Below are 57,671 nucleotides of genomic sequence, written 5' to 3' on the forward strand. Positions count from 1 at the left end.
TCCCGCCACGCCCGGCCAGCGACCGCGCGATCACCTGACTGCGCACCGCCACCACCCGCGCCGCGTCCTCCAGACTCAGCGCACCCGCCACACACGCCGCCGCGATCTCCCCCTGCGAATGGCCGACAACCGCCGAGGGCACCACCCCGAACGAGCGCCACACCTCCGCCAGCGACACCATCACCGCCCACAACGCGGGCTGCACCACATCCACCCGCTCCAACGCCGCCGCATCCCCCAAAACCCGCGGCAACGACCAGTCCACAAAGCGATCCAGCGCCCGCCCGCACTCCGCCAACCGCCCGGCGAACACCGGCGACCACTCCGCCAGCTCCACCGCCATCCCCGCCCACTGCGACCCCTGACCGGGGAAGACGAACACCACACCCGGACGGCCGCCCGCGGCCCGCACCACCCCGCTCACCACGTCGGCGGCCGCGCCGCCGTCGCCGATCGCGGCCAGGCCCGCGAGCAGACCGGCCCGATCGCTCGCGACCACCGCCGCGCGGTGCGACAGCGCGGACCGGGAGGCCAGCGCCGCGGCGACGCCGGACGCGGGCAGCCCCTCGTGCTCGTCCAGGAACGACCTGAGGCGCCGCGCCTGGGCGCGCAGGCCCTCCTCACCCGCGCCCGACAGGACGAACGGGAACGGCCCCCCGGAGTGAGCGGCAGGGTGGGCGGCAGGGTGGGCGGCGGGAGCGGGGCCGGCCGGTTCGTCCGGCGCCTCCTCGATCACCACGTGGGCGTTCGTGCCGCTGAGCCCGAAGGAGGACACGCCCGCGCGCCGCACCCGCTCTCCGGCGGGCCACCCGCGCTCCTCGGCCAGCAGGCGCACCGCGCCGGCGTCCCAGTCGATGTGCGGGGAGGGCTCGTCCGCCCACAGCGTCCGGGGCAGCGTCTCGTGCCGCATCGCCAGCACCATCTTGATCACGCCGGCCACGCCGGCCGCCGCCTGGGTGTGGCCGATGTTCGACTTCACCGACCCCAGCCACACCGGCCGGTCGTCGGGGCGGCCGGCGCCGTACGTCGCCAGCAGGGCCTGGGCCTCGATCGGGTCGCCCAGCCGGGTGCCGGTGCCGTGCGCCTCCACCGCGTCGACGTCGGCGGGCGACAGGCCCGCGTTGTCGAGGGCGTCCCGGATCACCCGCTGCTGCGAGGGGCCGTTCGGCGCGGTCAGCCCGCTGCTCGCGCCGTCCTGGTTCACCGCCGAGCCGCGCACGACCGCGAGCACCCGGTGCCCGTTGCGCCGGGCGTCGGACAACCGCTCCAGCACCAGCACGCCCGCGCCCTCCGCGGGCCCGAAACCGTCCGCCGCCCCACCGAACGCCTTGCACCGCCCGTCGGCGGAGAACGCCCGCTGACGCGAGAAGGTGACGATGGTCGCCGGGCTCGACATGACCGTGCACCCGCCTGCCAGCGCGAGGGCGCAGTCTCCCTGCCGCAGTCCCTGTACGGCGAGGTGCAGCGCCACCAGCGACGACGAGCACGCCGTGTCCACCGTGACGGCGGGCCCCTCCAGCCCGAGCACGTAGGCGAGGCGGCCCGAGGCGATGCTCGTCGAGTTGCCGGTGGCCGCGAAGTCCTGCACGTCCTGCGGCGCCCGCATGGGGTCGGTGAGGTACTCCGAGGGCAGCACCCCGAAGTACACGCCGGTCCGGCTGCCCCGGAGGGAGGCCACGTCCAGGCCCGCCCACTCCAGCGCCTCCCACGACGACTCCAGCAGCAGCCGCTGCTGCGGGTCCATGGCGAGGGCCTCACGCGGGGAGATCCCGAAGAACCCGGCGTCGAAGTGCGCGGCCTGCGGGAGGAACCCGCCCGCCCGTACGTAGGTCTTCCCTGGCGCGTCCGGGTCGGGGTCGTAGAGCCGCTCGACGTCCCAGCCGCGGTCGCCGGGGAATCCGCGGACGGCGTCGCGGCCCTCCGACAGGATCGTCCACAGCGCCTCCGGGGAGTCCGCCCCGCCGGGGAGGCGGCAGGCCATCCCGACGATCGCGATGGGCTCCCGGCTCCGTGCGGCGAGCTGCCGGTTCTCCTCCCGCAGCCGTTCGGCCTCCTTCAGCGAGGAGCGCAGGGCCCGCACTACCTCTTCGAGGGATGCGTTCATCGTCCGTCCCACCCTTCCGACCTGTTCACGCGCTCATCCCGGGGGCCAGCTTGAGCAGTTCGTCCACACTCATCTCGTCGATCGCGCTCTCGTCCGCCCGCGGCACCGTCTCCGGCGCCTCCTCCGTACGGCCGGCCAGCTCGCGCAGGACGTCCACCAGCCGGGCCTGCCGGAGCCGCTCCAGCGGGATGGACGCCAGCAGGCGGCGCAGCTCGGCCTCCTCGCCGTCGCCGCCGGGCGCCGCCGGCCGGTCCCCCGGCTGATCCGCCGGCGCCAGCTCGGTGACGAGGTATCCGGCCAGGACCTCCGGGTTCGGGTGATCGAAGATGAGGGTGGACGGCAGCCGCAGGCCGGTGGCCGCGCTGAGCCGGTTGCGGAACTCCACCGCGCTGAGCGAGTCGAAGCCGAGGTCGAGGAACCCGCGGCCGGGGTCGATCGTCGCGCCGGACGCACGCCCCAGCACGGTGGCGGCGTGGGCGCGCACGAGGGTGAGGAGCGTCCGGCGGCGCTCGCCGTCCGGGAGCCCGGCCAGCCGGTGGGTGAGCGAGGCGCCGCCCAGACCGTCTCCCGTGCCGCCTGCCGTGCCCGCCTCCGGCCGGGCCGCCGTACGCACCAGGCCCCGCCAGAGCGGTGAGAGCGTGCCGCTCGCCGCCTGCCCGCGCAGGCCGGCCGTCGACACCCTCGCGGCGAGTGCCAGGGCGTGGTCCAGGCCGGTGGCGACGTCGAACAGCCCCGCCGCCTGCTCTCCGGTCATGGGCAGCAGGCCGAGACGGGCGAGCCGGCCGTGGTCGGCCCGGGCCGTCATCTCACTCTGCTCGGCCCACAGGCCCCACGCGATCGAGGTGGCCGGCAGCCCCCGGGAGCGCCGGTGCTGCGCCAGCGCGTCCAGGAAGGTGTTCGCCGCGGCGTAGTGGGCCTGCCCGGCGCTTCCGGTCAGGCCGGCGGCCGAGGAGAACAGCACGAACTCCGCCAGGTCCAGGCCCGCGGTGAGCTCGTGCAGGACCAGCGCGCCGTCCGCCTTCGGCCGCAGGACCGCGTCGATCTGCGCGGGGGTCAGCGTGTCCAGCACCGCGTCGTCGAGCACACCGGCCGCGTGCACCACGGCGGTGAGGGGGTGCTCCGCCGGGATCCTCGCCAGCACCGCGGCGACGGCCTCCCTGTCGGCGGCGTCGCACGCCTCGACGGCGACCACCGCGCCGAGCCCGGCGAGTTCGGCGGCCAGCTCCGCCGCGCCCGGGGCAGACGTCCCGCGCCTGCTCACCAGCACGAGGCGGCGGACGCCGCCGGCGGTCACGAGGTGCCGGGCGATCACCCGGCCGGCCATCCCGGTGGCGCCGGTCATCAGCACGGTGCCGCGCGGGTCCCGGCGGCGCGGCATGCGCAGCACGATCTTCCCGACGTGCCGTGCCTGGCTCATGAACCGGAACGCCTCGGGCGCGCGCCGCACGTCCAGCGTCCGGACGGGCGGCGGCGTCAGCGTCCCCTTCTCGAACAGGTCCACCAGCTCGGTCAGCAGGCGCCGGACCAGGCCGGGATCGGCCCGGCTCAGGTCGATCGCCTGGTACCGCACGCCCGGGTGGGCGGCTTCGACCTCGGCGGCATCCCGGATGTCGGTCTTGCCCAGTTCGACGAACCGGCCGCCGGAGCCCAGCAGCCGGAGCGAGGCGTCCACGAGCTCACCGGTCAGGGAGTTCAGTACGACGTCGACCCCTGCGCCGCCGGTGGCGGCCCGGAACCGCTCCTCGAACTCCGGCGAGCGGGACGAGGCGATCCACTCGTCGGCAATGCCCACGGCGTTCAGGGCGGGCCACTTGTCCGGATGGGCCGTGGCGAGGACGCGCGCGCCCAGCGCGGCGGCCACCTGCACCGCCGCCGTCCCCACGCCGCCCGCGGCGGCGTGCACCAGCACCGTCTCCCCCGCCGACAGCCCCGCCACGTCGCGCAGGCCGTGCAGGGCGGTCAGGAAGGCCGCCGGCACCGAGGCTCCGCGCTCGAACGTCCAGCCGGCCGGCATCCGTACGACCTGACGGTGGTCGACGACGACGGAGGAGCCGAAGGCGTCGGGGAAGATCCCCATCACCCGGTCTCCCGGCGCCAGCCCGGTCACCGCCGGGCCGGTCTCGACGACGACGCCGGCCCCTTCGGTGCCGATGCCCTCCTGGCCCGGCACCATCCGCAGGGAGACGACCACGTCGCGGAAGTTGAGCCCGGCCGCGCGCACCTCGATCCGCACCTCGCCGGGTGCCAGGTCCCGCGCCGCATCCGGGGACGGCACGAGCGCCAGGTCGTCGAACGTGCCGCGCTCCCCCGCCACCGACAGGCGCCACGGCGCGCCGTCGCCGGGAGGCGTCAGCGTCTCGTCCGCGCCCGCCCGGGCCAGCCTGGGGACCAGGACCGTGTCCCCGCGTACGGCGAACTCCGGCTCGCCGGACGCCACCGCGGCGCGCAGCGCCCGGCCGGTCGCGCCGGCGACGTCGCCGAGCAGGAAGCGCCCGGGGTGCTCCTCCCGCGCGCCGCGGACGAACCCCCAGACGGCGGCCGCCGCGGGCGTGGGACCGGCGTCGCCGATCTCCACCGCGTTCTCGGTGAGCGCCGCATTCTCAATAAGCACCGCGTTCTCAGTAAGCACGAGGAGCGCGCACCCGCCGAGGCGCGGCTCGCCGAGCCACGACCGCAGGGTGGAGAGCAGGTCCCGGAGCGATTCCCCGACGCCGGCGGCGTCACCCGGGACCGCCGGCGTGACGGGCAGCAGCACCACGTCCGGGACCGGCGCGCCGGAGCCGAGCGTGTCGATGAGCTCCCGGAGACCGGCGTGGCGGGCGACGCCGAGATCCTCGGCCGGTCCGGGCCCGCCCGGGCCGAGAACGGCCCAGCCGGACGTGCCGGGCCGATCCTGAGCATGGTCCGGAGCAGGGCCGGCGGCGGAGTCGAGGGGCGTCCAGCCAAGGGTGTAGAGCGAGTCGGCCAGGCCGGAGGCGAGCAGCCGCGACTTCGGCACCGGCCGCAGGACCATGGACTCGGCCGACAGGACCGGGCTCCCCGCGCCGTCGGCGACCACGACCCGGACGGCGTCGCGCCCCGCGGGCGACAGCCGGGCCCGCACGTCCGTCGCGCCGGACGCCGCGAGCGAGACGCCCCGCCACGAGAACGGCAACCAGGTGTCGTCCCCGGGGAGGAATTCGCCGAGGAACAGCCCGTGCATCGCCGTGTCGAGCAGCGCGGGGTGCAGCCCGAAGCCGTCCGCGCCACGGGCGGCGTCCTCCGGCAGGGCCGCCTCGACGAAGACCTCGTCCCCCCGCCGCCACGCCGCGCGCAGCCCGCGGAACGCCGGGCCGTACCCGTAGCCCCGCTCGGCCAGCAGGTCGTACAACCCGTCGACGGCCACCGGCGCCGCGTCGCGCGGCGGCCAGGTCCGCAGTTCCTCGTACGCCGCCGCCACCGGGCCGAGCACCCCGGTGGCGTGCCGGGTCCACCCGCCGTCCTCGCCCGCGGAGTGCACCGACACGCCGCGGCGTCCCGAGTCGGCCGGGCCGACGCGGACCTGCAGGCGCACGTCTCCGTCGGCCGGCAGGACCAGCGGGGCCTCCAGCGTCAGTTCCTCCACCTGCCCGCAGCCGACCTCGTCGCCCGCGCGCACCGCGAGCTCCACGAATCCGGTGCCCGGGAACAGCACCGAGCCGGACACCACGTGGTCGGCCAGCCACGGCTGCGACCGGGCCGACAGGCGGCCCGACAACAGCACCCCGCCGTCGTCGGCGATCTCGGTCGCCGCGCCGATCAGCGGGTGTTCCGTGGGGGTCAGGCCGAGGGCGCCGGCTCCGGCGGACCGCGCCCCGCCCGTCTCGGCCCAGTAGCGCTCCCGCTGGAACGCGTACGTGGGGAGCCCGAGCCGCCGCGCCGGGCGCGGCAGGCGATCCTCGTCCCAGGTGACGGGCGCGCCGTTCACCCAGGCCCGCGCCAGCGCGGTCCGCAGGGCGGCGGGCCCGTCCTCGTCGCGGCGCAGCGTCGGAATCGCGACGGGCCGCGCCCCCGCGCCCTCCACCGCCTCCGCGCACTCCTCGATCGCCATGGTCAGCACGGGATGCGGGCCGCACTCGACGAAGAAGTCCCGGCCCCCGCTCATCAGCCGCGCGCAGACGTCGGCGAACCGCACCCGCCCGCGCAGGTTCTCGTACCAGTAGGCGGCGTCGAGCCCGGAGGTGTCGTGCAGGTCTCCGGTCACCGTCGAGTAGAAGCTCACGGCGGACGCGCGGGGCTCGACGTCGGCGAGCTCGGCCAGCAGCGTCTCCCGCACCTGTTCCATCTGCGGGGAGTGGGAGGCGTAGTCCACCTGGATCCGGCGGACGCGGACCCCGTCGGCCGCGCACCGCTCCACGAACTCCCCCAGCGCCCCGGCCTCACCGGCCACCACGGTCGACAGCGGGCTGTTCACCGTGGCCACCGACAGGGCCTCGCCCCAGGGGGACAGCAGCCGCTCCACGACGTCCACCGGCGCCGCGACCGAGGCCATCGCCCCCGATCCGGACAGGTCCCGCAGCGCGCGGCTGCGCAGCGCGACCACCTTCGCCGCGTCCCGGAGCGACAGCGCTCCGGCCACGCACGCCGCGGCGATCTCGCCCTGCGAGTGGCCCACGACCGCGGCGGGCACCACGCCGTGGGCGCGCCACACCTCGGCGAGCGACACCATCACCGCCCACAGGACGGGCTGGACGACGTCGACCCGGTCCAGGCCCGGCGCGTCCGGCGAGCCCGACAGGACGTCCAGGACCGAGTAACCGGTCCACGGGGCCAGCGCCTCGTCGCACGCCCGTACGGCGGCGGCGAACTCCGGGGACGAGCGCAGCAGGCCGGCCCCCATCCCCGGCCACTGGCCGCCCTGGCCGGGGAACACGAACACCGCACCGGACCGCCGTGCGACGCCGGACACGACGCCGAAGTCGGGGGCGTCTTCGGCGAGCGCGGACAGTGCGCGCGTCAGTTCGCCGTGGTCGGCGGCCACCACGGCGGCCCGGTGGTCCATTGGGGAACGCGCCGCCCGCAGCTCCAGGGCGACGTCCGCGAGCGGCACGTCCGGCCGGGACTCCAGCCACGACCGCAGCCGCGCGGCCTGCCCGCGCAGGGCGGCCGGGCCGCGGGCCGAGAGGGTCACCGTGACCGGCCCGGGCGGCGGGCCGGCCGGGTCCGCGACGGCGGCGGGCCCGGACCCGGGATCGAGGTTCTGATCGAGATCGGGCGCCTGCTCCAGCACCACGTGCGCGTTGGTCCCGCTGACGCCGAAGGACGACACGCCGGCCCGGCGCGGCCGTCCGGTCTCCGGCCAGGGGACCCGCTCGGTCAGCAGCGACACCCCGCCCTCCGACCAGTCCACGTGCGAGTTGGGCGCGGACACGTGCAGGGTCCGGGGAGCCACCCCGTGCCGCATGGCCTCGACCATCTTGATGACCGCGCCGACGCCGGCGGCGGCCTGGGTGTGGCCGAGGTTCGACTTCAGCGAGCCCAGCAGCAGCGGCCGGTCGCGGTCCCGCCCGTACGTCGCCATCAGTGCCTGGGCCTCGATCGGATCGCCCAGCCGGGTGCCGGTGCCGTGCGCGTCGACCACGTCCACCTCGGACGGGTGGAGCCCGGCGTCGGCGAGCGCGCCGCGGATCACCCGCTGCTGGGAGGGGCCGTTCGGCGCCGCGAGCCCGTTGGACGCGCCGTCCTGGTTGACCGCGGACCCCCTGATCACGGCGAGCACCTCGTGGCCGTTCCGCCGGGCGTCCGAGAGCCGCTCCAGCAGGAGCACGCCGACGCCCTCGGAGATGCCGAACCCGTCGGCGTCGTCGGAGAACGGCTTGCACCGGCCGTCCGGCGCGAGCGTGTTCAGCCGCGCGAACTCCTTGAAGATGTTGAGGCTCGCGTTGACGGCCACCCCGGCGGCCAGCGCCAGGCCGCACTCCCCGCGCCGCACCGCCTGTACGGCGAGGTGCAGCGCGACCAGGGACGACGAGCACGCCGTGTCCACGGTGACCGACGGCCCCTCGAAACCGTAGAGGTAGGAGACCCGGCCGGACAGGACGCTGGCGGTGTTCCCGGTGAGGACGTATCCCTCCAGGTCGGGGTGCCGCTCCAGACGCGCGCTGTAGTCGACGGTCATCGCGCCGACGAACACGCCGGTCGCGCTGCCGCGCAGGGAGGCCGGCACGATGCCGGCCCGCTCGAACGCCTCCCAGGAGGTCTCCAGCAGCAGCCGCTGCTGCGGGTCCATCGCGAGTGCCTCACGCGGGCTGATCCCGAAGAAGTCGGCGTCGAACAGGTCGGCGTCGTGCAGGAAGCCGGCCTCGCGCTGGTAGTGCGTCCCGGCCCGGCGCGTCTGGTCGTCGTAGGAGCCGTCGAGGTCCCATCCCCGGTTGTCCGGGAACCGCCCCATGGCGTCGGCTCCGTCGCTGACGAGGGACCAGAGGTCCTCGGGCCCGCGGATCCCGCCGGGGTAACGGCACCCGGCTCCGACGACAACGACGGGGTCGTCGTCCGCGGCGGCCACGGGCGCCACGGCGCCGGAGGGCTCCGCGCCCGCCAGCGTGACGCGCAGGAACTCGGCGAGCTCGCCGGGCGTCGGGTAGTCGAACACCATGGTCGCGGGCAGCCGTGTGCCCGTCGCCTCCATGAGCCGGCCGCGGATCTCCAGGGCGGTCACCGAGTCGAACCCGAGGTCCCGGAACTGGCGGTCGGGCGGGATCGGACCGGGCGTGCCGAGCAGCGCCGCGAGCTCCCGGCCCACCAGGTCGAGCAGCAGCGCACGCTGTCCGCTCTCGGTCAGCTCCGCCAGGCGCGTGCCCAGGGACGGCCGGCCGTCCTCCTCCTCCGTGGCGGCCGCGGTCTCCGGCAGGGCGACCTCACGAGGCTCGTGCCCGGCGTACACGGCGTCCCACTCCAGCGGCACTCCGTCGACGTGCAGCTCGCTCAGCGCGCGCATGACCCTGCCGAGGTCGGCCTGGTCGCGGCGGAGCGACGCGCGGACCGGCACGGCGGCGCCGGTGGCCTCGACGGTCTGGCGCACCGCCCCGGTCAGCACCGGGTGCACGCTGACCTCCAGCAGCACGCCGTACCCGTCGTCCAGCGCCGCCCGCGTGGCCTCCTCGAACCGGACGGGCTCGCGGATGTTCCGGCACCAGTAGCCCGCGTCCAGTGGCACGTCGTCGGGCAGCACGCCGCCCAGCAGCGACGAGTAGAAGCGGATGCGGGCGCGCCGCGGCCGGATCGGGAGCAGCCTGCCGTGGAGGTCCGGGGTGATCGCGTCGATGTGCGGCGAGTGCACCGCGAGGTTCGTGCCGGTGGCCCTGACGCGGAAGCCGTCCGCGGTGAGCTCCTCGACCAACTGCCGCGCCGCGTCCAGGTCACCGGAGACCAGCACCGACTGCGGGCCGTTCAGGACGCCGATCTCCAGCCGTCCGCCGTACGCGCCGACGCGGGCGGAGATGTCGTCCGCCGACGCCAGCACCGAGACCATCTCCCCGTGACCGGTCATGGGGAGCATCGCCTGGCTCCAGAGGGCGACCACCCGCGCCCCGTCCTCCAGGGTCAGCGCCCCGGCGACCACCGCGGCGGCGATCTCGCCCAGGCTGTGGCCGAGCACGGCCGACGGCTCGACGCCGTACGACCGCCACAGGTCGGCGAGCGAGACCATCGTCGCGAACAACGCGGGCTGGATCACGTCCGTGCGGTCCAGCCGGGGCGCGCCGGGCGCGCCGCGCAGCACGTCGAGAAGCGCCCAGTCGACGTACGGCTCCAGCGCGCGGGCGCACTCCTCCATGCGGGCCAGGAAGACCGGCGAGGACGCGAGCAGGTCGACCGCCATGCCCTGCCACTGCGAGCCGTTGCCGGGGAACACGAACACGACCCCGCCGGGGTGGGCGCGCCCTTCGGCCAGCCCCGGGGCGCCGTCTCCCTCGGCGAGCGCCCGCAGCGCCTCCAGGAAGGCCGCGGGGTCGTCGCCGGCGATCGCCGCCCGGTGGGCGCCTCCGGCGCCGGCGCGGGCCAGTGACCACCCGACGTCGGCCGGGCGCCATTCCTGGTCACCGGGTCGGTCACCGTGTTGGTGGCCGTGTTGGTGGCCGCCGCCAAGGTGTCCGAGGAGGAGCCGGGCCTGGGCGCGCAGAGCGCCCGCGTAGGGGGCCGACAGCCCCCACAGCGTCGGGTGCCCATTCGGGGACGGGTGAGAGTCGGACGGCATGGTGTCTCATCGCTCCTTCGGGCACTGCTGGGGTACGGCAAGGGGCACGGCGCGGGCACCGCTTGGGGCACGGCGTGGGCACGGCGGCGGGACGTCAACGGCCGGGAGGAGTGCGGGGTCTACGAGCCGGCTCGTTCGTAGGCGCGGGCCACCAGGTCGGCCACGGCCATCTCCTTGATGGCGAGTTCGCCGTCGTCCTGCGGCGGGTCCTGCCCGAGCGGGTCGTCGGCCAGCCCCATCAGCGCGTCCAGCAGGCCGGACGCCCGCAGCCGGGCCACCGGAAGGGTCGCGAGGACCTTCCTGATCGCGTCGTCCTCGGCGGTCCGCCCGGTGTCCGGCGCGGCCTCGGGCAGCAGCGCCGCCACCAGGTAGCCCGCCACCGCCTGGACGCTCGGGTAGTCGAAGACCAGCGTGGAGGGCAGTCGCAGGCCCGTCACCGCGCCCAGGCGGTTGCGGAGCTCCACCGCCATCAGCGAGTCCATGCCCATGTCGAGGAACCCCCGGTCGGTCTCGACGGAGGCCGCCGCGGCGTGTCCGAGCACGGCGGCGACGTGCTCGCGCACGAGACCGAGCACCTCGCGCAGCCGGTCCTGTTCCGGCAGTTCCGCCAGCCGGGCGCGCAGCGCCTCGGCCTGGGCGCCCGGCGTCCCCGCCCGCGTCTTCGGCCGCCGGATCAGGCCGCGCAGCAGTGGCGGCACCTGGTCGAAGCGGACCGCCTCCTTCCGCAGCCTCCCGAGGTCGAGCCGGGCCGCGACGACCGCGGCGGCGCCGGCCGCGTTCGCGCGGTCGAACAGCGCGAGCCCGTCGTCCGCCGACAGGGGTTCGACCCCGGCACGGGCCATCCGGGTGCGGTCGGCCTCGGCGATCCGGCCGGCCATGCCGCCGTTCTCCCAGGCGCCCCAGACGATCGAGAGGCCCGCGAGGCCGTCCGCCCGCCGGCGTTCCGCGAGTGCGTCCAGGAACCCGTTGGCCGCCGCGTAGTTGGCCTGCCCGGGCGTGCCGAACGTCCCGGCCAGCGAGGAGAACAGCACGAACGATCGCAGGTCCGCGTCCCGGGTCAGCTCGTGCAGGTGCCACGCCGCGTCGGCCTTGGCCCGCAGCACGCCCTCCAGCCGCGCGCGGGTCAGCGTCTCGACGGTCCCGTCGTCGAGGACGCCGGCGGCGTGGACGACGGCCGTCAGCGGGCGCTCCCGGGGGATCTCCCGGAGCAGCCGGGCCACACTGTCGCGGTCGGCGACGTCGCAGGCGACGACGTGCACGTCCGCGCCCAGTTCCGTGAGCTCCGCCTCGACGGCCGGCTCCAGCCGGCCGCGGCGCCCGGCCAGCAGCAGGTGCCGGACGCCGTGCGCGGTCACCAGGTGCCGGGCCACGGCCGTGCCCAGCGCGCCGGTGCCGCCGGTGATCAGGACGGTCCCGTCCGGGTCGGCCAGGGCGGGCGGCGGCTCCGGCGTCCCGGCGCGGGTCAGCCGCGGCACCAGCGGCTCGCCGTCGCGTATCGCGACCTGCGGCTCGTCCAGGACGGCGACGGCGGGCAGCGACCGGACCGACGCCTCCTCGTCGTCGAGGTCCACGAGCAGGAACCGGTTCGGATGCTCGGTCTGCGCCGACCTCAGCATGCTCCAGACCGCCGCGCCGGCCAGGTCCGGGACCCGTCCCCCGGCCGCCGTCGCGCCCCGGGTGACGACCACCAGCCGCGACGACGCGAGCCGATCGTCGGCCAGCCACGACTGCACGAGCGCCAGCGTTCCGGCGGCGGTGCCGAGCACGCCGGCCGGGACGTCCCCGGCGGCCCGTGCTTCCTCGGTGACCTGTGCTTCCTCGGTGACCTGTGCTTCCTCCGTGACCTGTGCCTCCCCGGTGAGCGGCTCGCACAGGACGACGGCCAGCGCGGGAGCCGGTTCCCCGGCGGCGACGGCCTCCCGCAGGGCGGCGATGTCGGGATGCCAGCGGCTGTCGCCCCACGACGACCGCAGGGCGTCCGTCACGCGTACGTCGTCGGCTCCGACGGACGCCCAGCCGCCGCGCGGCGCGCCGGACGGATCCTGCGGCGCCGGCCCGGCCGGCGTCCAGTCCACGGTGAACAGCGAGTCGTCACGGGGCAGGCCCGCGCTCATCTGCTCGGCCGACGCCGGCCGCAGCACCAGCGTGCCGACCGTGACCACGGGACGGCCCAAGGGGTCGTACGCCGCGAGCGTGAGCGCGTCCGGGCCGGCCGGGGTGAGCCGGACCCGCAGCGCCACCGCCCCGGCGGCGTGCAGGGTCACGTCGTGCCAGGAGAACGGCAGCCGGGCCGGCGACTCCTCGTCGGCGGCGCCCAGGCCGTCCACGACCGCCGCCTGCAGGGCGGCGTCGAGCAGCGCCGGATGCACGGCGAACCTCCCGGCCCGCGCCTGCTGGTCCTCGGGGAGCGCGACCTCGGCGAAGACCTCCTCGCCACGCCGCCACACCGCCCGGAGCCCGCGGAAGGCGGGCCCGTAGGTGTATCCGCTCGACGCCAGGCGGTCGTAGGCGTCGTCCAGCGCCACCGCGACCGCGCCGGCCGGAGGCCATTCGCGCTCCGCCCCGGCCTCCGAAGGTTCGGGGGCCTCAGCGATCTCGGGGGCGAGGACACCGGAGGCGTGGCAGACCCAGGTCGCGTCCGCGTCGTCCTCCGGCCGGGAGTACAGGCCGATCGCGCGCTCCCCCTGGTCGTCCGGCGGCCCCACGACCAGCCGCAACAGCACCGCCGTACGCTCCGGCAGCGCCAGCGGCGCCCGCAGGACCAGTTCCCGGACCCGCCCGCAGCCCGCCGGCTCACCTGCCTGGGCGGCCAGTTCGACGAGGGCCGCGCCGGGCACCAGCGCGACGTCCCATATCGCGTGGTCGCCGATCCACGGGTGGGTGTCCAGGGAGATCCGCCCGGTGAGGACCAGGTCGCCGGTGCCGGGGACGTCCGCCGCCGCGCTCAGCAGCGGGTGGTCGACGGCACCGAGCCCGAACCCGCTCGGGTCCCTCGGCGCCGCCGTGTCGTCCTGCCAGTAGCGCCGCCGCTGGAAGGCGTACGTCGGCAGGTCGAGCCGGCGCGTTTCCCCGGGGACCACCGGCGACCAGTCCACGGTGACACCGTGGGTGTGCGCCACGGCCAGGGCGTTCAGGAACGACTCGGTCTCCGGCCGCCCCCGCCGCAGCGCCGCCTGGAACATCGGCGTCACGTCCGAGCCGGAGTCCGGGTCCGGGTGGGCGTCGGCCACGTCCCGCGCGGCGGTCGTCAGCCCGCCGTCCGGCCCGATCTCCAAGAAGCGGTTCACGCCCTGGGCGCGCAGCCACCGGACGCCGTCGCCGAACCTGACCGTACGCCGCACCTGCGACAGCCAGTAGCCGGTCGAGGTCGCCTCGTCGTCGCCGAGCGGCGTCCCGGTCACGGTCGACACCACCGGCACCTTGGGCGGAGCGAACGCGACCGACGCCAGCACGTCGGCGAACCCGGCGAGCATCGGCTCCATCAGCGCCGAGTGGAAGGCGTGGGACACGCGGAGCGGCCGGGCGCGGACGCCCTGGGCGCGGCAGTCGGCGGCGACCTTCGCGACCGCCGCCTCCTCGCCGGAGACCACGACCGCGGCGGGTCCGTTCACCGCCGCCAGGCTCACGTCGGCGCCGAGGAACGCGAGCCGCTCCAGGACCCACGCCTCGGGGGCCGCGACGGCGAGCATCGCCCCGCCGCCGGGCAGTTCCCGCATCAGCCTGCCGCGGTACGCGACGACGCGGGCGGCGTCGGCCGCCGAGAGCACGCCCGCGACATGGGCGGCGGCCAGTTCGCCGACCGAGTGCCCGATCAGGAAGCCGGGCCGGACGCCGAAGCTCTCCAGCAGCCGGTACAGCGCGATCTCCAGGGCGAACGTCGCGGCCTGGGTGTAGTCGGTCCGGTCGAGCAGCCGCGCCTCCGCGGTGTCCGGGCGGGCGAAGACCACGGACCTCACCGGGCGGTCGAGGTGCTCGTCCAGCTCGGCGCAGACCGCGTCGAAGACGTCGGCGAAGACGGGGAAGGCGGCGTGCAGCTCCCGGCCCATGCGCGCCCGCTGGAAGCCCTGTCCGGAGAACATCACGGCGAGCCGGCCCGGCGACGCCTGGGCGTGGACCACGCCGGCCGCCTGCTCGCCCCTGGCCAGCGCCGTCAGTCCGCCTACGAGACTCTCGCGGTCCGCGGCCAGGACGGCGGCTCTGTGCGCCATCAGGGGACGCCGCGTCAGGGCGGCGGCGATGCCGGCCGGCTCCACCCCGGGATGGGCGACCGCGTACGCGCGCAACTTGTCGGCGTAGCCCCGCAGCGCCTCCTCGGTCCGCGCGGACAGCATCCACGGCAACGCCGGCGTGCCTGTAATGGGCGGCTCGTCGTCGCCGGCCGGCGGCTGTTCGAGGATGACGTGCCCGTTGGTGCCGCTGAGCCCGAACGAGGACACGGCGGCCCGGCGCGGCCTGCCCGTCTCCGGCCACGGGGTCGGCTCCAGCACCAGCGTCGCCGCTCCTCCGGACCAGTCCGCCTGCCGGGACGGCTCGTCCACGTGCAGCGTGGGCGGCACCACGCCGGCGCGCATCGCCAGCACCATCTTGATCACTCCCGCCACGCCGGCGGCGGCCTGGGTGTGGCCGATGTTCGACTTGATCGAACCCAGCAGCAGCGGCCGGTCCGCGGGCCGGTTCCGGCCGTAGGTCGCCAGGATCGCCTGCACCTCGATCGGGTCGCCCAGCCGCGTGCCCGTCCCGTGCCCCTCGACGACGTCCACGTCCGCAGCCGACAGCCCGGCGGCGTTCATCGCCTGGCGGATGACCCTCTGCTGGGCGGGCCCGTTGGGCGCCGTGAGGCCGTTCGACCGGCCGTCCTGGTTGACGGCGGACCCGCGGACGAGGGCCAGCACCGGGTGGCCGTGCTTCCTGGCGTCCGACAGCCGCTCCAGCAGCAGGACACCGGCGCCCTCGGCCAGCCCGGTGCCGTCCGCCGAGTCGGCGAACGACTTGCACCGCCCGTCCGGGGAGAGGCCCCGCTGCCTGCTGAACTCCAGGAACGTGTCCGGCGCCACGATCACCGTCGCGCCGCCCGCCAGGGCGAGCGAGCACTCGCCGTTCCGCAGCGCCTGGCAGGCGAGGTGCAGCGCCACCAGTGACGACGAGCACGCGGTGTCCACGGTGACCGCCGGTCCTTCGAGGCCGAAGGCGTACGCGACGCGTCCGGAGGCGAGACTGCCCATCTGACCGGACCACTCGTTCGGCATGACCCCGTTGAAGACGCCGGTCCTGCTGCCGCGGAGCGAGCCGGGGTCCAGGCCGGCCCGTTCGAAGGCCTCGGCGGAGCATTCGAGGAGCAGCCGATGCTGCGGATCGATCGAGGGCGCCTCGCGCGGGCTGATGCCGAAGTGACCGGCGTCGAACATCGCGACGTCGTGCAGGAAACCGCCGTGGCGCGAGTAGGTCCTGCCCGGGCTGCCGGGCTCCGGGTCGTACAGTCCCGCGACGTCCCAGCCACGGTCGCGCGGGAACTCCGACACCACGTCGCGTCCGCCGGACACCACGTCCCACAGGTCCTGCGGCGAGCCAACCCCGCCCGGGTAGCGGCAGCCCATGCCCACGATGGCGATCGGCTCGTGCTCGCGTTCCTCCGCCGCGCGCAGCCGCTCCCGTAGATCCTGCATCTCGGCCGTGGCGCGCCGGAGATAGTCCAGGTATTTCTGTTCGTCGGTCATCGCGTCGCCCCCACACCCTCGTGCTCCACGGCCGGCCGCCCGACAACCGCCCCGTTTCGAAACCGAATGATTCGCAGTCCGGCCCCGCCCTAACAATGCGGTTCAGGCGGCAGAATCGCGAAACCTGGACGACACACTTTTTCCGGCGGCCCCGACCTTCGGGCGCACGCCTGGAAAAGGCGAGATCCGCCAAGCGTCTGACCAGTAAGTTCAGCGGAACCGCCGCCGATCCGGCCCCCCGCTCTGCCGGTCGGCACCACGCTTGGAAAAGCGGCCGCCGACCATGCTCATCGGCCGGGCCGGGGCGGACCACGCGGTTTCGACGGCAGAAAAAAACTGCCGGTCATGCCGGAAAAACGCGGCACAAAAGTGCGTGGTTCACCCGACAATTCGGTGCTAGCTTTCCCAGCAGCACGCGAACCATGGGCGCGGGGAAACAGGCGTCGAGTCCGAACCGACGCCCGCCCACGCGGGCGGAGACGGCCGGACGCCCACTCCCGCCTCAGGGCCGGAACCGGGGCGACGGGGGCTCGTCATGCCGAGCGCGATACGGGGCTGACGGTGTCGCCCCCTCGGTGCGCCGGGATGACAGATCGGAGACAACACGTGCAGAGAACGTTCCGTCTGGATGAGGCGCCGGCGATCGCCGGCGCCGCGACACCGCTCACCCGCCCTGTCGGCATCGGCGCGACCGGGCTCTACGTGCCCGAGCAGGTCGTGACCAACGACGACCTGGCCGAGACACTGGACACCTCCGACGAGTGGATCACCTCCCGGATCGGGATCAGGCAGCGGCGCTTCCTCACCGAGGGCATGGCCACGTCCGACATGGGCATCGCCGCGGCACGGCAGGCGCTCGACCGGTCCGGGGTGGACGCCGGCGACCTCGACGTCGTCATCGTCGCCACGTTCACCCCCGACCAGCCGCTCCCCTCCACCGCGCTGATCGTCGCCGAGGCGCTCGGCGCGCGGCGCGCGCTTCCGCTCGACCTCTCGCAGTCGGCCTGCGCGGGCGGCATCCACGCGATCCTCCTGGCCGCGCACCTGCTGCAGAACGACGCCTTCCGCAACATCCTGGTCATCGGAGCCGACGCCGGGTCCCGGCTGACCGACCCGCTGGACCGCGGGACCCGGGTCTTCTTCGGCGACGCCGCCGGAGCCGCGCTGCTGCGGCCGACGGCGAGCGGCTTCGGGCTGCTGTCCTGGCACACCGGCTCCGCGCTCTCCTACGAGGTGCAGATCCCCGCGGGCGGTTCCCGCCGGCCGACCAGCCCCGAGACGGTGGACGAACGCGGCCAGTTCCTGAAGATGAACGGCAGGGCCGTCTGGGACATGGCCACCGGTCAGCTGCCGGGCAGCATCAGGCAGGCCGCCCTGCGCGCCGGAGTCGGCCTGGAGGACGTACGGCACTTCCTCCTGCACCAGGCCAACCAGAACATCATCAACGAGACGGTGTCGAGCCTCGGCATATCCGCGGACCGCGTCCCCACGACGGTGGGGCGGCTCGGCAACACCGGAGCGGCCAGCATGTTCACGGTGCTGCACGAGGCGATGGAGAACACCGTCCGCCACGGAGACCTCATGATCATGGCCGGGATCGGGGCCGGCTTCCTCTGGGGATCGGTCTGTCTCCGCCACTTCGGGCCGGACCCGTCCGGCGACGCCTGGGGCTGACGCCATGCTGCGTACCGAGATCGCCGGCCGCGTCGCCGTCGTGACCCTGGACCGCCCCGAGCGGCTCAACGCCCTGAGCTGGGAGCTGATGAACCGGCTCAGGAAGGAGTTCGAGTCGCTCGGCGCCCGCGCCGACGTGGGCGCGATCGTCCTCACCGGCGCGGGCCGCGCGTTCTCCGCCGGGGCGGACCTGCGTGACTTCGCGGCGAGCGAGGACCTGCCCGCCGAGGTCGCGCACCACCTGGCCGCGACGATGGCGCCGCTGGCCGAGGTGGTGCAGGCCCTGCCGCTGCCGTTGGTCGCCGCGGTCAACGGTCCGTGCGCCGGCGGCGCCGTGGGCCTGGCGCTGCTCGCCGACGTGGTCATCGCCGCCAGGTCCGCGTACTTCCTCCTGCCACAGGTGGTGCCTCTCGGCGGCGTGCCCGACCTCGGCGCCACCTGGGTCCTCGGCCGGGTCGTGGGACGGGCCCGGGCCATGGGCATGTCCCTGACGGGCGAACGCGTCCCGGCCGAGCGGGCCGAGCGGTGGGGCATGATCTGGCGCTGCGTCGACGACGCCGAGTTGCGGGACCAGGCGCTCGCGACGGCCCGGGGGCTGGCCGCCGCGCCCGCCGCCGTCGTCGCGACCCGCGCGCTTCTCGACGCGGGTTTCGCGGCGACACTGCGCCACCAGCTCGACTTCGAGGCCCGGCACCAGTCGGCGCGGTTCGCCGACCCCGCCGTGGCGGCGGTGGTCGAGCGCTTCGCCGCCGCGGGAGACAGGCCGGGGACGCGCCGATGAAGGCGATCGTGCTGGCCGGCGGCTCCGGGACGCGACTGCGTCCCATCACGCACACCCACGCCAAGCAACTGGTGCCCGTGGCCAACCGGCCGGTGCTCTTCTACGGCCTGGAGGCGATCGCGGAGGCGGGCATCCGCGACGTCGGCGTCGTGGTGGGCGACACCCACGCGGAGATCGAGGCGGCCGTCGGGGACGGCTCCGCGTTCGGGATCGAGGTGACCTACCTGCGGCAGGAGGCGCCGCTCGGGCTCGCGCACGCGGTGCTGATCGCCCGGGACTTCCTCGGCGACGACCCGTTCGTCATGTACCTGGGCGACAACTTCGTGCTCGGCGGCATCACCGGCATCGTTCGGGGCTTCGCCGAGCGGCGGCCGGACGCGCAGATCATGCTCACCCGGGTGCCCGATCCCCGGCAGTTCGGCGTGGCCGAACTGGACGCCGGAGGCCGGGTCGTCGGCCTGGAGGAGAAACCGGCCCGCCCCAAGAGCGACCTGGCGCTCGTCGGGGTCTATCTGTTCACTCCGATGGTGCACGAGGTGATCGCGGAGCTGAAGCCCTCCGCGCGCGGCGAGCTGGAGATCACCGAGACCCTCCAGCTGCTGCTGGACTCCGGCCGGCGCGTGGACTCCACGGTGATCTCCGGCTACTGGAAGGACACCGGCAACGTCGCCGACATGCTGGAGGTCAACCGGCTGGTGCTGGAGTCCCTGGAGCCGCGGCAGGACGGCGTCGTCACGGACAGCGAGATCATCGGGCGCGTGGTGATCGAGGCGGGCGCCGACGTCAGCCGCTCGCGGATCGTCGGCCCGGCCGTCATCGGCGCCGGTTCGGTGATCCGGGACTCCTACGTGGGGCCCTTCACGTCGATCGGCGACCGGTGCCGGATCGACGCCAGCGAGATCGAGTACTCGATCGTGCTGCGGGACGCCGCCATCTCGGGGGTCGGGCGGATCGAGGCCTCGCTCATCGGCCGGGACGTGGAGGTCACCCCGGCCGCGCAGACGCCCCGGGCCCACCGCCTGGTCCTGGGAGACCACAGCCGGGTGCAGATCAGTTCGTGAGGGCCGCCGGCCCGGAGGAAGCCGTCTTCGGAGACGCCGGCCGTGGGTAGGGACTCCTGGACATCGAGGGAGACCGGCTATGGACACGGTACGGAACGTCATCGCCGGGGAGAGCCGCGAGCCGGCGTCCGGCGACTGGATGGACCTGGTCGACCCGTCCACCGAGAAGGTGTACGCCCGGGCGGCCCGCTCGGGCGGCGAGGACGTGGACCAGGCGGTCGCGGCCGCCACCGAGGCCGCCCGCGCCTGGCGGCGCACCACCCCGGCCGAGCGGCAGCGGCTGCTCCTGGAGCTGGCCGATCTGATGGCGGAGGACAGGGAGGCGCTGGCCGAGGCCGAGGTGCGGGCGACCGGCAAGCCGCGCGGCACCGCGCTGAGCGTCGACGTGGACGGGGCCGTCGACGCCGTCCGCTACTTCGCCGGAGCGGCGCGGCTGCTGGAGGGCCTCGGCGCCGCCGAGTACGCCGAGGGGCACACCTCGTTCGTGCGCCGCGAGCCGATCGGCGTGGTCGCGCAGGTGACGCCGTGGAACTACCCGCTGATGATGGCCGCCTGGAAGATCGGCCCGGCGCTGGCGGCGGGCGACACGGTGGTGCTCAAGCCGTCGGACACGACGCCCGGCTCGACCGTGCTGCTGGGTGAGATGTGCGCGCGGGTGTTCCCGCCCGGCGTGGTCAACGTCCTGTGCGGCGACCGGGACACCGGCCGCGCGCTGGTCGCCCATCCCGGGGTGGAGATGGTGGCGATCACCGGGTCGACGCGGGCCGGAGCCGAGGTGATGGCGGCCGCGGCGGGCGACCTCAAGGACGTCCACCTGGAGCTGGGCGGCAAGGCCCCCGCGCTGGTCTTCGCCGACGCCGACCCCGTCGCGACGGCCGCAGGCATCGCCTCGGCGGCGTTCTTCAACACCGGGCAGGACTGCACCGCCGTCACCCGCGTGCTCGTGGAGCGGCGCGCGTACGACGGGTTCGTCGAGGCGCTCGCCGAGGCGGCGCGGGCGCTCCTCGTCGGGCATCCCGACGAGGAGGACGTGTTCCTCGGCCCGGCCAACAACGCGAACCAGGCCGAGCGGGTCGCGGGCTTCCTCGACCGGCTGCCCGCGCACGCCCGCGTGGTCGCCGGCGGCGGCAGGCTCGGCCGTCCCGGTTTCTTCTTCCCGCCGACCGTCGTCGCCGGGGTGCGCCAGGACGACGAGATCGTGCAGCAGGAGGTCTTCGGCCCGGTGGTGACCGTGCAGCCGTTCGCGGACGAGGACGAGGCGGTCGCCCTGGCCAACGGCGTCGACTACGGGCTCGCCTCCAGCGTGTGGACCAGGGACACCGGGCGCGCCATGCGGCTGTCCGCCGCGCTGGACTTCGGCGCGGTCTGGGTCAACTGCCACCAGGTGTTCGTCCCGGAGATGCCGCACGGCGGCTTCAAGCACTCGGGCACCGGCAAGGACCTGTCCCGGTACGGCCTCGACGCCTACACCCGCGTCAAGCACGTGATGATCAGCCACACCTGAGCCGCCGCCGGAGTTATTCCTTGACACGAATATTCGCGATGGGGAATAGTTCTCGTCGTGGACGAACTCCTCACCGCACTGGCCGACCCGGCCCGGTGGCGGCTCGTGAGCCTGCTGGCCGAGCGGCCCCGGCCGGTCGGCGTCCTGGCCGAGCTGGCCGGGGCACGCCAGCCGCAGACCACCAAGCACCTGCAGGCCCTGGAGCGCGCCGGGCTCGTCGTGTCCCAGCGCAGCGGCCAGCGCCGGATCTACGCGCTCCGGTCTGAGCCCCTGCGGGAACTGGCGGCCGCGCTCGGCCGCCTGGCCGACACCGCGGACCGGGCCGGCGGCCCGCGCGAGACCTACGACCGGTACGGGCTCAGCCTCCGCACGGAGCGGCTCGCCGCCGACGAGCCGGGGTGGGCCGACGGCCGCTCGTTCGGGTTCCACCGGTCGCTGGCCGGCAGCCCCGAACTGGTCTGGCGCCACCTGACCGAGGCCGCCCTCCTCGCTCACTGGTGGACCCCCGACGACCTGCGCGTCTCCGAACTCGTCTTCGAGGCGCGGCCGGGCGGGCGGATCGTCCAGGAGTACCGCGACGCCGAGGACGCCGGCGGGTCTGACGTGGTCGCCGGGCGTGCCGAGGGGGTCGTGGACGAGGTGCGGCCCGGTGAGCGCCTCGCCTACCGGCTCCGCCCGCTGCTCCCCGGCGGCGGCGCCGCCTTCACCGCGCACCTCGATCTCGACCTGAGGCCCACCCCGGCCGGCACCGACCTCGACGTCCGGTTCCGGATCGCCGACAGCACCGTCGACTCCGCGGACTTCGTCGCGGGCGTCGAGATCGGCTTCGGCCAGAGCCTCGACCGGCTCGCGGCGATCCTCGCCGCCGATCCGCACGACACCGGCACATCCACTCACGAAGCAGAATCAAGGAGCACGACGTGACCATCACGACCCCGACCGGCCGCAAGGTGACCGCGAACCTGAGCATCACCCTCGACGGGCGCTACCACGGCCCCGGAGGGCCCGGCGACTTCGCCGCGTTCGCCCCGTACGTGGTCACCGAGGTCGCGCGGGACCACATGAACCGCATGTGGCAGGGCGCGACGACGGCGCTGCTCGGCCGGGTCAACGCCGAGGGATTCATGGGCTACTGGCCGTCGGTCGCCGAGAACGACGACGCCGATCCACGTGACCGCGGATACGCCAAGTGGCTGATCGGCGCCGAGAAGGTGGTTCTGTCGACCACCCTGACCGAGGCGCCGTGGGAGCGTACCCGCGTGGTGAACGCCCCCGCGGCCGAGGTCGTCGCCGATCTCAAGGCCACCGGCGAGGGCGACATCCTCGTCAACAGCAGCGCGAGCGTCATCAAGGCGCTCCTGGCCGCGGACCTCGTCGACCGGCTCCACCTCATGATCCTCCCCGAGATAGCCGGAGGCGGGCAGCGGCTGTTCGACGACGGCCTGCCGGCCACGAAGTGGACGCTCGCCCACCAGGAGACCGGCGAACTCGGCGAGATGGCCATGGTCTACGACCGGCTCCGCTGAGCCGGAACGTCAGGACCACGTCCACGGCCTCGCCCGCGTCGGCGGCCCGTGACGGTCACCAGGAAGGCCGGTATATGAAGATCGCTGTCATCGGCGGAACCGGGCTCATCGGCTCCCGCGTGGTCGGGATCCTGAACGCGCGCGGGCACGAGGCGGTGCCGCACTCGACGTCGACGGGTGTGGACCTGCTCACCGGAAGGGGCCTCGCCGAGGCGCTGACGGACGCCGCGGTCGTCGTCAACCTGACGAAGCCGCGGACCTTCGACGACGCGTCCCCCGCGTTCTTCCGCACGACGATGGGCAACCTGCTGACCGCCGCAGAGGCGGCCGGCGTCGGCCACGCGGTCGTCCTGTCGATCGTGGGCGCCGAACGGGTGCCCGGCTCGGTCTACTACCGGGCGAAGGTGCTGCAGGAGGACCTCCTCAAGGCCGGCCCCGTGCCGTACTCGATCGTGCGTGCCACGCAGTTCTTCGAGTTCATCGAGACGGTGATGTCCTGGACCTCCGACGAGCACGCCGTCCGCCTGCCCTCCGTCCTCATGCAGCCCATCGCCGCGGACGACGTCGCGCGGGCCGTGGCCGACGTCAGCGTGGGCGTCCCGCTGCGCGGCACCCTGGACATCGCCGGGCCCGAGGTCTTCGCGCTCGACGAACTGGGCAGGATCACCCTCGCCGCCCGCGGCGACCACCGCGCCGTCGTCACCGACGACGGGGCGGGCCTGTACGCCGCCGCCTCGGGCGACGCCCTCGTCGCCGGGGAGGGCGCCGTCATCGCCGGGACCACCTATCGGGAGTGGCTCGCGCGCTGACCGGGCCGCGCCCCGGCCGCAGGCGCATCACCGCCCGTGCCGGCTCCGCGAGGGTCCGTGTCTCCGGCGGCGGGCAGGCGGCCCGCACCACGTCGTCACAGATCCGAGCGCCGCCCTGTCTTCGAGACGGCCCGTACGTCGCGAAGTGACAGGAGAACGACCTTGCCGTCAGCAGGCACCACGATCCGGATCCGGGTCCGGATGAGCGCTCGCGCCGTCGACGAGCCGCACCGCGCCGCGAGCCAGCTCGAGCTGCTGTTCGACCTCACCTTCGTGGTCGCCGTCGCGGCCGTCACCGCCCAGTTCGCGCACGACATCGCCGCCGGGCACGGCCTGGCCGGTGTGGTGCCGTTCCTTCAGGTGTTCTTCGCGATCTGGTGGGCGTGGATGAACTTCACGTGGTTCGCCTCGTCCTACGACACCGACGACGTCGCCTACCGGCTGCTGACCATGGTGCAGATGGCCGGTGTGCTGATCCTCGCCGCCGGCGTGCCCGCCGCGGGGAGCCGCTCCGACTACGGGGTCATCACGCTCGGCTACCTCGTCATGAGGATCGGGCTCGTCGCCCAGTGGTTGCGGGCCGGTCTCGAAGACCCGGAGAGGCGCCGCACCGCGCTCCGCTACGCCGGCGGCATCACCGCCCTGCAGGCGGGCTGGCTGGCGCGGCTCGTCCTCGTGGAGACGGGAGTCCTGCCCTCGTGGTCCGGCCTGCCGTTCTTCGTCTGCCTGGCCGCCCTGGAACTCGCGGTGCCGTGGTGGGCCGAGCGGGTCAGGGCCACCAACTGGCACCCCCACCACATCGCCGAGCGCTACGGCCTGTTCACGATCATCCTGCTCGGTGAGAGCGTGCTGGCCGCGAGCAGAGGGGTCGGAGGAGCGCTCGAGGCGGGCGAGGTCGGCGGTCCCTTCCTCGTGATCGCCGGCGCCGGTCTCGTCCTGCTCTTCGCCCTGTGGTGGCTGTACTTCCTCGGCCCGGCGGGGGACGGTCTCACCGACCGCCGTCACCGGTCCTATCTGTGGGGGTACGGCCACTACGGCATATTCGCCGCCCTGGCCGCCCTCGGTGCCGGGCTCGAAGTGGCGGTGGAGTGGAACGGGCACGACGGCGCGGCGTCGCCGACGGCGCTCGGCTACGCGGTCGCCGTCCCGGTGGGTCTGTATCTCGCCCTGCTGCTGGCGGTACACGTGCTCGTCGTCGCGGAGCCCGTCATCCCGCCCGCCGCGGTGCTGGGGTGCGCCGCCGTCGTCCTGTCGCTGCCGCTCGCGGCGCCCCGGATCGGCGTGGCCGCCGTGGTCGCCGCGATCGCGGCCGTCTGCGTGCTGCTGGTCGCCGTCACGATCTGGACGGCCGCCGGGGCGCGTCGTGGGAACCGCGGTGAGCGGGTCCGTCTCCCGTGACGTACGCCACGCCTCAGAAGAATTCCGCGGCGGCCGTCACAAGCCGGGAGGCTGTCCGGTCCTAGCTGGCGACCGGGTCGCGACGAGGTGGCCCGGCGTACGGAAAGGGAACGGCATGAAGATCGTGGTGATCGGCGGGACCGGCCTGATCGGCTCGAAGCTGGTGACGAAGCTGACCGAGCACGGTCACGAAGCGGTGGCCGCGTCGCCGAACACCGGCGTCAACACGCTGACCGGCGAGGGACTCGCCGAGGTGCTGACGGGCGCGCAGGTGGTGGTCGACGTCTCGAACTCCCCGTCGTTCGAGCGGGCCGCCGTGCTGAAGTTCTTCGAGACCTCCACGGGCAACCTGCTCGCGGCGGAGGCGGAGGCGGGCGTGGGTCACCACGTCGCGGTGTCGATCGTGGGAACGGAACGGATGCCGGACAACGGCTACTTCGCCGCGAAGATCGCCCAGGAGAAGCTGATCGAGAAGTCGGGGATCCCGTTCTCGCTCGTGCACTCGACCCAGTTCTTCGAGTTCGCCCGGGGCATCGCCGACGAGGGCACGGTGGACGGCAAGGTGCACATGGCGCCTGTGCTCTTCCAGCCCATCGCGGGCGACGACGTCGCCAAGGCGGTCGGCCGGACCGCGGTGGGGTCGCCGCTGAACGGCAGGGTGGAGATCGCCGGGCCCGAGCGGTTGCGAATGGACGAGTTCTTCCGCCAGGCGCTCGCCGCCTGGGGCGACCCGCGCGAGGTGGTCACCGACCCGCACGCGCGTTACTTCGGCAGTGAGCTGAGCGAGCGATCGCTGGTGCCGATCGACGACGCCACCCTCGGCACGATCCGTTACCTGGACTGGCTCGGCAGCACCGGAAAGTAGACCGCGGCGGACGGCGCCGGTCCCCACTCCGGGAGGCCCCCACTCCGGGAGGCCGGCACGGAAGGCCGGTGCGGGAGGCCGGGCCCGCCTGGGTGCCGGCCGCCCGCCGGGGGCCGCTTCGCGCCCGGCCGGATCACGCGGCCGGATCACGCGGCCGGATCACGCGGCCGGATCACACGGCCGGATCACACGGGGAGGACACGGCCGGATCACGCGCCAGGACATGCGTACGGAGGAATTGATGAGTGCCCTTGGCGGCGAGAACGATTTCCTGCACGAGCTCCAGATCGAGGTCGAGGCGGAGGTCGTCGAGGTCGGGTGGAGCCGTCCCGATGAGGCCGCCGGCCTGCCGGTCGCCGACTGGCTGTTCGACCCCGCGGACGCCGAACGCGAGGAGATCGCCCTGCGAGGTCTCCTCGACGCGGTCGAGGTGCTGGAGGACGGCGCCTGCCAGGGCGGTCCCGCCGACGACGGCGAGGCCGGTGTTCATTGGCAGCGTTGATCGGCAGGGTTGATTGTTGGGGTTGTCGGCGGAAAAGGAGGCTGCGCGCCGATTCGAGGTGCGGCGCCGGTAGCCTCCGACGTCCCGCGTAGATTCTCGGGGGCTGACACCGGCGGAGCCGGCAGGTGGATTCCGGCGGACCGGCGCGCGGCCGCCGGCGAGCCGGATCGAGCAGAGCTTCCTGCGGCGGGTCCGGTCGTTGCCGGCGAGTCCGCCCTGGTCGACGCGCTGGTCGCCGAGGCGGTGACGATCGGGGAGGTGACGGGCAGCCGCTTCCTGGCCCAGTACGCGGCCCTGATACTCGAACCGTGGAGCGGCCGGGAAGCCGCGACGCGTCAGGTGAGCGAAGCGATCGCGCGGAACCCGTCGCCGTCCTCAGGACCGCCCTGAACACAGGAAAGGCACCCGCATGAGCGAGCAGCCCGTCATCGTCCTGGTCCACGGCGCCTTCGCCGAGTCTGCCTCCTGGAACCGCGTCATCCGGCGCCTGCACGGTCACGGCCTGCCCGCCGTCGCCGCGGCCAACCCGTTGCGCGGTGTCGAGGGCGACGCCGCGTACGTGCGCGACGTGATCGCCGGCCTCGGCCGCCCGGTCGTCCTGGTCGGCCACTCGTACGGCGGCATGGTCGTCACCCAGGCCGCGGCCGGCCACCCGGCCGTACGTGCCCTGGTCTACGTCGCGGCCTTCGCCCCCGAGCCCGGCGAGAGCGCGTTCCTGCTGACCGGCAGGTTCGAGGGCAGCACCCTGGGCACGGCGCTGGAGGCCTACCCGGTCGTCTCCGGCGGCAACGAGTTCCGCATCGCGGCGGACAGGTTCCACCACCAGTTCTGCGCCGACCTCGACGCCGGCGAGGCCGCCCTGATGGCGGCGACCCAGCGGCCGGTGACCGAGCGGGCGCTGACCGGCGCGCTGACGGCAGACGAGCCCGCCTGGCGCACCATTCCGTCCTGGTTCGTCCACGGCGAGCGCGATCTCAGCATCCCGGCCGCGGCGCGGCGCTTCATGGCCGAGCGCGCCGGCGCCCGCAGGACCAGGGAGATCGCGGGCGCGTCACACGCGGTCGCCGCGTCGCAGCCCGACGCCGTGACCGCCGTCATCCGCGACGCCGCCGGCCACGCGCGGCGTTGAGGCTCCGCCGGACCGCCTGAACCGCACCCGGTCTCCACTCACCGTGGAGACCGGGCGGCAGACGCCGCCACGAAGGGTCCAGATGGCGCATGGTCGCCTCCCTCCGGCTCGAACCCCCGGCGGTCCCCGCCGAAGCCACCACGACGTCGCTGGCGCTGCCGCATCGGCACCTTCCCGGCACGCGCCTGACCACGGAGAGACTTCCGGGGCTGTCACGAACGCGGCGGCTGTCCGGTCCTATCGGACGACCGGTCGCGCACCTGCGATCGACAACGGAGGTAGAGCTCTTATGACACATCCGGAACCACGGGGGACCATCGCCGTACCCGGTCCGGCGGGGATCGACACGCTCGACGGTCTGCGTGAGCACCTGCAGTGGGCGGTCGAGCTGGAACACGCGACGCTGCCGTCGTACCTGTGCGCGCTGTACTCACTGCGGCCGGAGGACAATCCGGAGGCCGTGGAGGTGGTGGGCAGCGTCTTCGCCGAGGAGATGCTGCACCTGGCGCTGGCGGCGAACCTGCTCAACGCCGTCGGAGGCCGGCCGCGTCTCGACATGCCCGGGATGCTGCCGCCGTACCCCCGGCGGCTGCCCCACAGCGACCTGGAACTGTCGCTGCTCCCGTTCGGCCCGGAGGCCCTGGAGATGTTCCTGCGCCTGGAACGGCCGGCGCCGCCCGGCGCCCCGGCACAGGGCGACGGCTACGAGACCATCGGGCAGTTCTACGAGGCGATCGAACAGGGACTGCGCCGCCTGTGCGAGCGGCTCGGCGAACGGGAGGTCTTCTGCGGCGACCCCGCCCGCCAGGTGAACGGCGGGCATTTCCGGCACACGACGGGCCGGCTGTTCGCGGTGGAGGATCTGGAGTCGGCGCTGGGGGCGCTGAAGGAGATCGTCGAAGAGGGCGAGGGCTCGGCCCGGGGCGAGGTCTGGGACGGGGACCAGGACGTGTTCCACCCCGACCGCGACGAGGTCGCGCACTACTACCGCTTCCAGGAACTCAAACTCGGCCGGCGCTACCGGCGGGGCGACACGCCGCAGTCCGGGCCGACCGGCGAGCCGATCTCCGTGGACCCGGCCGCCGTACGCCCGATGCGGCCCAACCCGCGGCTGTCCGAGCATGCCCCGGGCAGCGTCGTCCGGACCGCGCAGGAGGAGTTCAACCGCACCTACTGCACCCTGCTGAACCAGCTGGAGCAGGCCTTCGACGGCCTGCCGAAGCTGCTCGGAGCCGCCGTCGGCACCATGTACACGCTCAGGGCCCAGGCCGACGCCCTGTTGCTGCTGCCGGACGTGGACGGCACCACCGCGGGCCCCACCTTCGAGTACGTGCCACCGGAGGCACGCTCGTGAGCGTCCCGCTCCCGGTCATGCGTACGCGGGCGTCGGCGTGACCACGGCCGGAGGCGGTGCCTGTCCCAAAGGAGCGACAGTCCCGGCCGCGCGCCTCCTGGCCCGGACTGCCGCCACACCTGTCCGCAGCCGTCGCACCGGTGGGGCTTGCGCGGCCCTCAACGGCAGGCCTGCCTCCTCTGCGCCGATGCGTGCGCGACACCTTCGCCGAGCAGTAGCGCGGCGACCGCCTCCGGGGCCTCGTGCATCGCGTCGTGGCCGGTCGGGAGGTCGTGGACCTGCCACGCGGGATCGGCTTGGAGCCGGGTGCGGAGCGCGGCGAACGGCGTCCGGCCCTCCCACCGCGAGCAGTAGACGAACTCCCGGCGAGGGACCCGGGCGAGCGCGCCCGTGAGCCGGATCGTCTGCAGGAACGAGGCGAGGGGATGGGGACGGCAGCGGGGATCGACGCCGTCCGGCGGCCGGACGGCGTAGCCGGTGGCCGCGGCGCCGGCCGCGAACGCCTCCCGGTAACGCTCGGTCGTCGACGACCAGCACGACTCGCCGTCGCGCGGTACGTAGGCGTCGAGATGCACCAGTCGTGAGACCCGGCCGCCGGCGCGGTCGGCGGCGGCGGCGATCACCATCCCGCCGTAGCTGTGGCCGACCAGCGTCGCGCCGGTGATGCGGGCGCGATCGAGGAGACGCAACACGTCGTCGGCGTGCGTGTCGAGGTTGGCGGCCGCGACCGTCGCGTCGTCGTCGTCCGGCCGCAGACCGGTCAGGGTCAGGGCGTGAACGGCATGACCGGCACCCTCCAGCAGCGGAACCACCTCCTCGAACGACCAGGAGCCGTGCCAACCGCCGGGCACGAGGACGAACGTCGCCATGCGTTTCTCCTCCCCTCAAGCCGCGGCATCGGGCCACGCCGCCTCGCTGACGTGTGGTCCGGCCGGGCGCTCCGCACGACCGGGGACCACTCCGCAGGAAGACGATGCCACCGGAGCACGATGTGGCCGGCCACCGGCAGGCTGCCGGCCGATGCCTCGTTCGCCGGCAACCCTGCCTGATCGCCGGTGAGATGTCACATAGGCGGCCGCGCCGGAAGGGCGGATCCGCCGCCGTTTACACAATCTTCATTTGCCCGATGGCAGGGCGTACCCCGCCTCCCGCGGCCCTGAGAGGCCTTTTGAGCAGGTACGACCGCACCTCGCGGAAGTCGTCGGCGAAGCCCGACAAAAAAGGTCAATTTGCATAACTACGACCTGCTATTTCCGGATTTATCGCCATTAGCGAATCTCCGAGCTGTCTGACTGCTCCGTTCGTGTCCAGCCCTCTCTCCTGGCCGGAGCAGCAGGCAGAAGGGGACGCTCGTGAGACGAGCCTTCGCCGCCCTCGCCACCGCCCTCGGCGCCCTGTCCCTCCTCCTCACCCTGACCACCGGCCCCTCCCTCGCCACCCCGCCGAACATCCCGTCCGCGAGCACCGCCGCCTCCCGGCTGGCCTCGCTCACCGTGGCCGCCGAGTCGCACCAGTCGACCTACAACCGCGACCTCTTCCCGCACTGGATCACCGTCTCGGGCGCCTGCAACACCCGCGAGCAGGTGCTCAAGCGGGACGGCAGCGGCGTGGTGACCGACTCGAGCTGCGCCTCCGTGTCCGGAAGCTGGTACAGCCCGTACGACGGAGCGACCTGGCACGCGGCCTCCGACGTCGACATCGACCACATGGTCCCCCTCGCCGAGGCCTGGCGGTCCGGTGCGTGGGCCTGGACCACCGCCCAGCGCCAGGCCTACGCCAACGACCTCGGCGGTCCCGAACTGTGGGCCGTCACCGACAACGTCAACCAGGCCAAGGGCGACCAGGACCCCACCACCTGGAAGCCGTCCCTGACCTCCTTCTGGTGCACCTACGCCCGCGCGTGGATCCAGGTGAAGTGGTACTACGGCCTCACCCTGCAGAGCGGCGAGAAGTCCGCCCTGACCACCATGCTCGGCTACTGCTGACCCGCTCCCCCGCTGCTGCGGCGGCGTGCCGCCGCAGCAGCGCCGCGTAAGTCGATGGCGGGGACGGGACCGGGTGTGGCACGGTGTGGACGTGTCTGAGCAGATCGCGCTGCCGCGCAGTGTGGACGAGGCGGTCGCCGCGGAGCAGGCGGGTCACGCCCTTCGTTACCTGTACTTCTGGGGTCACCGGCCCCCGCGCGACGGCGGCGTCGGCCCCGGCTGCCTGTCGCAGTGGTGGCCGGTCGCCTTCACCGAGGACGGTCACGCCTTCGCCTCCGCCGAGCACTACATGATGGCGCACAAGGCCTGGCTGTTCGGCGACGACCAGACCGCCGGGAAGATCCTCGCCGCCGGTCACCCGAACGAGGCCAAGACCCTCGGCCGCGCCGTACGCGACTTCGATGAGCAGGTCTGGAACGCCCACCGGTTCGACATCGTGGTCCGCGGCAGCGTGGCGAAGTTCGGGCAGCACGCCGACCTGCGCCGCTTCCTCCTCGCGACCGTCGGCCGGGTCCTGGTGGAGGCCAGCCCGAACGACCGGATCTGGGGCATCGGCCTGACCGCCGGCGACGAACGCGCCGCCTCCCCCGCCACCTGGCAGGGCCTCAACCTGCTCGGTTTCGCCCTGATGACCGCCCGCGACATCCTCGCGACCGAGCCCTGAGCACCGAGCCCTGACCGCCGGGGCCCCTGAACACCGAGCCCGGACGCCGGCCACGGCCCCGGCGCAGGGGCGGCGGATCGGCGACCTAGGATCGGGGCATGCCCTTGACCGCGAGCGACGTCGACCGGTTCGAGGCGGCCAGGCCGCGCCTGGAGGCCATCGCCTACCGGCTTCTCGGCTCCGCCGGGGAGGCCGAGGACGCCGTGCAGGAGACGTTCCTGCGCTGGCAGGCCGCCGACGTCGACCACGTCGAGGTGCCCGAGGCCTGGCTGACGAAGGTCCTCACCAACCTGTGCCTCAACCTGCTCACCTCCGCACGGGCGCGCCGCGAGACCTATGTGGGCCAGTGGCTGCCGGAGCCGCTGCTCGCCGGAGACCCGATGCTCGGCCCGGCCGACACCGCCGAGCAGCGCGAGTCGGTCTCGTACGCGGTCCTCACCCTCATGGAGCGCCTCTCCCCCAGCGAGCGGGCCGTGTACGTGCTGCGGGAGGCCTTCGGCTACCCGCACCGGGACATCGCCGAGATCCTCGACATCACCGAGGCCGCCAGCCAGCAGATCTTCCACCGCGCCAGGAAGCACGTCGCGGACGGCAGGGCCCGCGCCGAGATCGACCAGGCCGCCGCCCGGCGGATCGTCGAGGAGTTCCTCGCGGCCGCCGCCAGCGGCCGGATCGAGCCGCTCGTACGCCTGCTCACCGAGGACGCCGTCTCCATCGGCGACGGCGGCGGGAAGGTCCCCGCCCGGGCCAAGGCGTTCGAGGGCGCCATCGCGGTCGCGAAGTTCCTGCGCGGCCTGTTCAGGCCCGGCGAGGCCAAGCGCGCCCTCGCCGGCGGCGCGCCCGGACTCTACGCGTCGATCGCCAACGGCGATCCTGCCGTCGTGGCCGTCGTGGACGGCCGGGTCGTCGGCGTCATGTGCCTGGAGGTCACCGCCGAGGGCATCGCCGCGTGCCGCAACCAGGTCAATCCCGACAAGCTCGAACGCGCCACGGCGCTCTGGGCGCTCACCGACCACGGGAAGCCGCTGGCCACCGCCTTCTGAACCCGGTGTGAGGTGCTTCACATCGCGTTCCTGTCAGCAAACGGCGCGCTGCCCGGTTCAAGGGGCAGATCACCACACGACAGGAGCAAGGACATGCAGCACCGCATCGTCGTCCTCGGCGCCGGATACGCCGGAGCCATCGCCGCCGGACGCCTCGCCAAGCGGCTCCGCCGCGAGGACGTCGCCATCACCCTCGTCAACGCCGAGCCCGACTTCGTCGAACGCGTCCGGATGCACCAGCTGGCGACCGGCCAGCGCCTCAAGCCCCGGCCGTTCGCCGAGATGTTCGCGGGCACCGGCGTCGAGGTGAGGGTCGCGAAGGTCACCGGCGTCGACGCCGACCGCAGGACCGTCGCCGTCACCGGCGCGGACGGCGACGGAGAACTCGCCTACGACACGCTCGTCTACGCCCTCGGCAGCGGCTGGAATCCCCAGGGCGTCCCGGGAACCGCCGAGCACGCGTACGAGATCGCCGGTCGTCCCGGCGCGCTGCGGCTGCGCGAGCGCCTGGCCCGCCTCGGCGCCGGGCAGACCGTGGTCGTCGTCGGCGGAGGCCTCACCGGTGTGGAGGCCGCGACCGAGATCGCCGAGGCTCGCCCGGACCTCCGCGTCGCCCTCGCCGCGCGAGACGGCCTCGGCGACTGGCTCTCGCCCAAGGGCCGCGAGCATCTGCGGAAGGTCTTCGGCAGGCTCGGGATCACCGTCCACGAGCACTTCACCGTCGGCTCCGTCGAGGCCGACCGCGTCGTCGCCGCCGACGGCACGGCCGTCCCGGCCGCGGTCACCGTGTGGGCCACCGGGTTCGCGGTCCACCCGATCGCGCAGGCGACCACCCTGGAGGTCAGCGAAACCGGACAGATCGTGGTCGACGGGACGCTGCGCTCGGTCTCGCACCCAGACGTGTACGCCGTCGGCGACGCGGCCATGGCGATGGGCCCCGGGAACAAGCCGCTGCGGATGTCGTGCGCCTCGGGCACCCCGAGCGCCTGGCAGGCGGCCGACGCGATCGCGGCTCGCCTGACCGGCGGCAAGCTTCCCCACGTGTCGATCCGCTACTTCAACCAGTGCGTCTCGCTGGGCCGCAGGGACGGTCTGATCCAGTTCGTCACCGCCGACGACCGAGCCGTGCCGGCGGCCCTGACCGGGCGGCTCGCCGCCCTCTACAAGGAACTGGTCTGCAAGGGCGCCGCCTGGGGCGTCGCCAACCCGACGCTCGGCATGCCGGCCCGGCGCCGTCCCGTCACCCACAAGCGGGCCGCGGCAGGGCCGGCCCTCAGGGAACCGGCGTAGCGCGCCCTGGGGCGGCCGTCGCGTCCTCCGCGACCGAAACTCCGGAACATGACCGATTCGAAGCTCACTCCCGTAGATGACACAGGGCGATTCGGCAGCACTACAAGCAAGCAATCGAATCTGCGGTGGAGCCGTAAATCAGAAACATACAGTCCGAAACTGGCACAAACGATGCCTATATGGCAATTGAGGCAATTAGTGCTTGAATAGTCGATAGATCGCGAGATGGCCTTCTCGTACACCGGCTGGACGCGGCACGGGGCCACATGATCGCGCGGGACGAGGTGTGCCGAGAGGAGGTCCGGAGGGGGCGACGTCCCGGAGGCACCGCGCGTCACGGCGGTCCGACGTTCGCCGCATCTGGGGTTTCGATGGAGAACGCGTCGTTCGGAGTCGCACTCCGGGATCTACGCAGGGAACGCGGCCTTTCGCTGGCGTCGCTCTCGGCGTTGACCCACTACAGCAAGGGCTACCTGAGCAGGATCGAGACGGGCGAACGCCCGCCGACGCCGCTGGTGGCCAGACGCTGTGACGAGGTGCTCCGGGCCGAGGGAGCCCTCGCCGGGCTGGTGCCGGCGCGCCGCCGGCACCAGGACGGGTTCCGGCGTCCCGCGCAGCTTCCGGCCGCCCCCCGCGCCTTCGCCGGTCGCGCGGCCGCGCTGGCCGAACTCGACGACGCCCGGCGGAGCCATCAGATGGTGGTCGTCTCCGGCCCGGCCGGTGTGGGCAAGACCGCGACGGCGCTGTACTGGTCCCACCGCGCCGCCCCCCGGTTTCCCGACGGGTGCCTGTTCGCGGATCTGCGCGGCTTCGATCCGACCGGCGCTCCCGCCGAGCCCGCCGAGGTGCTCGCCCGCTTCCTCCGCGACCTCGGCTGCTCCCCCGCGTCCATACCGGCCGGTCTCGAGCCGCGCGCGGCCCGGCTGCGCACCCTGCTGGACGGCAGGCGCGTCCTGATCGTCGTCGACAACGCGGCGACGTCCGACCAGGTGCGCCCGCTGATCCCGGGCTCGGCCGGATGCCGGCTGGTGGTGACCAGCCGCAGCCGGTTGTCCGGCCTGGTCGCCAGGGACGGCGCCGCACGCCTCGTGCTCGCGCCGCTGCCGGAGTACGAGGCGCTGACGCAGCTCGGGGAGGCCATCGGCGACCGTCGCGTCGCGGAGGAGCCCGAGGCCGCGGCGGAGATCGCCAGGAGGTGCGGTTATCTTCCGCTGGCGCTTCGCATCGCGGCCGAACGGGCGCAGGCACGGCCGTCGGTGCGGCTGGCGGCCCTCGCCACCGAGCTCGCGGTCACCCGCGAGCGGTTGAACCTGCTGGCCACCACCGAGGACGAGGCGACCACGGTCCGCTCGGTGTTCTCCTGGTCCTACCGGGCGCTGCCGCCGGACGCCGCCCGCATGTTCCGGCTGCTCGGCCTGCACCGCGGCGCCGACCTCGGCGTTCCGGCGGCCGCCGCGCTGGCCGGGACCGGCCGCTCCCAGGCGCAGCGCCTGCTGGAGGCGCTGGCCGCCGTCCACCTGCTGGAGGAGGCCGACTCCGGGCGGTACCGCTTCCACGACCTGGTCCGGTTGTACGCCGCCGAGTGCGCCGAGGCCGACGAGTCCGCGGAGGACCGGTCCGCGGCCGTACGCCGGCTGCTCGGGTGGTATCTGCACACCGCGGACGCCGCCGGCCGCCGGATCGATCCCCTGCGCCGCCGCGCGGAGTCCGGCCCTCCCGGCGAGCGGCCGAGCACGTTCGCCGGCTATGCCGAGGCGCTCGACTGGTTCGACGCCGAGCGCGCCAACCTGGCCGCCGTCGTACGGCACGCCGCCGGGACGGGCCACACCGTCCTCGCCTGGCGGCTGGCCGACGCCGGGGGGAGCTACTTCGTCCTGCGCAAGCCGTGGGCCGAATGGGTCTCGGCGTACCAGGCCGGTCTGACCGCCGCGCGGGACGGCAAGGACGAGGTGGGCGAGGCCTGGATGCTGGACGGTCTCGCCGCGGTCCACCGTGACCTGGGCAGTCTCGACGAGGCGCTGGAGTGCTGCGAGCAGGCTCTCGTGATCTGGCGGCGCGTGGGCGACCGCGCGGCCGAGTGCGCCTCCCTGAACGATCTCGGCGACATCTGCCGCACGTTCGGCCGTACGGCGACCGCGCTCGTCCGGTTGCGCGAGGCCCTCGCCCTGAGCCGTGAGATCGGCGGCGCGCGCGAGACGGCCACCGCGCTCGGCCGGATCGGCGAGACCTATCTGCGGATCGGTCAGATCGACCAGGCCCTCCGGTTCCTCTCCGACGCGCTCGCCGTGTTCACCAAGCTCGGTGACCGGAACGGCGAGGCGCGCGTGCTCGACACGATGGGCGTGGCCTACCAGACCCTCCGATGCGGCGACCGCGCCGTCGATCTCCTGCGCGCCGCGCTCCAGGTGCGCCGTGAGCTGGGCGACCGGCACGGCGCGGCGACCACGCTGCTCCACCTCGGCGAGGTCTACCGCGACGTCCGCGAGGAGGCCCCCGCCCGGGTGGCGCTCCGTGAGGCGCTCACGATCTGCGAGGAGTCGGACGACCCGCGCGTGGGCCGGTTGCGGGAACTGCTCGGCGACCGTCGCGGGGACGCGCTGCCGTGACACCCGCCCCCGCATGAGGAGCCGTCCTCACGCGTGCCTTCTGGAGAAGAGGCGGGCGCCGAGCACCAGGCAGACCACGGCGGTGACGACGGCGACCGCGGCGCCCGTCACGACGACCGAACCGGTGTAGTCGCCGTAGAGGGCGGTGCGCATGCCGTCCACGATGTAACGGAACGGCGTGAGCCGGGAGATGACGTCGAGCCACGCGGGCGCGAGGGTCATCGGGAGCAGGATCCCGGAGAGGAGCAGCAGCGGGATGGCCGCCACGTTCAGCAGGGGCGTGAACGACTCCTCATTGCGCACGAGCAGGCCGAGCCCGTGTGACAGGGCGGACAGCCCGACCGCGATGGCCGCGACGAAGAGGAACATCAGGAGCAGGCCGACCAGCGGCGCGCGCAGGCCGAACACGTACGCCACGGCGAGCAGGACCACCGTCTGGACGAGCAGGACCACGGTGTCCCGCATGACCCGGCCGGCGAGCAGGGCGAAACGGCTCACCGGAGTGACCCGCATCCGCTCGAACACGCCCGAGCGCAGGTCGGCGATGATGGACAGGCCGGCGAACAGGGGGCCGAACAGGCCGAGCTGGATCAGCAGGCCGGGCACGAAGAAACGCCACGCAGCCCCGGCCGGCAGCCCGTCGACCCCGGCCCCGGCCACGCTGACCAGCAGCGGGCCGAGGAAGGCCAGGTAGAGCGCCGGCTGGAACAGGCCGATGATCGGCCACGCCGGGGAGCGCAGCGACAGCCGCATCTGCCTGACGAAGATCAGCGAACTCTCGGATATGAGGGACATGCACGCTCCTCTAAGGTCGGGGCCGCCGCCGCGCCGGGATCACGAGTGGTTCTCGTTCAGCGAGGATCCGGTCAGGGCGAGGAAGACGTCGTCCAGCGTCGGCCGGGCGATGTTGACGGATCGCAGGTCGAGGCCGGCCTGGTCCGCCGTGCGCATCAGCCAGACGAGCGCCTGCTCGCCGCCGCGCGCGGTCAGCCGTACGGTCTGCCCGGAGACGGCGATCTCGTCCAGGCCGGGGCACTCGGCGAGCACCGCCTTCGCGTGGTCGGCGTCGCCGCCGAGGGTCAGGCTGACCACGTCGCCGGAGATCCGGCGCTTGAGGGCGTCGGGGGTGCCCTCCGCGATGACCCGCCCGTGGTTCATCACCAGGATCCGGTCACAGAGGGAGTCGGCCTCGTCGAGGTAGTGCGTCGTGAGGAAGACCGTGGTGCCGTGTTCGTCGCGCAGGCGGCGGATGTGCGTCCACAGGTCGCTGCGGCTCTGCGGGTCCAGGCCCACGGACGGCTCGTCCAGGAAGACCAGCGGCGGCTCGTGGACGAGTCCGAGGGCGATGTCGGTGCGCCGCCGCTGGCCGCCCGACAGCGTACGGATCGGCCGGTCCGCGAGGCCGGTGAGGTCGAGACGCTCGCACAGGTCGGCGGCCCGGCGCTCCGCGTCCTGTTTGCCGATCCCGTACAGCCGCGCCTGGAGGATCAGTTCCTCGGCCACCCGGCAGTTGCCGTCGGTGCCGCCGGCCTGCGCCACGTAGCCGATGCGGCGGCGGACGCCGGCCGGGTCGGCGTCCACGTCGACGCCGACGACGGTCGCCCGGCCCGAGGTGGGCTTGAGCATCGTGGTCAGGATGCGCAGGGTGGTGGTCTTCCCGGCGCCGTTCGGCCCCAGGAATCCGATGATCTCGCCGGGACGGACCTCGAAGTCGACGCCCCGGACGGCCTCGACCGTCCTGCCGCCGACGGTGAACGTGCGGGTAAGCCCGGTGGCCTGGATGATGGGCACGGCCGCTCCTGATGTGCTCACGACCAGGCCGCCGCGACGGCGACGACCAGGTCACCCTTGTGTGTGATGGAGACGTCGACGCCGCGGACGCCGGCGGCGTCGGCGGCCGTGCGGGCGGCGCCCTCCAGCGTGACCTCGGGGGCTCCGGAGAAGGCGCGGGCGACCACGATCTCGCGGGGCGCGACGCCCTGGAAGAGCCCCATCCGGAACACCTTGAGCACGGCCTCCTTGGCGGCGAACCGGCCGGCCAGGAACTCCCTGCCGCGCTCCTCCGACAGGCCCTTGGCCGCCGCGAGTTCCGCCGGGGCGAACGCGTAGTCGTCGAACCAGCGGCGGGCGCGCAGCCGGTCCAGTTCACCGATGGACATCAGGTCGACACCGACACGCATCAGACCACCCCTTCGACCACACGTCCGGGGCGGACGTCCCGGTCTCGCGATGTGAAATAGTCGTCCCGCAACAGCCCCTGGAAGACGCCGCGGCGGTGGATGTTGCCGGTGCCCTCCATGAACTCGAAGGCCCGCACGTCCCGGTACAGCTTGTCCAGCCGGGGATGCTCGACCAGCGACGCCGGGCCGAGCAGCCGGGCCGCCAGCAGGGTGGCGTCCTCGGCGAGGCGCGCGGCGCGCATCTTGACGCCGCTGACCCGGAACGTGTTGGGCGACCCGGCGTCGATCTCCGCCGCGACGTCGCGGAGGAGGCGGCGCAGCCGGTTCAGCCGGTCGATCGTGCCGTCGACCTCGGCGCGGTCCGCGCCGGCGAGCGCGGGCCGCTGTTCCAGCACATAGTCGCAGGCCGCCCGGCCCACGCCCAGGGCGAACGCGGCGACGCTGGGCCGGAACCACAGCATGGCCTGCAGCGCCCCCTGCAGCCCGCGCCGGCTGCGCGGCCGGTGGCGGCCGAGCACCCGCTCGGGCGGGATGCGCATCCCGTCGAAGCGCAGCCGGCTGATCCGCGCCCCGCGCAACCCGATGATCGGGAGCGTCTCGGCGTGGAATCCGGGGTCACCGGTGTCCACCATGACGGCCTCGATGCCCCACGGTCCCGAGGCCCGGCGGCAGAACACCACACCGACCCGCGCGTGCGCGCCGTTGCCGATGTACATCTTCTCGCCGCTCAGCACCCATCCGTCGCCGGAGGGATCGGGGTCCAGGCGGGCCGTGAGCTCGGTCGCCGCCGAGCCCTTCTCCGGTTCGGTCAGCGCGAAGAAGGCCCACGTGGGCCAGTCGGAGGTCCGGCCGAAGAACCAGTCCTGCTGCGCCTCGTCGGCCAGGGCCCGCAGGACCACCGTCGACAGGGCGGGCCCCGGGCTGGCCAGCGTCATGCCCGGATCGCCGTACGCGAGCCACTCCGCCGCGAGGATCCACTCGGCGCACGAGGCCTCCGCGGGCACGAAGGACGGCAGGAGGTCGTCGTGGCGGGCGAACCGCGCCGGGGTGAGCATGTGCTGCTGGAGCCGTACGGCGGGCAGGTGGAGGAACCGGTGGATGGCGTCCGGATCGGCGTCGAGCTCCGCGCCCGGTTCGCGCAGTTCCCGCGCGGCCTCCCGGAAGTACTGTTCGAGCGCGTCCATCCGCTCGCCGCGCGTGTCCAGGGCGTACGGCGCGGTCTCAGGCATGGTGGTCCTCCGTCTCCAGCCGTACGCGGTGGTCCGGGCCGGGCTGGAGGTAGACGTTCCCCGCCACCTCGGCCAGGTAGAGGTCGGCGCCGGGCCCCTCGGCGAGCATGCCGTATCCGCCCAGGAGGCGGAGCAGGACCCGGCCGGTGCAGGTAAGGCGCTGGTGGCGGGCCCAGCGGACGTCTCGGCCGGTCTCCTCCTCCGGTTCCGCCGCCTCCTCCTGCAACTCCATCGCGACGTCGGCCAGGTCTGCCTGGAGCTGCGGCCGCGCCAGCAGGCTGGTGCCCTCGCTGACCCGTTCGCCCAGGCGGGTGATCGTGTGCGCCAGCGTCCGGCGGAGCACGGTGTGCTGCAGCGCGAGCAGGCCCTCGGCGAACCGGGCGGCCGTCGCGTCGTCGCGGGCGCTGCCGGCGGACGCGGGCACGCACGCGAGCCCGAAACGGCTGAACCTGCCCGGCCCGGCCACGCCGAGCGCCTCCGCCGAGGCGAGGACGCATCCGGACGGCGAGGCGACGAACCCGCCGGACGTCACGTCGGCGTGCAGGGCGTCGAGCAGGGGCGGGTAGCTCCCGAGAACGGCTGTGGTCATCGGCGCTCTCCCCCGGTGGCGGCCTCGCGGCGGGTGAACGTGGCGACGTGGCTGATCCCGGTGCGCGGATCGGTGTCGCCGAGCACGATCGTCCGGTAGGCGGCGCCCCATTCGACGTGGTGCCTGGCGAACTCCAGCCAGACCCCGGTGCAGTAGGAGCCGGGCGGCGCCTGGTGGGCCTTCGGCCCGGCCGGACCCGTCTCGGCGGCGTCGGCCCACGAACCGGTCACCACCAGCCGGTCCCCGGGATCGGAGCCCTCCGGCAGCCCGGGCGGCTCGTCGAGCAGGGCGGCGAGAGCCCGGTGCGGCCCCGCCGAGGCGAGCCCGGCCAGTTCCCAGCCGCCCGCGCCGCCGAGCACCAGCAGCACCGCCGAGTCCACCAGGTCGCCGTCCTGGACGAACGGCTCCGGGTAGGGATACGTCGTCTGCTCGACGACCAGCACGGCGGCGCTGTGGCAACGCCCGGACCGCAGATAGGCGCCGGCGATCCGCAGTGCCGTGAACGGTGCGCCGAGCCCCTGCTCGGAGACCGCGAAACTCATGGACCGGCCACCGAGCACGTGACCGAGGTGCGCCGCCAGGGTCTTCTCCGGCGCGTGCGGGTCGGGCAGCGCGTACGCGACGATCAGCAGGTCCGGACCGGGCAGCGGGCCGGGGGCCGCCCGCAGCACCCCCTCGGCGAGCTCCAGGAAGGTCGCGTTGCTCCCGCCCGCCGCGAACGACGTGTCGAAACGCATCCCGTACGGGGCGAGCACACCCTCGTTGAACTCGGCGATGTCGGGTTCGAAGTGGCACGGACGGGTGGTGCGCGGCACGTAGGCGACCGCGGTCTCCAGTGACAGGGCCATGACGGTGCGTCAGCCGGCGTTGCCGGTGGAGACGAGGTCCACGAGCCCCTGGAGGTAGTCGACCAGGGTGCCGATGGTGCGGAAGCTGTCCATGTCGAGACCCTCGGGGTCGATCTCGACGACCATCGTGTCCTCCACGGCCATGAGCAGTTCGAGGATCGACGTGGAGTCGAGCTGAAGGTCGTCGAACAGCCGGGTGTCCTCCGTCACGTCGGGCACGTCCCGCTGGAGCACCTCGCCGACGGCCCGGACGACCGCTGCCACTATCTCGGATCGGTTCATTGCCGGTCTTCCCTTCTCACTGTGGGACTGTTCACTGCGCGACGGGCTGTGCGACGGGCTGTGCGACGGGCTGTACGGCGGTCGGCTCCGCCGCGGGCCCGGCGGCCGGGCCCGGCCGGTCGACGAGGACCTGCCTGCCCAGCAGGTCCTCGACGGTGTCGCGGTGCCGGACGAGATGCGCGGCGCCGCCGGAGACGAGGACCTCGGCCGGGTATCCGTGGCTGAGGAACAGCACCGGGGACGACGTGGGCCCGTAGGCGCCCGAGCGCTCGACCCCGATCAGGTCGCCGGGCCGCACCTCGGGCAGGGCCACCTTGCGGCCGAGCACGTCGTCGGGGGTGCACAGCGGGCCGGTGATGGTGTAGCGGCGGTCGGCGAGCTCCCCGGGGTGGTCGATCGACCGGATGGGGAAGTTGCGCTTGACGAAGCTGCCCACCCCGACGGCGGCCATGTGGTGGTTCATCCCGCCGTCGGTGACGACGAACCACTCCCCCTTCGACTGCTTCACGTACCTGGCCCGGACGACGTACGTGCCGGAGCGGCCCGCGAGGTAGCGGCCGAGTTCCATGATCACCCGGCAGTCCGGGTGTTCCGCGGCGAACTCCCCGACGACCGCGTTGACCCCGTCGGTCAGCCGGTCGATGTCGAGGTCCTTCTCGTTCTCGAAGTACGCGATGCCGAGGCCCCCGCCGATGTCGACGGTTTCGAGCGGGAAGCCGAGCGTGGCGCTCAGCTCGCGCGCGGCGGCGAGGATGCCGGCGGTGTTCTGGACGACGCCGTCCTCGTCGAGGATGCGGGTGCCCATGTACGCGTGGATCCCGGCGACGCGCACGTTGCGCAGCGCGCGCAGCGCCGGCGCGCTCTCCAGCAGCAGCTCGTGGTCGATGCCGAACTGCCGGGGCTTGCCGCCCATCGACAGGCGGGCCCCCTTGGTGGTGAACGCCGGGTTGACCCGCAGCAGGACGCGGGTCCCGGGCCGGCCGAGCCGGTCGAGCGCGGCCAGTTCTTCGAGCGACTCGCAGACCACGGCCGCGATGCCGTCCTCCAGGCAGGCCCGGAGCTCGCCCTCGGACTTGCCCGGCCCGAGGAAGATGACGTCGTCCGGCGCCGCGCCGGCCCACCGCGCCGTCGCGAGCTCCGCCATCGAGGACACCTCGAGGCCGGCGCCGAGCGACCGCATGACGGAGCAGACGCTGACGTTCGGGTTGGCCTTGGCCGAGTAGAAGATGTCGACGGCGGGATGCAGGCGCCGCCGGAGCTCCGTGTAGGCGTCGGTCAGCACATCGGCGTCGTAGATGTACAGAGGGGTGCCGAACCGGTCGGCGAGATCGGCGACCGGAATGCCCTGCACGGCGTACGCGTCGGTCATGAGTCCTCCCTGGGCTGGATCACGCCGGCGAGAGCGGCCTGGACGGCCCTGTCGAGCGCGGTCAGCCGGTCGTGGTCAGGAGCGGTGAGCAGGGTGTAGAGCCGGCCCTGGTGCGGCGTGCCGTCACCGGTACCGGCGTTGCCGGCGCCGATGTTCACCGTGCCGAAGCAGGTGACGATCAACCGGCCGCCGGACGCCGGGAACAGCAGCGGGCCGAGGACCCGGCGCAGGTCGTCGAAGACGAGCGGCGCCGCGGACCGCACCGGGTAGTGCCGGGCGAGGGCGACGTGACCGGGGGCGTGGAAGCGCTCGGTCATCCCGCCCTGGTAGGTCGACATGTTGAACCTGGCGTTGATCTCCAGGACGGGGTGGACCCGTTCGTCGTCCGCGACGATGGCGTCGATGCCCGCCACCCCGAAGAACCCGTCGGCGGCCAGCCGGCCGCCCACCTCCTCGGCGGCGCGGCGCAGCAGCGCGTGCTGGTCGTCGTTCAGGTCCGCGGGCATGAGGTGCCCCTGGTGGACGCCGCGCTCGGTCAGCGCCTGCTTGACGAAGTCGAGCCGCACGCCGCCACGGCGGTCGACGGTGATCTGGTAGTTGAGGTCGGCGCGCTTGGGGATCCAGTGCTCGACCACCAGCGCGACGCGGTCGTCGCCGGTGCGGGCCGCGCGCCGCTCCAGGATGCGCACCAGCCGGTCGGCCTTCGCCGCGGTGTCGAGCACGACCAGCCCCTTGCCGGAGACGCCGTACGCGTCCTTGACCACCACCGGTCCCGGGAGGCCGGCGGCCTGGGCGAGCGCGTGCCGCAGCTCGCCGAGCGTCTCGCAGCACCATCCCGGCACGGGGGGCAGCCCGAGCTCCTCGGTGATGCGGCGGCTGTAGATCTTGCTGTTCACCCGCTCGAACGTCGCGGCGTCCGGCACGGCCAGCGGCACCTGGGCGGAGACCGCCAGCTTCTCCTCGAACTCCGAGGTTCCCATGGGGATGAGCCGGGCGCCCCGCCGGCCGAGGGCGCTCAGCCGGTCGAGCGCCTGCGGTGAGTTCAGCAGGTCCTCCGCGGTCGACCTGTCCCCGGTCGTCGTCTCCGGCACGAGCACCGCCGGAAGGCCGATCCCGAGATCCTCGCCGAGGTAGCGGAGGTAACCCTGGTCGGGCGCGTTCTTGACGAGGATGACGTCGCCGGGCCCGGCGAGCAGGAGGCCGAGCTCCTCCATCCGCTGGACCACTTCCGTCGGCGCCGCCGCCGGCGCCGGCAGGCCGATGTGGTGGCGCGCCCACTGGGTCTCCACCTCGAAGTTGCACAGGAAGGCCAGCGGCGTGGCCGGATCCCCGGTCAGCGCGGTCTTGAGCCGCCGGAGGTAGTCGGTGCTCTCACGTGTCACAGCGTTGCCCCTATCCGCCGATCACCATCGCGGCGTACGTCGCGCCCAGGCCGACGGCGGCGAGCAGATACACGCCGTCGTCGCGCAGCCGGCCCTCGTCACGCATGCTGGCGAGATTGATGAATGGGTCCGATCCGAAACAGTGGCCGAGCCGGGGAACGTTGTCGAGATAAATTCGCTCGACCCCGAAACCCAGTTCGCGGATTACGCTCCGCCACGACGAGTTGTTCACGTTGTGCGGCACGATCATCGTTATCTCCTCCGGCCTCAGGCCCGCCTCGTGAACGGCCTGGCGAAGGATCTCCACAACGGTCGGCGTGTAGGAGGTGAAGAAATCCGCGAGCACGTCGGGCTGCGGCCGGTACAGCTGCGCGTATTCGCCGCGCGTCCGCACCGCGTACGACCTGATGCGCCGGCCGGCGCCGCCCACGCCGACCAGGCAGGCGGCCGACCCCTCCCCCATCAGCGTCGTGTTGGGGATCACGGAGAAGATCCGCGAGGTCGGCTTCTCACCGGTCACGACGAGGGCGCGCGCCTCCGCGTCACCGTCCGCCAGCAGGAGCTGTACGGCGACGTCGACGGCGGCGAGCCCGCTCGCGCAGTTCTGCTGGGTGACCGCGAACGCCTCGGCCTTCGGCAGGTCCAGCCTGCGGCAGAGCTCCTGAGCCGTGCTGACGTGCGCGGGAGCGACGTCCGGCGCGGTGTGCGCGTAGATCAGGTAGCGGATCCGGTCCCGGTCGGCCGCGGTGGGGACGAGCGCCCGGGCCGGGGTGCTCAGCAGGTCGATCAGGTCGAGGTCGGGGTCCATGGGCAGCCGTGCCAGTCCGTGGACGCGCTGGAACAGCCGGAGCTGGTGCCGGTTGATCCCCATCCGGTCGGCCACCTCCTCGATGGCGACCGACCGGCGCGGTACGAAACCCTGCACCGCCTCAATGGCCGGGACGGGGGCGGTGGGCATGACACGTGCCTCCACATGCGTCTTCGGATTCAAACGAAGCACACGCTAGGCCGAGCCACCCGGGATGGATATTGGGGTTTTCCCTACCATCACCCACCGGCCCCGCCGGGCGAGAGATGTGGAGATTTCCCCAATAGGCCGCCGGCCGCCCGGTTAATACCCTCCGTGTGAAATTCTTCGATCCCCCGAGCGCTGAGTGTTCAGGAGGCGGCATGGGTGGCCTGGTATTCACCGAACGCATTCACGTGAAATACGCCGGGGGACGCGCGGTGGAGGCGCCGCTGACGCTCGGGCAGATCAACACCCTCGAATGGCTCGGCGACGACACCCGGGCGGGGCTCTACCGCATGATGGAGTGGGCCGTCACGGTGCCGGACGGCACCACCCTGCGCGACGTGACCGACACCCTCGCGGTCCTGGTGGAGCGGCACGAGTCGCTGCGTACCTCCTTCGTCACCGGCGACGGGCGGCGCCAGGTGGTGTCGGGCTCCGGCCAGGTGGCCGTCGACGTGTACGAGACCGACGCCGCCGCCGGCTCGCCCGTCGGCCCCGAGGAGGTCACCGACCTCATCTCGGCGTTGCAGGCCGCGCCCGTGGACGACGTGGCGGACTCGCTCTTCCGCGCCGCCGTCGCCATGCGCGACGGCGCCATCAGGGTGGTGCTCATCGCGTGCAGCCATCTCGCGGTCGACTGCGAGAGCCTGGCCGTGGTCGTACGGCAGTTCAACCATCTGATCCGCCACCCGGACGAGCGCCACGCGGGGCCCCTCACGCACCAGCCCGCCGACCAGGCGCTCGTCGAGAACTCCGCCCGCGGCCGGCGCCGCGCCGAGGCGTCGCTCCGGTACTGGCGGCAGCTCACGTCACGGATGCCGCAGAGCCTCTGCGCGATGCCGCGGCCGGCCGGCGGTGACGAACGCGAGGTGCACCACGACTACGCGGTGCCGGCCTCCGGCGGCGAGGGACAGCCGCTCGGCTGCTGGCTCGACTCGCCCGCGCTGCGGCTCGCGCTGCCGCACATCGCGGCGCGTACGCAGACCACGCTGCCCATGGTCCTGTCGGCCGCGTTCTGCGCGGTGGTCTCCTGGCGCACCGGCGTCACCGACCTGGTGTTCGCCTCGCTGGCGAACAACCGGATCGGCAGGGAGATGCACGACTACGTCGGCACCCTGGCGCAGGACAGCCTGCTCGCCGTCGACGCCGGCACCACCAGCTTCGACGAGCTGGTCCGGCGGACCGGCGGCGCGACGCTGCGGGCCGCCATGCACGGGCTGTACGAGGTCAGGCTGCTCCAGGACCTCCAGGAGGAGATCGGCGACCGCCGGGGCACGCTGTTCCAGCGGGACTGCGCCTCCAACATCAACATCTTCTTCGACGGCGAGACGCGGCCGTCCGGGCCGCCGGAGGCGGCACAGGAGGCGCTCCCGCGGACCGCCCTCCGCTGGCACATCCCGCCGTACTTCCGGGTGCTGCTCCTGATGCGGGTCATCGACTCCGACGGCGAGCCGCTGCTCGGCCTGACCACCGGCCACGCCGACCTGATCCCCGCGGCCGAGATCGAGGCACTGCTGCTCGGGATCGACCGGCTGCTCGCCGCGGCCGCCGCCGGTGACGTCGATCTCCGCCGGATGACCGAGATCACCGGGCTGACGCCGGTCGTCCGCGGCCCGGAGTGGCTGCGGGTGGACAACTGCTGGATCGAGCTGCCGGAGGTGCAGGCGGTGGTCGACGAGGCCGTCCAGGCGCCGGCCCGGGTGTTCGCCGTGCCGGACGACGACGGCCGTCCCGTGCTGACCGCCTACGTCGCCGCGGGCGGCGCGGTCAGTACGCCGCGGGAGGCCCACCGCGCCTGCCTGGGCCTGCTGAACGGGCGGTACTCCGCGATGGCGCCCGGCCGGTACGTGATCTGCGCCCGAGCTCCCGAAGACACCGGCGACCCGGGCGCCTGGCGCCGCCAGCCCGTGCTCGCCGAGGGCGACGGCCGGGAGGCACAGCGATGAGCCACGCCGAGCCGATCGCCGTACTCGGCCTGGCCTGCCGGCTTCCGCAGGCGCCCGGCCCGGACGGCTTCTGGCGGCTGCTGCGGGCGGGGAAGGACGCGATCACCGATCCGCCGCCCGGCCGGCCGGAGGTCGCGCAGGGACACCGGCCCGGAGGCTTCCTCGACCGGATCGACGAGTTCGACGCGGAGTTCTTCGGGATCTCACCGAACGAGGCCGCCGTCATGGACCCCCAGCAGCGGCTCATGCTGGAGCTCGCCTGGGAGGCGCTGGAGAACGCCCGGATCGCGCCGACCTCCATAAGGGACCGCCACGTCGGTGTGTTCGTCGGCACGATGTCCGGCGACTACGGCACGGTGCTCCACCGCAACGGGCTCCAGGGGATCACCCGGCACACCCTGACCGGCTCCAACCGCGGCGTCATCGCCAACCGGATCTCCTACCACCTCGGCCTGCGTGGCCCGAGCTTCGCCGTGGACAGCGGCCAGTCGTCGTCGCTGCTGGCCGTACACCTCGCCTGCGAGAGCCTCCAGAGCGGGGAGGCGGAGCTGGCCGTGGTGGGCGGGGTCAACCTGAACATCGTGCCCGAGAGCACCGTCGGCGCGGAGCGGTTCGGCGGGCTGTCGCCCGACGATCGCTGCTTCACCTTCGACGCCCGCGCCAACGGTTACGTCCGGGGCGAGGGCGCCGCGGCCGTCGTGCTCAAGCCGCTGCGCCGCGCCCGGGCCGACGGGGACCGGATCCACTGCGTGATCCTGGGCAGCGCCGTCAACAACGACGGGAACACCGGCACGCTCACCGTCCCGAACCGTGAGGCGCAGGAGCGGGTGATCGAGCTGGCGACGCGCCGCGCGGGCGTCGGCCGGGACGAGGTCCAGTACGTCGAGCTGCACGGCACCGGCACGCGGGTCGGCGACCCGATCGAGGCGGCCTCGCTCGGCGCGGCCCTGGGAACGGGACGGCCGGACGGCGACCGGCTCGCCGTCGGCTCGGTCAAGACCAACGTCGGGCACCTGGAGGGCGCGGCGGGAATCGTGGGCCTGCTCAAGGTGGCCCTCAGCCTCGCCCATCGGGAGCTCCCGCCGAGCCTGAACCACGTCACGCCGAACCCGGAGATTCCGCTGGACCGGCTGGGCCTCCGGGTCCAGACCGAGCTGTCCCCGTGGCCGAGGCCCGACCGGCCCCTGGTGGCGGGCGTGTCCTCGTTCGGCGTGGGCGGCACCAACTGTCACGTCGTGCTGGGCGAGCCCCCGGCGGAGCGTCCGGTGACGCGCCCGGCGGCACGCCCGGGAGAGCCCTCGGTGACGCACCCCGCGGAACCCCCGGCCGAGCGCCCGGTGGCGCGGGCCGCTGCCACCGGTGACCTGCTGCTGCCGTGGGTGCTGTCCGCGAAGACCGGGCAGGCCCTGCGGGCCCAGGCCGGACGCCTCCGGGAGTTCGCCGGGGCAGAGCCGCGGCCCGGAACGGCGGACGTGGCGCGCTCGCTCGCCGTGACGCGGGCCTCCCTGCGGGAGCGCGCCGTCGTCCTGGCCGCCGACCGCGCGGGGTTCCTGACGGGTCTCGCGGCGGCCGAACAGGGCAGCCCGGCCGGCCACCTCCTGCGCGGCGGCGCCGACGACGAGGGAACGATGGTCCTCGTGTTCCCCGGGACGCCCGATGACGTCTCCGGCCATCTCGCCACGGCGACCGGGCTGCTGGACCTGCCCACCCCTCCCGGACGGACGTTCCGCCGTCACCTGGAGACGTGCGCGGCGGAGATCGAGCGGTGCACCGGCTGGTCGCCGCTCGACGTCCTGCGCGGCGCGCCCGGAGCGCCCGGCGCCGACGCGCCGGAGGTCGCCCGGCCCATGTCGTTCGCCGTCGCGGTGGCGTTCGCCGCGACCCTGCGGTCCTTCGGCGTACGGCCCGGCGCGGTCGTCGGCCATCTCGACGGCGAGATCGCGGCCGCCTGCGCGGCCGGTCTCCTGACCCTCGCCGAGGCCGCCGGCCTGATCGTCCACGGCGGCGCGGAGTCTCCCCCGGCCGGCCCGCCTGATTCCTCCGAACCGCCGTTGCCCGCCGCGGCCGTGCCCGCCGCGACAGCCCCTGACGCGAGCGTGCCGGACGCAGGCGTACCGGACGCGGGCACGCTCGACGTGACGGCGCCGGATGACGGCGAGATCCCCTGCTACTCGACGCGTACGGGCGGCAGGCTCGACCGGGCCGCCGTCGGCGCCGCCGCCGGAGCCACACCCGCCGACGTCCCCGACCGGCTCGGTCCTCTCGTCGGCACTCTGACCCGCGAGGGCCACCGGGTCTTCGTCGAACTCGCGACGCATCCCGTGCTGACCGGCGCGACAGACGCCGCCTTCGCCGCGGGGCCCGACCACGACGGCGTGCTGCGGTCGACGGCGCTGGCCTACGTCCACGGGGCCGACGTCGACTGGCCGGCCGTGCTCGGAGACGAGGCGGCCCTGGTCGACCTGCCGACGTACGCCTTCCAGCGCACGTCGCACTGGGTCACTCCGACCGCCACGCAGGCGACCGAGCCGGCTCCCTCCCCCGCCCACTCCGTGGTCACGACGTCAGCGCGGGACGACTCCGCCTGGCGGCGCGTGACGTCCGAGCTGCCGGAGGCGGAACGGCAAGCGGCAGCGGTCACCCTGGTCCGCGAGCAGGTCGCCGACCTCCTCGGCCACGCGGCCCCGGAGGCCGTCGGCGTGCGGCAGACCTTCGGCGATCTCGGCTTCGACTCCCTCACCGGCGTCGAACTGAGCCACCGGCTGAGCGCCGCGACCGGGCTGCGCCTGCCGGAGACGCTGGTCTACGACCATCCCACGCCGGTCGCGGTCGCCGAGCACCTGGTCGGCGAGGCAGGCGGCCCGGCGGCCACCGTGACGGCCGGTACGACTGCCGCTGCGACCGCCGCCGTCGCGGAGGCGGCCGACGATCCGATCGCCGTGGTGGCGATGGCCTGCCGGTATCCCGGTGGCGTACGGTCGCCCGAGGACCTGTGGCGGCTGGTGGAGTCCGACATTTGCGCGGTGTCCGACGTACCCGCCGACCGCGGCTGGCAGGTCCCCGCCGTCGGCGGGTTCCTGGCCGACGCGGCGGGCTTCGACGCCGACTTCTTCGGCATCTCGCCGCGCGAGGCGCTGGCCATGGACCCGCAGCAACGGCTGATGCTCGAAGTCACCTGGGAGGCCCTGGAACGGGCCGGAATCCCCGCCGCGACGCTCGCGGGCGGCGACACGGGCGTCTACGTGGGCGCCATCCCGCAGGAGTACGGCCCGCGCGGGCACGAGGGACCCGACGAGCTCAAGGGCTACCTCCTCACGGGCGGCACGGGCAGCGTCATCTCCGGCCGGATCGCCTACACCCTCGGCCTCGGCGGCCCCGCCGTGACCGTCGACACCGCCTGCTCGTCGTCGCTGGTCGCCGTGCACATGGCCTGCCAGGCGCTGCGGCTCCGCGAGTGCGGCCTGGCTCTGGCCGGCGGCGTGACCGTGATGGCCTCCCCCACCATGTACACCGAGTTCGGACGGCAGCGCGGGCTCGCCGCCGACGGCCTGTGCAAGCCGTTCGCCGCCGCGGCGGACGGCACGAGCTGGGGCGAGGGCGCGGCGCTGCTGGTGCTCGAACGGCTGTCCGACGCGCGGCGGAACGGCCACCCGGTCCTGGCGCTGATCCGCGGCAGCGCGGTCAACCAGGACGGCGCCAGCAACGGGCTGACCGCCCCCAGCGGCTCCGCGCAGCGGCGGGTGATCCGGGCGGCCATGGCCGCCGCCGGGCTCGGGCCCGCGGACGTGGACGCCGTGGAGGCGCACGGCACCGGCACCTCGCTCGGCGACCCGATCGAGGCCGAGGCCCTGCTGGCCACCTACGGCCGGGAGCGGCCCGCCGACCGGCCGCTGCTGCTCGGCTCGGTGAAGTCGAACATCGGTCACTCCCAGGCCGCCGCCGGGGCCGCCGGGGTCATCAAGATGGTGATGGCCATGGACGCGGGCGTCCTGCCGAGGACGCTGCACGTCGACCGGCCGACCCCCCGGGTGGACTGGTCCTCCGGCGGCGTCCGCCTCCTGACCGAGGCGACCGGCTGGCCGGACGCCGGCCGTCCCCGCCGTGCGGCGGTGTCGTCCTTCGGCATCAGCGGCACCAACGCGCACCTCATCCTGGAGCAGGCCCCGGCCGCCACGTCCCCGGAGACCGCGCCGCCGCCGACCACCCATGCGGACGGCGGGACGCCCGCGACCTGGCTGATCTCGGCCAAGACCGAGCCGGCCCTCCGGGCGCAGGCGCAGCGGCTCAGGGACCACGTCGCCGCCCGCCCCGGCCTCGACGCGAACACCGTCGCGGCGGCCCTCTCGACGGGCCGTACCCTGTTCGAGCACCGCGCCGTGATCACGGCGGCGAGCCGGGCGGCGCTGCTCTCCGGCCTCGGCGCGGTCGCCGCGGGCGAGCCCGCTCCCGGCGTGCTGCGCGCCGCCGGAGGCGCCGGCAAGACCGCCTTCCTGTTCGCGGGGCAGGGCAGCCAACGGCCCGGCATGGGCCGTGAGCTGTACGAGGCGTCCGAGGTCTTCGCGGCCGCGCTCGACGAGGTCTGCGCGCACCTCGACGCACATCTGGCCGCACACGGGGACCGGCCGCTGCGCGACGTCATGTGGGCGCCCGCCGGGTCGGCCGAGGCGGAACTGCTCGGCCAGACCCGCTACACCCAGCCGGCGTTGTTCGCCCTGGAGACCGCGTTGTACGCCCTGGCCCGGGAGCATGGCATCACGCCGGACTACCTCATCGGCCACTCGATCGGCGAGCTCACCGCCGCGCACGTCGCGGGCGTGCTGTCGGCGGCCGACGCCGCGGCGCTCGTCACCGCCCGCGGACGGCTGATGCAGGAGTTGCCGCAGGGCGGCGCGATGGTGTCGATCCGCGCCGCCGAAGACGCCGTGCGCCCGCTGCTCGCCGGGCACGAGGAGGTCGTCGGCGTGGCGGCCGTCAACGGCCCGGCCGCCGTCGTCGTCTCCGGCGACACCGACGCCGTGCTCGACGTCGCGCGGCGCTGCGAGGAGCTGGGCTGGGCGACCCGGCGGCTGAACGTCAGCCACGCCTTCCACTCGCCGCACATGGACGGCATGCTCGGCGACCTCCTCGACGTCGCCGCCGCCCTGACCTTCCGGCCGCCCGCCATCCCCGTCGTGTCCAACCTCACCGGCCGGATCGCCACCCCGGAGGAGCTGTGCTCGCCCGCGTACTGGGTGCGGCACGCGCGCGAGGGGGTGCGTTTCCTCGACGGCGTCCACCGGCTGGCCGAACAGGGCGTCACCTCCTACCTGGAGCTGAGCCCCGACGCCGTGCTCGCGCCGCTCGCGCGGACCACCCTCGCGGCCCTGTCGCCCAAGTCCGGCCCGGCGCCGGAGTTCATGCCGGTCCTGCAGCGCGGACGCCCGGAGGCCGAGACCGCCGACCGGGCCGTCGCCTGGGCCCGGGCCCGCGGCGCGGGCGTGCCCCCGCACCCGGGTCGCGCCGGATGGCCGGCCGCCTGCGCCGACCTGCCCACGTACCCCTTCCAGCATCGGCGCTACTGGCTGACCGCCACCCCCGGTCCGGACGCGTCCGAATCGCGGCCGTCCACGGCCGTCCCCGCCGAGACCCGCTTCTGGGCCGCCGTACGCACCGGGGACACCGGCGCGGTCGCCGACGCGCTCGGAGTCACCGGCACGGACGAGCGGTCGTCGCTGGGCGCCGTCGTCCCGATCCTGTCGGACTGGCACCAGCGGCACAGCGAACGAGCGGCCGCCGACGGACGGCGGTACCGCGTCGCCTGGCGGCCGATCCCCGTGACGGCGGCTCCCGCCCCGCGCGGCGTCTGGCTCCTGGTGGTCCCGGCCGGGTACGCGGACCACGAATGGGTGACCGCGTGCGCGGACGCCCTCGCCGACGGCGGCGCCGACGTCCGGACGATCACCGAGGTGAGCGGCGACGCCGGCCGGGACGTGCTCGCGTCGCGGCTGCGCGCCGCACTGGGTCATGAAAGCACGGGTCACGGCAGCACGGGTCACGGCAGCACGGGTCACGGCAGCACGGGTCACGGCAGCACGGGTCACGGGACCGCAGGTGACGGAGCCGCGCGTGCGGGCGGCGTGCTGTCGCTGCTGGCGCTCGACGAACGCCCGGACCCGCGTCATGCCGAGATCTCGCGTGGCCTTTCGGCGACGCTGACGCTCGTGCAGGCCCTCGGCGACGCCGCGCTCGACGCGCCGCTGTGGTTGCTGACCCGCGGGGCGGTCGGCACCGGCTCCACGGACCCGGTCGAAAGCCCCGCGCAGGAGCAGATCTGGGCGATCGGCCGTTCCGTCGCCCTGGAGCGCCCGCGCTCGTGGGGCGGCCTGGTCGACCTCCCGGCCGACACCCGCTCCGCGCCTCTCCTTCGTACGGCCCTGAACGGGCCCGGACACGAGGAGGAGATCGCGATCCGCGCCGCCGGGCTGTTCGGACGCCGGCTGGTGAGCGCGTCGCGGCCGCCGTCCGCCGGCGAACCCTGGCGCCCGCGCGGAACCGTCCTGGTCACCGGTGGCACCGGCGGCCTGGGCGCCCACGTCGCCCGATGGCTGGCCGCGCGCGGAGCCGAGCACCTGGTGCTCGCCAGCCGCCGGGGCAGGGCCGCACCGGGCGCCGAGGCCCTCGAAGCGGAGCTCACCTCGCTCGGCGCCGCCGTCACCGTCGCCTCCTGCGACGTGGCCGACCGCGAGGCGCTGGCGGAGCTGGTCGGCACCGTGACCGCGGAGCACGGCCCCATCCGGTCGGTGTTCCACACGGCGGGGGTCGGGCGGCGCGTGCCCATCGAGGACCTCACCGCGAGCGATCTCGCGGAGGCGTGCTCGAAGGCGGCCGGCGCCGCCAACCTGGACGAGCTGTTCGGCGAGACCGCGCTGGACGCGTTCGTGCTGTTCTCCTCGATCGCGGGCGTCGGCCTGTGGGCCACCACCGGCCAGGCCGCGTACGCGGCGGCCAACGCCTTCCTCGACGCCCTGGCCGAGCGGCGCCGCGCCCGCGGCCGCACCGCGACCTCGCTCGCCTGGGGTCTGTGGGCCGGGCCGGGGATGGGCGCGGACGCCGTGTTCGCCCGCCACCTGCAGCGGCACGGCGTCGAGGCGCTGCCGCCCGAGCAGGCGATGGCCGCGCTGCAGTACGCGCTGGACGACGACGAGACCTGCGTGACCATCGCCGACATCGCGTGGGAGCGGTTCGTGCCCCCGTTCGCCGCGGCGCGTCCCCGTCCGCTGCTCGACGACCTGCCGGCGGCGCGGGAGGTGCTCCGCGCGCCGGAGGACGCACCCGCGTCCGGACTGTCCGGCCAGGGGCTGCGGCGGGAACTCGCCGCCCTGCCCACCGCCAGGCGGCGCCCGCGGGTGCTGGACGTGGTGCTGAGCCACACGGCGGCGATCGTCGGCGAGTCGGCCGAGGCGGTCGACGCGCGCAGACCCTTCCGCGACCTCGGTTTCGACTCCCTGATGACCGTCGAACTGCCGGAACGCCTCACCGCCGCCACGGGTCTGGCGCTTCCCGCCACGCTGGCGTACGACCACCCGACGCCGGACGCGGTCACCGACCACCTGTACGAGCAGCTCACCGGCACGCCCGATCGCGTCGCGGCCCCGGCCGCCGCCGCGCCCGCGCCGGTGGACCCGGACGCGGATCCCATCGCCATCGTCGCGATGGCCTGCCGCTATCCGGGTGGCGTGCGCTCCCCCGAGGACCTGTGGGACCTGCTGATGTCCGGCGCCGGCGCGGTGTCGGAGTTCCCCACCGACCGGGGCTGGGACCTGGACCGGCTGTACGACCCCGACGGCGAACGACCCGGCACGTCGTACACGAACCTCGGCGGCTTCCTCGACGACGCCGGGGAGTTCGACCCCGCCTTCTTCGACATCAGCCCCCGCGAGGCCGTCGCGATGGACCCGCAGCAGCGGCTGTTGCTCACGCTCGCGTGGGAGGTCATGGAACGCGCCGGGATCGACCCCGCCACCCTGCGGGAGAGCGACACCGGTGTCTTCGTCGGCGCGTCGTCGCACCAGTACGGCGGCGACGGCACGCACGTCCCCGAGGACGTCGCCGGGCACCTGCTGACCGGCACCGCGCCGAGCGTGAACTCCGGCCGCATCGCGTACGGCCTCGGCCTGCGGGGACCGGCCCTGACGGTGGACACCGCCTGCTCGTCGTCGCTGGTCGCCGTCCACCTCGCCGGGCAGGCGCTCCGCTCCGGGGAGTGCGGCATGGCGCTGGTCGGCGCCGCCACGGTGATGGCCACCCCGACCGTGTTCACCGAGTTCAGCAGGCAGCGCGGGCTGGCTCCCGACGGCCGGTGCAAGCCGTTCGCCGCCGCCGCCGACGGCACGGCGTGGAGCGAGGGCGCCGCGATGCTCCTGCTCGAACGGCTCTCCGACGCGACCCGCAACGGCCACCGGGTCCTCGGCCTCCTCCGGGGCAGCGCCGTCAACCAGGACGGCGCGAGCAACGGGCTGACCGCGCCCAACGGCCCGGCGCAGGAACAGGTCATCGCACAGGCGCTCGCCGCCGCGGGGCTCGGCCCGGCCGAGGTGGACGTCGTGGAGGCGCACGGCACCGGCACCGCGCTCGGCGACCCCATCGAGGCCAGGGCGCTGCTCGCCGCGTACGGCCGGGACCGGGAGGCGCGGCCGCCGCTGCTGCTCGGTTCGGTCAAGGCCAACATCGGGCACACCCAGGCGGCGGCCGGAATGGCCGGGATCATCAAACTGGTCATGGCGATGCGGCACGGCGTGCTGCCGAGGACGCCGCACGTCGACCGGCCGACCCCGCACGTCGACTGGTCCTCGGGCGCGGTGCGCCTGGTGACCGAACCGACCGCCTGGCCCGGCACGGGCCGGCCGCGCCGCGGAGGCGTCTCGTCGTTCGGCATCAGCGGCACCAACGCCCACGTCGTCATCGAGCAGCCCGCACCACAGGAGAAGCCGGAACCCGTGCACGGAGAGCCCTCGGCCCACGTGCCCGGAACGCGGACGGAGACGTCGACGCAGGCGCCCTGGCTGATCTCCGCGCGCACGGAGACGGCGTTGCGGGCGCAGGCGGCCCGGCTCCGCGACTTCGCCACGCGTCACCCGGAGCTCCCCCTCGACGACGTCGCTCACGCGCTCGTCACGACCCGGCACCCGTTCGAGCACCGGGCCGCCGTCACCGGCCGGACCCACGCCGAGCTGGCCGAGGCGCTGGACCGGCTCGCCCGTGGCGAAGGTCCTCTCGGCACCGTGACCAGTGTGGTCCAGGGCGTCGCGAAGGCGGCACGGACGGCGTTCCTCTACCCCGAGGGCACCGGGCTCGTCAGCACCGGGCCGGTCAGCACGGGACAGGCAGCAAACGGGCAGATCGGTGACGGGCGGATCGGTTCCGTACCCGGGCTGTACGAGGCGTTCCCGGTGTTCGCCGCGGAGTTCGACGCCGTCCGCGGCGCACTGGACGCCCATCTGGACACTCCCCTGCGCGACATGCTCCGCACCACCCCCGGCACCCTCGGGGACGACTCCTCCGCCCACGCGTCCGCGGCCCGGTTCGCGGCCGACGTGGCGCTCACCCGGCTGCTCGAATACTTCGGGGTCACGCCCGAGTACGTTCTCGGCGCCGGGAGCGGCGAGCCGGCCGCCGCCTACGTCGCCGGCGCTCTCTCCCTCACCGACGCCGCGGCCCTGGCCGTCGCCCTGGGCCGGTTCGCGGGCCAGTTGGCGGGCCAGTTGGCGGACGGGGGCGACGAGAACGCGGCGCTGTGCGAGGTCCGCACGGTCGTCGGGCGCACCCGGTTCGTCGAGCCCGCCATCCCGATCGTCCACGGCTCGACCGGACGGTTCCTGACAGCCCACGATCTGGCCGACCCCGGGCACTGGACCCGCCGGGACACCACCGGAACGTGGGACGGCGCCCGGCTGCTCACCGCCGGCGGGGCGGGCCGTGTCCTGGTGCTCGGTCCCGCCATGCCCGCCCCGACCACGATGCCCACCCCGACCACCATGCCCACGCCCGCCGAGGACGACCCGGCCGCGACACACCAGCCGGCCTCGCCGCATCACGGGACCGGCACACCGCAGCGCCCAGACGCACCGCACCAGGCAGGCACGACGCTCCGCCCGGGCGCGCCTATCGCGGTCGTGCGGCCGGGGCAGGGCGCGGCGCAGGGCCTCATCGCCGCGCTGACCGAGGCGCACTGCCAGGGCCAGGACGTCGTGTGGCGGAACGTCCTCCCCGCCGGGCGGGGCACGCCCGTCGACCTTCCGACGTACGCCTTCGACCAACGGCGGTTCTGGCTTCCGGCGTCCGGCCGGAGCCACGCCTCCGCCGTCTCGCGGGCGGCGGAGCGCCATCCCCTGGTCGACCAGGCGATCGAACTCGACGACGGCGGCATGTTGTTCACCGGTGGCCTCTCGGCGCGTACGCAACCCTGGCTCGCGGACCACGAGGTGCACGGGCGCGTCGTCGTGCCGGGCGTGACGTTCCTGGAACTCTCCGCGTGGGCCGCCCGGCAGACCGGGTGCGCCGAGGTCGTCGAGCTGACGCACAAGGCCCCTCTGATCGTCCCGCCCGAGGGCAGGGTCGAACTGCAGCTCCGGGCC

The 57,671-nt window shown here is 74.2% G+C and carries 33 protein-coding genes (1 of these 33 running past the window's edge); 19 read left to right on the forward strand and 14 right to left on the reverse strand.

The genetic code is table 11. The features are described 5' to 3' along the window. The 3 genes from HHX33_RS22530 to HHX33_RS22540 form a co-directional block, all read right to left on the reverse strand. Nucleotides 1–2,104, reverse strand: a 2,104-nt coding sequence (locus HHX33_RS22530; RefSeq protein ID WP_182876364.1) for a type I polyketide synthase, incomplete at its 3' end; no start/stop codon positions are given. 25 nt (nt 2,105–2,129) lie between these two features. Next, the gene (locus HHX33_RS22535; protein ID WP_182876365.1) at nt 2,130–10,316 is read right to left on the reverse strand and encodes a type I polyketide synthase; all 8,187 of its coding nucleotides are present in this window, start codon (nt 10,314–10,316) and stop codon (nt 2,130–2,132) included. Nucleotides 10,317–10,435: 119 nt separating this feature from the next. Continuing rightward, nucleotides 10,436–16,030 carry a type I polyketide synthase gene (locus HHX33_RS22540; protein WP_182876366.1) on the reverse strand — a complete coding sequence of 1,865 codons (5,595 nt, stop codon included), beginning with the start codon at nt 16,028–16,030 and terminating at the stop codon, nt 10,436–10,438. A gap of 606 nt (nt 16,031–16,636) precedes the next feature. Between HHX33_RS22540 and HHX33_RS22545 the strand changes: the two genes are divergently transcribed. From HHX33_RS22545 to HHX33_RS22600, 12 genes are all read left to right on the forward strand, one after another. Next, a complete protein-coding gene (locus tag HHX33_RS22545; protein ID WP_244302294.1) occupies nt 16,637–17,704 on the forward strand; it encodes a 3-oxoacyl-ACP synthase III family protein in 1,068 nt (355 codons plus the stop codon). 4 nt (nt 17,705–17,708) lie between these two features. After that, the gene (locus HHX33_RS22550) at nt 17,709–18,485 is read left to right on the forward strand and encodes an enoyl-CoA hydratase/isomerase family protein (protein ID WP_182876367.1); all 777 of its coding nucleotides are present in this window, start codon (nt 17,709–17,711) and stop codon (nt 18,483–18,485) included. Then, on the forward strand, nt 18,482–19,546 hold the full coding sequence (locus tag HHX33_RS22555) for a glucose-1-phosphate thymidylyltransferase (RefSeq protein WP_182876368.1): 1,065 nt from the start codon (nt 18,482–18,484) through the stop codon (nt 19,544–19,546). The genes HHX33_RS22550 and HHX33_RS22555 overlap by 4 nt, the downstream gene beginning before the upstream one ends. Before the next feature lie 79 nt (nt 19,547–19,625). Then, entirely contained in the window at nt 19,626–21,050 is a 1,425-nt protein-coding gene (locus HHX33_RS22560; protein ID WP_182876369.1) for an aminobutyraldehyde dehydrogenase, read from the forward strand. A gap of 57 nt (nt 21,051–21,107) precedes the next feature. After that, nucleotides 21,108–21,974 (forward strand): metalloregulator ArsR/SmtB family transcription factor, encoded by an 867-nt coding sequence (locus HHX33_RS37320; RefSeq protein ID WP_182876370.1) that lies wholly within the window; start codon nt 21,108–21,110, stop codon nt 21,972–21,974. A gap of 2 nt (nt 21,975–21,976) precedes the next feature. After that, entirely contained in the window at nt 21,977–22,576 is a 600-nt protein-coding gene (locus HHX33_RS22570; RefSeq protein ID WP_182876467.1) for a dihydrofolate reductase family protein, read from the forward strand. A gap of 74 nt (nt 22,577–22,650) precedes the next feature. After that, nucleotides 22,651–23,385, forward strand: coding sequence for an SDR family oxidoreductase (locus HHX33_RS22575; RefSeq protein ID WP_182876371.1), 735 nt, complete (start codon nt 22,651–22,653; stop codon nt 23,383–23,385). 201 nt (nt 23,386–23,586) lie between these two features. Then, nucleotides 23,587–24,783, forward strand: coding sequence for a low temperature requirement protein A (locus HHX33_RS22580; RefSeq protein ID WP_182876372.1), 1,197 nt, complete (start codon nt 23,587–23,589; stop codon nt 24,781–24,783). Between the two features lie 115 nt (nt 24,784–24,898). Continuing rightward, nucleotides 24,899–25,648, forward strand: coding sequence for an SDR family oxidoreductase (locus HHX33_RS22585; protein WP_182876373.1), 750 nt, complete (start codon nt 24,899–24,901; stop codon nt 25,646–25,648). Between the two features lie 241 nt (nt 25,649–25,889). After that, nucleotides 25,890–26,150, forward strand: coding sequence for a hypothetical protein (locus HHX33_RS22590; RefSeq protein WP_182876374.1), 261 nt, complete (start codon nt 25,890–25,892; stop codon nt 26,148–26,150). 409 nt (nt 26,151–26,559) lie between these two features. Next, a complete protein-coding gene (locus tag HHX33_RS22595; protein ID WP_182876375.1) occupies nt 26,560–27,279 on the forward strand; it encodes an alpha/beta fold hydrolase in 720 nt (239 codons plus the stop codon). 289 nt (nt 27,280–27,568) lie between these two features. Continuing rightward, a complete protein-coding gene (locus tag HHX33_RS22600) occupies nt 27,569–28,633 on the forward strand; it encodes a ferritin-like domain-containing protein (protein ID WP_182876376.1) in 1,065 nt (354 codons plus the stop codon). 158 nt (nt 28,634–28,791) lie between these two features. On the opposite strand, the gene HHX33_RS22605 is transcribed toward HHX33_RS22600, so the two are convergent. Next, on the reverse strand, nt 28,792–29,502 hold the full coding sequence (locus HHX33_RS22605) for an alpha/beta fold hydrolase (RefSeq protein ID WP_182876377.1): 711 nt from the start codon (nt 29,500–29,502) through the stop codon (nt 28,792–28,794). 483 nt (nt 29,503–29,985) lie between these two features. On the opposite strand from HHX33_RS22605, the gene HHX33_RS22610 reads away from it, so the two are divergent. The 5 genes from HHX33_RS22610 (at nt 29,986) to HHX33_RS22630 (ending at nt 36,221) form a co-directional block, all read left to right on the forward strand. Continuing rightward, nucleotides 29,986–30,618 carry an HNH endonuclease family protein gene (locus tag HHX33_RS22610; protein ID WP_111701588.1) on the forward strand — a complete coding sequence of 211 codons (633 nt, stop codon included), beginning with the start codon at nt 29,986–29,988 and terminating at the stop codon, nt 30,616–30,618. Between the two features lie 85 nt (nt 30,619–30,703). Beyond that, nucleotides 30,704–31,282, forward strand: a complete 579-nt coding sequence (locus HHX33_RS22615; RefSeq protein ID WP_182876378.1) for an NADAR family protein — start codon at nt 30,704–30,706, stop codon at nt 31,280–31,282. A 98-nt stretch (nt 31,283–31,380) separates the two neighbouring features. Next, nucleotides 31,381–32,325, forward strand: coding sequence for an RNA polymerase sigma factor SigJ (gene sigJ, locus HHX33_RS22620; protein WP_182876379.1), 945 nt, complete (start codon nt 31,381–31,383; stop codon nt 32,323–32,325). Between the two features lie 93 nt (nt 32,326–32,418). Further along, nucleotides 32,419–33,615: an NAD(P)/FAD-dependent oxidoreductase gene (locus tag HHX33_RS22625; protein WP_182876380.1), complete on the forward strand. Its 1,197-nt coding sequence runs from the start codon at nt 32,419–32,421 to the stop codon at nt 33,613–33,615. Nucleotides 33,616–33,986: 371 nt separating this feature from the next. After that, a complete protein-coding gene (locus HHX33_RS22630; RefSeq protein WP_182876381.1) occupies nt 33,987–36,221 on the forward strand; it encodes an ATP-binding protein in 2,235 nt (744 codons plus the stop codon). Between the two features lie 27 nt (nt 36,222–36,248). On the opposite strand, the gene HHX33_RS22635 is transcribed toward HHX33_RS22630, so the two are convergent. Genes HHX33_RS22635 through HHX33_RS22680 form a run of 10 tightly spaced genes read right to left on the reverse strand, consistent with a single transcriptional unit; the run spans nt 36,249 to nt 45,058 of the window. Next, nucleotides 36,249–37,016 carry an ABC transporter permease gene (locus HHX33_RS22635; RefSeq protein ID WP_111701593.1) on the reverse strand — a complete coding sequence of 256 codons (768 nt, stop codon included), beginning with the start codon at nt 37,014–37,016 and terminating at the stop codon, nt 36,249–36,251. Nucleotides 37,017–37,055: 39 nt separating this feature from the next. Beyond that, the gene (locus HHX33_RS22640) at nt 37,056–38,006 is read right to left on the reverse strand and encodes an ABC transporter ATP-binding protein (protein WP_182876468.1); all 951 of its coding nucleotides are present in this window, start codon (nt 38,004–38,006) and stop codon (nt 37,056–37,058) included. A 23-nt stretch (nt 38,007–38,029) separates the two neighbouring features. Further along, nucleotides 38,030–38,401 (reverse strand): holo-ACP synthase, encoded by a 372-nt coding sequence (locus HHX33_RS22645; RefSeq protein WP_111701594.1) that lies wholly within the window; start codon nt 38,399–38,401, stop codon nt 38,030–38,032. Then, on the reverse strand, nt 38,401–39,630 hold the full coding sequence (locus HHX33_RS22650) for an acyl-CoA dehydrogenase family protein (protein ID WP_220499449.1): 1,230 nt from the start codon (nt 39,628–39,630) through the stop codon (nt 38,401–38,403). Before HHX33_RS22650 ends, HHX33_RS22645 begins: the two co-directional genes overlap by 1 nt. After that, a complete protein-coding gene (locus tag HHX33_RS22655; protein ID WP_182876382.1) occupies nt 39,623–40,219 on the reverse strand; it encodes a hypothetical protein in 597 nt (198 codons plus the stop codon). Before HHX33_RS22655 ends, HHX33_RS22650 begins: the two co-directional genes overlap by 8 nt. Then, nucleotides 40,216–41,067, reverse strand: a complete 852-nt coding sequence (locus HHX33_RS22660; protein WP_182876383.1) for a hypothetical protein — start codon at nt 41,065–41,067, stop codon at nt 40,216–40,218. The genes HHX33_RS22655 and HHX33_RS22660 overlap by 4 nt, the downstream gene beginning before the upstream one ends. 9 nt (nt 41,068–41,076) lie before the next feature. Next, entirely contained in the window at nt 41,077–41,349 is a 273-nt protein-coding gene (locus HHX33_RS22665; protein WP_111701597.1) for an acyl carrier protein, read from the reverse strand. Between the two features lie 31 nt (nt 41,350–41,380). Continuing rightward, nucleotides 41,381–42,718 (reverse strand): type III PLP-dependent enzyme, encoded by a 1,338-nt coding sequence (locus tag HHX33_RS22670; protein ID WP_182876384.1) that lies wholly within the window; start codon nt 42,716–42,718, stop codon nt 41,381–41,383. Further along, the gene (locus tag HHX33_RS22675) at nt 42,715–44,100 is read right to left on the reverse strand and encodes an ATP-grasp domain-containing protein (RefSeq protein ID WP_111701599.1); all 1,386 of its coding nucleotides are present in this window, start codon (nt 44,098–44,100) and stop codon (nt 42,715–42,717) included. Before HHX33_RS22675 ends, HHX33_RS22670 begins: the two co-directional genes overlap by 4 nt. 10 nt (nt 44,101–44,110) lie before the next feature. Continuing rightward, nucleotides 44,111–45,058, reverse strand: a complete 948-nt coding sequence (locus HHX33_RS22680; RefSeq protein WP_138462464.1) for a ketoacyl-ACP synthase III family protein — start codon at nt 45,056–45,058, stop codon at nt 44,111–44,113. A 212-nt stretch (nt 45,059–45,270) separates the two neighbouring features. Here HHX33_RS22680 and HHX33_RS22685 point away from each other — a divergent pair, with 212 nt between their 5' ends. Further along, entirely contained in the window at nt 45,271–47,058 is a 1,788-nt protein-coding gene (locus HHX33_RS22685; RefSeq protein WP_182876385.1) for a condensation domain-containing protein, read from the forward strand. Continuing rightward, nucleotides 47,055–57,671, forward strand: partial view of a type I polyketide synthase gene (locus tag HHX33_RS37325; protein ID WP_182876386.1) — the 5' portion only. It continues 2,256 nt past the right edge of the window; the window shows 10,617 of its 12,873 coding nt (coding positions 1–10,617); its start codon is at nt 47,055–47,057; the stop codon falls past the right edge of the window. The genes HHX33_RS22685 and HHX33_RS37325 overlap by 4 nt, the downstream gene beginning before the upstream one ends.

This window comes from Microbispora sp. H10670 (assembly GCF_014161385.1).
Classification (GTDB): domain Bacteria; phylum Actinomycetota; class Actinomycetes; order Streptosporangiales; family Streptosporangiaceae; genus Microbispora; species Microbispora triticiradicis.

Coding starts and splice junctions, on each gene's coding strand:
- HHX33_RS22645 (WP_111701594.1), bottom strand. CDS start 38,401: ATGCGTGTCGGTGTCGACCTGATGTCCATCGGTGAACTGGACCGGCTG.
- HHX33_RS22650 (WP_220499449.1), bottom strand. CDS start 39,630: ATGCCTGAGACCGCGCCGTACGCCCTGGACACGCGCGGCGAGCGGATG.
- HHX33_RS22585 (WP_182876373.1), top strand. CDS start 24,899: ATGAAGATCGTGGTGATCGGCGGGACCGGCCTGATCGGCTCGAAGCTG.
- HHX33_RS22560 (WP_182876369.1), top strand. CDS start 19,626: ATGGACACGGTACGGAACGTCATCGCCGGGGAGAGCCGCGAGCCGGCG.
- HHX33_RS22680 (WP_138462464.1), bottom strand. CDS start 45,058: ATGCCCACCGCCCCCGTCCCGGCCATTGAGGCGGTGCAGGGTTTCGTA.
- HHX33_RS22535 (WP_182876365.1), bottom strand. CDS start 10,316: ATGCCGTCCGACTCTCACCCGTCCCCGAATGGGCACCCGACGCTGTGG.
- HHX33_RS22540 (WP_182876366.1), bottom strand. CDS start 16,030: ATGACCGACGAACAGAAATACCTGGACTATCTCCGGCGCGCCACGGCC.
- HHX33_RS22655 (WP_182876382.1), bottom strand. CDS start 40,219: ATGACCACAGCCGTTCTCGGGAGCTACCCGCCCCTGCTCGACGCCCTG.
- HHX33_RS22635 (WP_111701593.1), bottom strand. CDS start 37,016: ATGTCCCTCATATCCGAGAGTTCGCTGATCTTCGTCAGGCAGATGCGG.
- HHX33_RS22665 (WP_111701597.1), bottom strand. CDS start 41,349: ATGAACCGATCCGAGATAGTGGCAGCGGTCGTCCGGGCCGTCGGCGAG.
- HHX33_RS22595 (WP_182876375.1), top strand. CDS start 26,560: ATGAGCGAGCAGCCCGTCATCGTCCTGGTCCACGGCGCCTTCGCCGAG.
- HHX33_RS22575 (WP_182876371.1), top strand. CDS start 22,651: ATGAAGATCGCTGTCATCGGCGGAACCGGGCTCATCGGCTCCCGCGTG.
- HHX33_RS22625 (WP_182876380.1), top strand. CDS start 32,419: ATGCAGCACCGCATCGTCGTCCTCGGCGCCGGATACGCCGGAGCCATC.
- HHX33_RS22590 (WP_182876374.1), top strand. CDS start 25,890: ATGAGTGCCCTTGGCGGCGAGAACGATTTCCTGCACGAGCTCCAGATC.
- HHX33_RS22670 (WP_182876384.1), bottom strand. CDS start 42,718: ATGACCGACGCGTACGCCGTGCAGGGCATTCCGGTCGCCGATCTCGCC.
- HHX33_RS22660 (WP_182876383.1), bottom strand. CDS start 41,067: ATGGCCCTGTCACTGGAGACCGCGGTCGCCTACGTGCCGCGCACCACC.
- HHX33_RS22555 (WP_182876368.1), top strand. CDS start 18,482: ATGAAGGCGATCGTGCTGGCCGGCGGCTCCGGGACGCGACTGCGTCCC.
- HHX33_RS22550 (WP_182876367.1), top strand. CDS start 17,709: ATGCTGCGTACCGAGATCGCCGGCCGCGTCGCCGTCGTGACCCTGGAC.
- HHX33_RS22630 (WP_182876381.1), top strand. CDS start 33,987: ATGGAGAACGCGTCGTTCGGAGTCGCACTCCGGGATCTACGCAGGGAA.
- HHX33_RS22605 (WP_182876377.1), bottom strand. CDS start 29,502: ATGGCGACGTTCGTCCTCGTGCCCGGCGGTTGGCACGGCTCCTGGTCG.
- HHX33_RS22685 (WP_182876385.1), top strand. CDS start 45,271: ATGGGTGGCCTGGTATTCACCGAACGCATTCACGTGAAATACGCCGGG.
- HHX33_RS22600 (WP_182876376.1), top strand. CDS start 27,569: ATGACACATCCGGAACCACGGGGGACCATCGCCGTACCCGGTCCGGCG.
- HHX33_RS22580 (WP_182876372.1), top strand. CDS start 23,587: ATGAGCGCTCGCGCCGTCGACGAGCCGCACCGCGCCGCGAGCCAGCTC.
- sigJ (WP_182876379.1), top strand. CDS start 31,381: ATGCCCTTGACCGCGAGCGACGTCGACCGGTTCGAGGCGGCCAGGCCG.